Below are 55,260 nucleotides of genomic sequence, written 5' to 3' on the forward strand. Positions count from 1 at the left end.
AAGCTAAGCCTTACAGCGCCGATGGTACTGCAGGGGGGACCCTGTGGGAGAGTAGGACGCCGCCGAACAATTTTTGAGAAATCCCCCGTGCCGGACGGCACGGGGGATTTCTGCGTTCAGGGTCCTTATTCGGGTGAGGGTGTCCGGCTCGGGTACTACGGTGACCTGCATGAGCTACGTCATTCGGTCCGTGCGCGCCGACGAGTGGGCCGCGGCGAGGCAGCTGCGGCTGCTGGCGCTGCGGGACCCGGTCGCACCCCTGGCGTTCCTGGAGACGTACGAGGAGGCCCTGGCGAAACCGGAGTCCTTCTGGCGGGAACGGACGGCCGGCGCCGCCGAGAAGGCGGAGCACGCACAGCAGATCATCGCCGAGGGACCGGACGGCGAATGGGTCGGGACCGTGACCGTACTGGTCGAGGAGGCCGGTACGGAGGACTGGGCCGGATTCCCGGTCGAACGGCGACAGGGGCACCTCGTCGGCGTGTTCGTACGGCCCGAGTGCCGGGGCATCGGGCTGACCGAGGTGCTGTTCGACGCCGCGCTGGAGTGGGCCTGGGACCGTGGGGTGGAACGGGTACGGCTCATCGTCCACGAGGACAACGGGCGGGCCCGTGCCTTCTACCGCCGGGCGGGATTCGAGCCCAGCGGCGTCGTCGTACCGCTGTCGGCCGATCCGGGCAGCCGGGAGCTGGAGTTGGTACTCCCCCGTCCCTGAGGCCGCCGTCGTACCGCGCGGTCAGACCGGGAGTTCCGTGTGGGGCCAGCGGGTGCGGGCCTGTTCGCGGGAGCGGAGGAGGGCCAGCGTGGGGAGGCCGCGTTCCGGGCCCGTGGACAGGAGGTCCGGGAGCTGGGGGAGCGGGGCCACCGCCGCGACGTCGTCCAGGATGAGGGCCAGTGGTGGGTCGAGGCGACCGGAGGATGACCGTTCGGCCACGCGCCGGCCGCGCTCGACCACGCTGGAGACGAGGGCCGTGAGGAGCGGCATCGCGCCGGGGCTGGTCCTCGGGTCCTCGATGGATTCACCGACCACGTACAGCGTTCCCCCTTCGTTCACGAAGGAATCCAGGGCGAGCGCATCTGTTCGGTTGGGAGTGCAGGCCTCGCGGATGTTCACCGTGGAGAGCGACGACAGGGCACGGGCCGTCAGCTCCTGGGCGATGTCACGGCGGTCGGGGTGGGAGGTGAGGGCCCCCTCCAGCTCGCCGGCCGCGCCGGGGGCCGCCTTCGGGTTCGTACGGAGGGTGCGCACCGCCTCCTGGAGACCGGTGCCCTGGGCCCAGCGGTGCACATGGCGGATGGTGCGGCCGTCGATGGCCGCGGCGTGCAGATAGCAGCGCAGCAGCGTCTCCGCGGTGTCGGTGACGGCCTGGTCCAGACGGGCCGTGGGACGCACGGGGGTCAGGAGGGCGGTCGCCCTCGCCGCGGCGGTGGTCCGGTCCTCGCAGCCGGCGATGGGCGACCAGTGGAGGCGGGCCGGGGTGTCGCACCGGTGCGTGGGGTCGTAGAGGAGGACCGGGCCCAGCTTGGACCGGGCGTCCTTGGTGGTGTGCCAGAGAGCGGGGGCCGAGGTGACGACCAGGGCGGGGCCCTCCGCGTCGCGCACGGCCTGCGCGGCGGTCGTGTGCCGGCTCTCCGGCGAGGCGAAGAGCACGCCCGCCTCCGGGCGTCGGCTCTCCCACGCGGCGGGCCGTTCCGCCGTGGAGAGGGCGGCGAGCGGGGTCCGGTCCGGTTCCGGGATCGGGCTCGGCGGCGGTGCCGGTGCCGTTCGCGGGGTCGGGACCTCGTGGTGGGCCGGCGGGGCCGGCGTCTCCCGCGGTACCGGGGGTGCGGCGGCCGCCGCCGCCCTCCTGGCCCGTACCGCCCGCCAGCGCGCCACCGTCCCGATCACGAAGACCGTGAGGACGAACAGCAGCATGAGCTCGCCGATGAACAGGCCCCAGAAGAGCCCGTAGCCGGACAGGGCGGCGGGGTCCGCGTCCGGCCAGGCGCCCGCGAGGTCGTGGGGGCGGGCGACGAGGTGGCGCATCGCCAGCGGCGTGCGGATGAAGGCGATGCCGGGGGGCCAGGAGCCGTGCGAGAGGACGGCCGCCAGCCCCGTGGCCGTCCACACCAGCAGGGTCATGCCGAGCAGGAACGCGAGGATGCCGACCAGCAGACCGTCGGGGACGCCGCCCTGGCCGTCGCGGCGCTCGTCACCGGCTCTCATGGCAGCGCACCCCCGGCCTCACGCCACCGTGGACTCGGACGAGCCGTCCAAGTCGGCCAGGTGCTGTTCCATGAAGGCCGCCGCCCGCTGCTCCTGTTCGAGCTCGGCGGCGCGCAGGGCGTCGTCGTCGGTCAGGTCGGCGGACGACTCGGTCATCGCGCGGTCGGTGAAGACCAGGGGACGTTCGCTCTCGGTGACCAGGTGTTTGACGACCTGGACGTTGCCGTTGACGTCCCAGACGGCGATGCCGGGGGTGAGCGTCGGGATGATCTCCACGGCCCAGCGCGGCAGGCCCAGCACACGGCCCGTCGCCCTCGCCTCGTCCGCCTTCTGGGCGTAGATCGTCCGCGTGGAGGCCATCTTCAGGATCGCGGCCGCTTCCTTGGCCGCCGCTCCGTCCACGACGTCCGACAGGTGGTGCACGACGGCCACGAAGGACAGGCCCAGACGGCGGCCGAACTTCAGCAGCCGCTGGAAGAGCTGCGCCACGAACGGGCTGTTGATGATGTGCCAGGCCTCCTCGACGAGGAAGATGCGCTTCTTCCGGTCGGGGCGGATCCAGGTGTGCTCCAGCCACACGCCGACGATCGCCATCAGGATCGGCATGGCGATGGAGTTGCGGTCGATGTGGGACAGGTCGAACACGATCAGCGGGGCGTCCAGGTCGATGCCGACCGTCGTCGGGCCGTCGAACATGCCCCGCAGGTCACCGTCGACCAGACGGTCCAGCACCAGCGCCACGTCCAGGCCCCAGGCCCGTACGTCCTCTATGGCGACGTTCATCGCCTCCGCCGACTCCGGTTCGGGGTGGCGCAGCTGCTCGACGATGTCGGTGAGGACCGGCTGGCGTTCGACGATCGTCTCGTTGACGTAGGCGTGGGCGACCTTCAGGGCGAAGCCCGAGCGTTCGTCGAGGCCGTGGCCCGTGGCGACCTCGATGATGGTGCGCAGGAGCGCCAGCTGGCCCGTCGTGGTGATCGACGGGTCCAGCGGGTTCAGGCGGATGCCGTGGTCCAGGGCGGCCATCGGGTCCAGGCGGATGGGAGTTATCCCCAGCGCCTGCGCGATGAGGTTCCACTCGCCGACGCCGTCCTCGCCCTGGGCGTCCAGGACGACGACCTGGCGGTCGCGGAAGCGGAGCTGGCGCAGGACGTACGTCTTCTCCAGCGCCGACTTGCCGTTGCCGGACTCGCCGAGGACCAGCCAGTGCGGGGCCGGGAGCTGCTGGCCGTACAGCTGGAAGGGGTCGTAGATGTAGCCCTTGCCGGAGTAGACCTCGCGGCCGATGATCACGCCCGAGTCGCCGAGGCCGGGGGCGGCGGTCGGGAGGTAGACCGCCTGGGCCTGGCCGGTCGAGGTGCGGACCGGCAGGCGCGTCGTCTCGACCTTGCCGAACAGGAAGGACGTGAAGGCGTCGGTGAGGACGGACATCGGGTCCCGCATGGAAAGCCCCTACCTTCGGATGCCGGTGGCGAACGGGAGTGTGTTCACGAAGGCGCGGTGGTGCTCGCGGTCGCACCACTCCAGCTTGAGGTACGACTTGCCGGCCGACGCCCTTATCGTCCGCTTGTCGCGGGCCAGGGCCTCGGGGGTGCGGGAGGAGACGGTGATGTAGCCGACCAGGTTGACGCCCGCCGCGCCGCTGGCGAGGTCCTCGCCGCGCTGGTCGAGGCGGGAGTGGGCGGCGACGTCGCGGGGGTCGACGGTGCGGTTCATCTTGGCGGCGCGGCTGGCCTCCGCCTCGTCGTTGGTCTTCTCGGTCAGCATGCGTTCGATGGCGACCTCGGTGGGTTCGAGGTCCATCGTCACGGCGACCGTCCGGATGACGTCCGGGGTGTGGACGAGGAGCGGGGCGAGGAAGTTCACGCCGACCGGGGTCATCGGCCACTCCTTGATCCAGGCGGTGGCGTGGCACCAGGGGGCGCGGGTCGACGACTCCCGGGTCTTGGCCTGGAGGAAGGTGGGCTCCATCGCGTCCAGTTCGGCCGGCCAGGCGTTGCGCCGGGTCATGGCCTGGATGTGGTCGATGGGGTGGTCCGGGTCGTACATGGAGTGGACGAGGGAGGCGAGGCGGCTCTGGCCGAGCGGCTGGCGGACGCGGATGTCCGCCTCCTGGAGGCGGGAGCAGATGTCGGTCAGCTCGCGGGCCATGACGACGGCGAGGCCGGCGTCCCGGTCCAGCTTGCGGCCGTTCTGCGGGCGGGCCGCGCGGGCCATGGCGTGGGCCTCGGCGGCGAGCTCGCGGGTGTAGTGCATGCAGGCGACGAGGTAGGCGCGGTGCTGCTCGCTGCTGGTGGACACCATCGACTGGAGCTGGTCGTACGACTGCTGGAGCCAGCCGGGCGCCTTGTCGTCGCCGCGCTGGGTGACGTCCTTGGCGTGGGCGTCGGGGTCGGCGGGCAGGGTGCGGGCGAGCATCTGCAGGCGGGTGACGAAGCCGTCGCCGTTGGCCACGTGCTTGAGCAGGGTGCCGAAGCGGTCGACGAGGGCCTCCTGGTCCTCGCTGTCGCGCAGGCCGACGCCCGGGCCCTCGATCTCGATCGCGGCCGTGACCGTGCGGCGGTCGGCGTGCAGGAGCACGGCGATCTCGTCGGGGCCGAAGGGGGCGGCCAGCCAGGTGATGCGGCCGATGCCGGGCGGCGGGCCGACCTCGATCTCCTGCCCGTCGATCCGGGTGCCGGCCTCCATGACGCCGGAGCGGTACGTGGTGCCCTGGCGCAGGGTGCGCTTGTAGCTGCGGTTGATCTCGAACCACTTGTAGAACGTGCGGTGCTTGTACGGCACGTAGACCACGGCCAGCGCGAGCATGGGGAAGCCGGCCAGCAGCACGATGCGCAGGGCGAGGAGGGGGACGAGGAGCCCGCACATCATGCCGAGGAACGCGCCGATGACGATGAGCGCGATCTCGCCGGTCTCGCGGTTGCGGCCGACGATCGCGTTCGGCCGGGCGCGGCCGATCAGATATGTACGGCGGGGCGTGACCACGTGGGACACGTGGGTATCGGTCGTCAACGCCCTTCACCTCCCGTGCGGTTGTTGCTGCTGTTGCGGGTGTTGCCGGCGTGGGGCGTGTTGACCGGGCTGCCCGTGCGGGGCGGGGGCGCGGCGGAGGGGACGGATCCGCCGCCCGTGTTCGGGGTGCGCGAGCTGTGCGCGGCGACGCCGCCGGCGGTCTGGTGGGCCGGGCGGGGGCCGCCGGAGGACGCACCGCCGCCGCCGTTGCTGTCGGCGCGGGTGCTGTGCGTCTTGATGCCCTGGGCGACGAGGGTCGCCGGGGAGCTGATGACGGCGGCGGCCTTGCCTTCCGCGCCCTGCATGAGGCGGTTGTTGCGCGAGCCGGCGATCTCGTCGCCGAAGCCGGGGACGAAGCGGTAGATCATCGCGCTGGCGAAGATGGCGAGCAGGATGATGGCGAGGCCGGAGACGACGGCGGAGAAGGCGTCCGGGCCGTCGTCGGCGGAGAGCGCGCCGGCGAGGCCGAGGACGATCACGATGACCGGTTTGACCAGGATGACCGCGATCATGATGCCGGCCCAGCGGCGGACGTGGCTCCACAGGTTCTTGTCGACCAGGCCGGCGTAGACGACCGTGCCGAGCAGGGCGCCGACGTAGAGGAGCGCGGCCCGGATGACCAGCTCCAGCCAGAGCACGCCGGCGGCGAGGATGGAGACCAGGGAGACCACGATCAGCATGATCGGGCCGCCGCCGATGTCCTCGCCCTTCTCCAGGGCGGCGGAGAAGGTGCCGAAGAACGTGTCGGTCTGGTCGCCGGTGGTTTTCGCCAGGACGTCCGTGATGCCGTCGGTGGCCGACACGACCGTGTAGAGGATCAGCGGGGTGAAGGCGGAGGCGAGCACCGTGAGCCACAGGAAGCCGACGGCTTCGCCGATGGCGGTGGTCAGGGGGACTCCGCGGACCGCCCGCTTGGCCACGGCCAGCAGCCACAGGAGGAGGGTCAGGACCGTCGACGCGGCGAAGACGACCGCGTACTGCTGGAGGAACTTGGGGTTGGTGAAGTCGACGTTCGCGGTGTCCTTGACGGCGTCGCTGAGCTTGTCGACGGTCCAGGAGGCGGCTTCGGCGCAGCCCTTGGCGAGGGAGGAGAGGGGGTCGGTGGTGTCGGTGAGGGGGGTGGTGGTGCCGGAGGAGGTGTCCCCCCTCTGGCAGTACTCCTCCGCGGGACCGCGGATCAGGTCGCAGGTACTGTCGCTGGGAGAGGGGGACGCCGACGGTGATGCCGACGGAGAGGGGCTCGGATCGGGCGACGGCGCGGCGAAGGCGCGGGCCGTGAGGAGCACCGATGTGGTCTGAACGGCGGCCACGGCGGCCGTCAGCTTCAGCGAGAGGTGCTTAGCGCGCATAGGTGAACCCTCCGTACTCCTCGACGGCCTTCGTCATGTCGTCGGCGGTGGAGGCCTTCTGGTCGCGCCCGATCGGAACGGGCCCGTCCTTCTGCTGGAAGTCGGTGACCTTCCAGTCATCGTTGATCCACTTGAGCTGGTAGGTGGTGGTGTACCAGCTCTGGGACACGGGATTGGTCGAGGCTTCGCCCGAGAGACCGAAGAGCGAGGTGTACCAGACCTCTACGGTGGCCGCGTCCTCGCTGGAAGCCGTGACCTTGGATCCCACAGGGACGATCCGCGAGACGAAGGTCTGGCCGTCCGGGGCGGTGCCGTCCTTGTTCAGGCCGATATTGCCCAGGAACGTCTCGTCCGAGTAGGCGGTGTCCAGGGCAGACCGCCGGGCCTCGGCGACGGCGGGCGCGTACACGGTGTCGACGATCTCGCGTCGCCGCTCGGAGTCGAACATCTCCGCCGAGCCCAGGGCGACGCAGTAATTGGCTGCCGCGCTCTGCGCACCTTGCTCATCGCGCGTGTATCCCGTCGGGATGTCCGCGGTCTTGGTCTGGACCGGCTTCGTCCCGCTCGCGGCCGTGGTCGACGTCTTCGGCTGGTCGCCCTTGCTCGTCGCGGAGGACGATGAGGAATCGTCTCCTCCGCGGTTGGCGAGGGCGATCGCGGCGATGAGGAGGACGACGACGCCGACGACCGTCACCAGGCCGCGCGAGGAGGAACGGCCGGGACGGCGGGCGCCGCCGTAGGGGTCGGCGTCGGGCAGGCGGACACGCGTGCCCGCGGGTTCGCCGTAGTCGTGGTCGTCGCCGGGACTCATACCGCGTACGCCCCCTCGCTGCCGTACCGGAACGCGTAGTAGTACGACGGTAGCCGTGCTGGTTCCCGCGCGGGCGCGGTGTGGTGACTCGACATCAGGGAAACGCAACCTCAGCCGGTGGGCACGACGGGTGGGTGGGGTGGGGAGGGCCGGGCGTGCCCGGACGGGACGGGTGAGGACCCGGGACGGCTAGACGGCCATGCCGTACACGATCGTGAACAGCGTGCCGAGTGAGCCGATGATGAAGACGCCCGTCAGACCCGCGATGATGAGGCCCTTGCCCTGTTCCGCGCTGAAGGTGTCCCGCAGGGCGGTGGCACCGATGCGCTGCTTGGCCGCGCCCCAGATGGCGATGCCGAGGCAGAGCAGGATGGCGACCGCCATCACGACCTCGATCATCACCTTGGCCTCGTTGCCCAGGGTGCCGAAGGGCCCCCAGTCCGGAGCGATCCCGCCGATGATGGTGTTGATGTCTCCCTTGTCGGCCGCAAAGAGCATGTAAGTCACCGCCCCTGGTGGGTAGTTCCGCAGTCGTCCCCTGCGGTGTGCAGAGGTCGGCATCATTCTCGCCGACAAAGCCGCCGTCGTATGTCGACTTGGCGTCATTGATGGGCGGGATTCGTACGAATAGCTCGTACGGTCACTCTGTGTATCACGGCAGGTCACGCCGGGCAATGAGCTCGGGGCGGAACCTGGTGTGTGGTTCCGTCGTTGTCCCACTTCACGGCCCTGTCCCCGTGCTGACGGCCAGTCGGGTGAGAGACCCGTCACGATGGTCTCATGCCGCCCCGTGACGGACGCGTCAGTACTCCGTCTCGACGCCCTCCACGAAGTGGTCGAACTCGCCCGCCTGCACCCCGAGGACGAAGGCGTCCCACTTGCGGCGGTTCGTGGTGACGACGTTCTCCGGGTCGCTGGTCTCGCGGAGGTAGACGGGGGCCTCGCCGTCGTCGCCCTCGCCGAAGGCGATCTCGATCCAGGGGCCGGGGCCGGTCGCCTCCGGCGGGGCGGCGCGGATCCAGGTGAGGTCGGACGGGATGTCAGACATGGGGGGTGTCCTTCTTGAGGGGGGTGAGGTGGGGGTGGAGGGGGCGGAGACTTCCAGGCCCCACCGTAGACCCGCTCCGGGTACCACCGTGAGCGCTGGGGGAACCGTGGTGGGCCGAGTGGCGGGGGTCCATCGAACTGACCCGTGTGGCATGGTCGTTCGGTGGACGTACTGAGGGCTCACGATCCGGCGCGGATAGGCGTGTACACCCTGCTCGCCCGGCTCGGCGCGGGCGGCATGGGGCAGGTCTACCTCGGCCGCTCACCCGGCGGACGGCTCGTCGCCATCAAGGTCATCCGGGACGAGATCACCGACCATCCGGAGGCGCTGGCGCGGTTCCGGCGGGAGGTGGAGACGGTGCGGGCGGTGCGCAGTGCGTATACGGCGAACCTGATAGACGCCGCGCTGGACGCGCCCCCGTACTGGCTCGCGACCGAATACATCCCGGGGCCCACCTTGAGCAAGGCGGTGGCGGCGCGGGGACCGTTGCCCGCCGAGACGTGCCGTGCGCTGCTCGCGGCGCTGGCCGAAGGGCTCTCGGCGGTGCACGCGCAGGGCGTCACCCACCGGGACCTCAAACCGCAGAACGTGATCCTCGCGGCCCAGGGTCCACAGCTCATCGACTTCGGGATCGCCCGCGGCGCGGCGCAGACGGCGCTCACCGAAGCGGGGGTCGCGCCCGGCACGCCAGGCTTCACCGCACCCGAGGTACTGATGCGCAACGAGGTCGGCCCTGTCGCCGACGTCTTCGCCCTCGGTGCGATGCTCGCCTACGCGGCGACCGGCCGACCGCCCTTCGGGCACGGGGATCCGGCGGGGGTGAGCTATCGCGCCGTGCACGAAGCGATCGACCTCGTCGACGTGGAGCCGCAGTTGGCCGCACTCGTCGAGTGGTGCGTGGCCAAGGACCCAGGGGCACGTCCCGGCCTCGCCGACGTGATCGCACGCTGCGGGGTGCGGACGGCGCTCGTCGAGGACACGTTCTACGGTGGACTGGCCGCACTGGGCGAGGCGGTCCCGTCGATGTCCACGGTCCCGCCCCCGCTCCCCCCTCCGCCGGCCCACAGGCCGCTCGGCCCGCACGACATGCCCACGGCCACCGCCCCGAACGGCAACGGCTACACACCCACCCACGTGACCCAGCCGTCGCCGGCCACTCGCCCTCGGCGCGGGAAGCGCTGGCTGATCGCCGGTGCGGCCGGACTGGCCGTCGTGGTGGGCGCCGTCGCCGCACTCGTCCTGCTGCCCGGCACGGGTGACGGCAAGGGCGGTGACGGCAAGAACGACGAGGCCGGCCCGGGTACCACCTCGGCGGCGGCCACCACGGCCGGCAGTGACGAGGCGGAACTCCAGCCGCCCGCCTACGTGGAGCAGACCAACCCGTCCCGCGACTGGTGGACCGCCGACCCGAATGCGGAGGACGGGCAAGGGGCGTGCGGGCTGCCGGCGGAGGAGCGCAACGAGCACTTCCAGGCCTCGATCTCGGCGGTGGACTCCGACGCCGCCTACACGGCGGGCAAGGTGCGGATCGGAATCCGGATCGGCTACATCGCTCCCCAGTCCGGTCCGTACTACGTCTCCGTGTCCGTGAAGCCCCCGCACGCGATCGACGCGGACACCGGCAAGCCCATCGAGGGCGTGCCCCAGGCGAACCTGGACCTGGGATACACCAGCAAGCCCGTCGAGATGGGCTACGAATGGGTGGAGTTGACGTACCCCGACGACTTCCAGCAGACCGTGGAGGGCAAGAAGTACAGCGACGCGATCCCCGTCGCGAACGACCCCGGTGACTGGACGGTGCTCTTCCTCCATGTCCAAGGGACCAGGCAGTACGCCAGTATTGACTGCCGCGGGTTCGTCTCGCAGTAGTGCACACGACAGCAACTGGTTCGGGATCGGCCGGTAAACCGCGCCGCGGTGGGGGAGGGTTGGGACGTGCGAAAAGTTTGGGTGATCGGCGGAGCCGCGGTCGGGCTCGGACTGAGCTTCGCGATGCTGCTCGTCGTCGGGGTGTACGTCGTGGCTGGGAATCTCGTCAACGGCGTCGGACAGGGCAGTGTCGGACTGGCCAAGGGAGCTGTGCCGTCGGCCTATCAGACGCTCGTTCAGAAGTGGGGCAACCTCTGTTCCGCCCTCAACCCGGCCCTTCTCGCCGCGCAGTTGTACCAGGAGAGCGGCTGGGATCCGGACGTCGTCAGCCACGCCGACGCCCGCGGCATCGCCCAGTTCATCCCCAGCACCTGGGCCACGCACGGCATCGACGGCGACGGGGACGGCGACCGTGACATCTGGGATCCGAATGACGCGATCCCGTCGGCTGCGTCGTACGACTGCGAGCTCGCGAAGTACGTCAAGGACGTGCCGGGCGACACGACCAACAACATGCTCGCCGCCTACAACGCGGGCGCCTACCGGGTCATCCGCGCGGGCGGCGTCCCGGCGATCAGCGAGACGCAGAACTACGTCAAGACGATCCGCACGCTGGAGAAGAGCTTCGCCGCCCCCGTCACCCGAGTGGACCCCTCCGAGCAGGCTGCCGGGGCTATCTACTTCGCGCAGAAGAAGCTCGGGACGCCGTATCTGTGGGGTGGGAACGGTACGGCTGATCAGGGGGGACGGTTCGACTGTTCGGGGTTGACCAAGGCGGCGTACGAGAGTGTGGGGATCACGCTGCCGCGGGTGGCGAACGACCAGTACAACGCGGGGCCGCACCCGGCGCGGGACGAACTGCTGCCGGGGGACCTGGTGTTCTTCTCGACCGATCCGAACAACTCGCGGGCCATCGACCACGTGGGGATCTACGTCGGGGGCGGGTACATGATCGACGCCCCGCACACGGGGGCCGTCATCCGGTTCGACCCGATCGACACGCGCAAGTACTTCGGGGCCACCCGGGTGACCGAAGATGGCGCGAAAGCGCTCCCCACGACGGTCTGAACCGGCCGGTAACGCCCCTTCTGAGCTGCGAAGACGTATCTCTCTTCGATAACGTCTGCGTGATCATTCGGTGGAGAGTGGAACGTATCTGGGGGAGCCGTGCGTTCCTGTTGACGTAGCCGAGCCATGCCTGAGACTGAACACACCGGCGGAAGCGGATCTACACACCACGGGGGTGGGTACGAGCGGCGCGCGTGAGGCGCGCCGGGCACGACACGACGAAGGGGCCGCAGCACCATGGCTGGACTCGCCGCATCCGGGTCGAACCCCGACGTCGACCTGCTCTACGACATCAACGGCCTCGCCCAGGAGGCCCCGCACTGGCTGGACCGGGTCGTCGAGTTCGTCGGCGAGTACGGGCTCCTGCTGACCATGGTCCTGCTGGTGCTGTGGTGCTGGTGGACGGTGCGCAGACGGCCCGGCTCCGCGGAGGAGGCGGCCGCGTCCGTGGCGGCGCTGGTGTGGGTGCCGTTGGCCGCGGCGGTCGCGGTGCTGGTGAACGTGCCGATACGCGGCTTCGTGGAGCGGCCCCGGCCGTTCCTCGATCACCAGGGGCTGGAGGTGCTGATATCCGGCAAGACCGACTACTCCTTCGTCAGCGACCACGCCACGATCACCATGGCGATGGGCGTCGCGCTGTTCGTCACCAACCGGAAGTTCGGGCTGGTGGGCATAGCCATCGGTCTGCTGGAGGGCTTCTGCCGGGTGTACATGGGTGTGCACTACCCGACCGACGTGGTCGGCGGCTTCGCGCTCGGTACGGCCGTGGCGCTGCTGCTGTCCCCGGTGGCCTCGATGCTGCTGACGCCCGTGCTGCGGGCGGTGGAGCGGTCGCCCCGGGTGGGCTGGGTGGTCCGGAGCCGCGCCGCGCGCGCGGCGGGCGGCGGTGCGCAGGTGTCGGGGGCCCGGGTGGAGGAGACGGCGAGCGAGGAGCGGGACCTCGCCGCGTGAGGCCGGGGACAGGGCCGAGTGGGGCCGACGGTGACGCCGGCTCTCACAGGCCTTGCGGGTAGGTGAAGAAGCCCTCCGGGTCGTACTGCCGCTTCAGCCGGGTCAGACGCGGGAGCGCGTCGCCGTAGTAGGCCTGCTTCCAGTTCGTGAGGGTGGGGTCCGCGTAGTTCTGGTAGGCGGCGCCCGAGGCGTACGGCTTCATGGCCGCGTGGGCCGAGGCCAGCCAGGACCGGGCCGCCGTGCCGGACGTGCCGGAGCGCCAGGAGACGAGGTACTGGGCCAGCATGCGGGAGCGGCGGTGGACGAAGGCCGTCGCCGTGGGGGAGACGCGGTTCACCGCGCCGCCCAGGGCCGTGAACGCGATGCTGCCCGCGCCGCCGCGGACGGTGCTCAGCTGCTTCAGCAGCGTGCCGATGCCGGCCGCCGGCAGGGAGCGGTCGAAGAAGTCGGAGCCGGCCGCGTACGTCTCCCGGGCGAGTGCGCCCTGCGGGGTGCGGCCGGGGGTCGAACCGGGCAGGTGGCACTGGGCGTCGGTGGAGAAGGACGAGCAGCCGGCGTACACCTCCATGGCCTCCTCGTACGTACGGCGGCGCAGTGAGACGCCGGTCGCCGGGGCGCCGACCCGGTCCGCCAGGCGGTCGACCGCGTTCTGGAGCTCGCCGTACGTGCCGAGGGAGAAGGCGGCGACGGAGATCCGGGGCGTGCCGCCGGGGGTGTCGGAGAGGTGGAGGGAGGACCAGATCTCGTCGGGCTGGTCCGGGCCCCACTCCTGCCAGGCCCCGACCACCGCGGCCGCCCTCGACCAGGGCCAGGTGAGGTAGCCGGTCACCGCCTGCGGCGCCGGGTGGGTGGTGAAGTGCAGTTCCGTCACGACGCCGAAGGTGGCGTTGCCGGCGCCGCGCAGGGCCCAGAACAGGTCCTTGTGCGTGGTCGCGTCGGCGGTGAGTTCGCGGCCGTCGGCGGTGACCAGCGTCGCCCGGGTGAGGCTGTCGCAGGTCAGGCCGTACGCGCGGGAGACCACGCCGTGGCCGCCGCCGAGGACCAGGCCGGAGACGCCGACCGTCGGGCAGGAGCCCGCCGGGACGGTCACGCCCCGCGCGGCCAGTGCGCGGTAGACGTCGATGAGTTTGGCTCCGGCGCCGATCACGGCCGTGCCGCCGCTCGCCCGGACCCGGCTGAGCCGGGAGACGTCGAGGATCAGCCGCCCGTCGCCCGAGGACCAGCCGCCGTAGGAGTGACCGCCGTTGCGGACGGCGACCCGGGTGCCGTGGGTGCGGGCGTACGCCAGGACCGTGCGGACGTCGTCGGTGTGGGCGGCGTAGGCGACCGCGGTCGGCCTGAGCGTGTCGAAGCGCGTGTTGTACAGCAGGCGGGCCGTGTCCCAGGCGGCGTCGCCGGGGCGGACCAGGGTGCCGTCCAGGTCGCGGGCGAGCGCCGCCCAGTCGGGGGCGGCCGCGGCGCCGGTGGACGTGCGCGCGGTACCGGTGGCACCGGAGGCGGGGGTGGGGGTGCCGCCGTCGTGGGCCGTCGCCCGGCACGCGGTCGTCGTCAACGCCGTGACCGCGGCCGTGCCGCCTGCGATGAACGTACGTCGTTCCATGTCGTCCCGTGCCTTCCGTCGGCTTCATGGAGCGAGACGGCGGCCGGGGGGACGGGGTTCCCCGGCCGGGAGGGGAGGTGGTGAGGGGGCGTCAGGCGGGCTGCGGGGAAAGCGCCCTAGCCGCGGGTGTGGCCTTCCGCGTCCGTTCTGGCCAGGCTTCTCGCCCTGCGTGCGGGGCCGCGCCAGCCGCAGGAGCAGTGGGCGAGGCAGAAGGGGCCACGCTCGACGGTCGTGGTGCGGTGGAGTTCTTCGCCGGTGGGGGAGGGTGCCTCGCTGTCCTGCTGGGTCACACCGAGAACGCTACCCAGCACCGGCCGGGACCGTGCACGCGGACGGCGGGTATTCGGTCAGCGTGACGGGGCCCGCCCGAGCGTCGTTGAACGCAACAACACGGAGCCCGTGACGGACGTACCGGCTGGGGGTAGGCAGGCGATGGCGGAGCGGCAGCAGCGGCGGTGGGGAACGGCGGTCGTCGCGGGGCTCGTCGCCGGGGTCTGCGCCGCCGGCGCCGCCGGGTGTTCCGGCAGCGGGGCCGCCGCCGAGGACGCCGACGCCCGCCCGGCCGACCCGGTCGGGACGCTGCGCCGGGCCGCCGACACCCTGGTGGAGGCGGGCAGTTCGAAGGCCCGGACGTCGATGGAGATGGCCACCGGCGGCACCCGCGTGACCATCCGGGGCGAGGGGCTGTACGACTACCGCGAGCGGCTCGGCGCGCTGGAGGTGGTGCTGCCGCAGGACCCGGCCGGCACCAGTGAACACCGCCCCATCACCGAACTCCTCGCCCCCGGCGCCCTCTACATGAAGAACCGGGGCGCCGGGGTGCCCGCCGACAAGTGGGTGCGGGTGGAGACGGCGACGCTGTCCGACGGCAACCTGGTCACCGGCGGCGCCACCGACCCGTACGCCGCCGCCGAGGTGCTGCGCGGCACGCGCACGGCGACGTACGTCGGGACGACCCGGCTGGCCGGGACCGAGGTGCGGCACTACCGCGGGACGGCCGACCTGGCCGCGGCCGCCGCGCGCTCCTCCGAGGGCGGGCGGGGATCGCTGGGCGCGGCGGCGAAAGGGTTCGCCACGGCCGAGGTGCCCTTCGACGTCTACCTCGACGAACAGGGCCGCATCCGCAAGGTCCGGCACCGCTTCAGCTTCGTCAACGGCGGCCGGAAGGAGGCCGTCGCGGTCGCCTCGACGACGCTGCTGTACGACTTCGGCACCCCCGTCGACGTACGGCTGCCCGCCGGCCGGGACATCTACGCGGGGCGGATCGCCGAGGAGTGAGCGTGGTCGTCGAGGAGTGAGCGTGGTCGCCGAGGAGTGAGCGTGGTTCCGGCCGCCCGCGGAAGGGCGGATCCGGTCAGGGGGCGGGCGCGAGGACTAGCCCGTCCGTGCCATGCGCGGCGTGTAGGGCGCTGCCTACTCTAGGAAGCCGGTGACGGCAGGGACGAGGTGATGCGCGTGGCTCCGGTCGGCGGTACGGCGGTACAGGACCACGAGGCCCTCGCCGAGATAGAGCTGTGCGGAGAACTCATCATCGCGGCCTCGGCGGCCGAGGAGCGGCTCAGCCTGGAGAGCATCGACGCGGTCCTGAGGGTGGGGGAGGAACGGGACGCGGCCGGGGCGCCAGGAGTGAGGGGACCGGGACGGCGGCGGGGCTGACGTTCCTCACCTGACGGGCGCCCGGTGACAGGTGTCATTTACGTCACGTTTACAAAGGGATTCATGTGCGCAGGAGGCGGCCGATCGCCTTCGTCGCCTCCTCCACCTTCGCGTCGATCTCGTCCCCGCCCTCGCGGGCCGCGTCGGCGACGCAGTGGCGCAGGTGCTCCTCCAGCAGTTGCAGCGCGAACGACTGCAGGGCCTTGGTGGAGGCGGACACCTGGGTGAGTATGTCGATGCAGTAGGTGTCCTCGTCGACCATGCGTTGCAGGCCGCGGATCTGGCCCTCGATGCGGCGCAGGCGCTTGAGGTGCTCGTTCTTCTGTTTGTGGTAGCCGTGCACACCGTGGTCGTGGTCGGTCACGGCCTCTTCGGTGGCCGCCCCGGCCTCGGTGGTCGTCATCGCGTCCTCCAGACACTCCGCACCTATACCCCTACTGGGTATATCGTACCGAACTTCGCAGGGTACGGGACCTGTGGCCGGTCCCTCTGTGGGCGGCCTGTGGACTGGACCACCCCGCGGCCCCCCTGCCGTTCGTCCCGTTTCATGGGTGACACTGGTGGACGGCCCATTAGCCGTGGCCGGATGATGCGCCTAGCATCAGCCTGACCGAAACCGATGCATCCCGAGGACCCCACGTGCGCTTTCGTCTGACCCCCAGGGAGACGAGCTTCTACGACATGTTCGCCGCATCCGCGGACAACATCGTCACGGGCTCGAAACTCCTCATGGAACTGCTCGGGGCGGACACCGCCGGCCGGGCCGAGATCGCAGAGCGGATGCGGGCCGCGGAGCACGCCGGTGACGACGCCACGCACGCGATCTTCCACCAGCTGAACTCCTCGTTCATCACGCCGTTCGACCGTGAGGACATCTACTCCCTCGCGTCGTCCCTCGACGACATCATGGACTTCATGGAGGAGGCCGTCGACCTCGTCGTCCTCTACAACGTCGAGGAACTGCCCAAGGGCGTCGAGCAGCAGATCGAGGTGCTGGCGCGGGCGGCGGAGCTGACTGCCGAGGCCATGCCGAACCTGCGGACCATGGAGAACCTCACCGAGTACTGGATCGAGGTCAACCGGCTCGAGAACCAGGCCGACCAGATCCACCGCAAGCTGCTCGCCCACCTCTTCAACGGCAAGTACGACGCGATCGAGGTGCTGAAGCTCAAGCAGATCGTGGACGTGCTGGAGGAGGCGGCGGACGCGTTCGAGCACGTCGCGAACACGGTGGAGACCATCGCGGTCAAGGAGTCCTGACCCCTTCATGGACACCTTGGCTCTGGTCGTGACCATCCTGGTCGCGCTCTTCTTCACGTACACGAACGGCTTCCACGACTCCGCCAACGCCATCGCCACGTCCGTGTCGACGCGGGCGCTGACGCCCCGGGCGGCACTGGCCATGGCGGCGGTGATGAACCTCGCGGGCGCGTTCCTGGGGTCCGGCGTCGCCAAGACCGTCAGCGAGGGGCTGATCGAGACGCCCGAGGGCTCGAAGGGGATGGGCATCCTCTTCGCGGCGCTGGTCGGCGCGATCGCCTGGAACCTGGTCACGTGGTACTTCGGGCTGCCCTCCTCGTCGTCGCACGCGCTGTTCGGCGGCATGGTGGGGGCGGCGCTCGCGGGCGGGACGACGGTCTACTGGCACGGGGTGCTGGAGAAGGTCGTCATCCCGATGTTCGTGTCGCCGGTGGTCGGCCTGGTGATCGGCTACCTGGTCATGACCGCCATCCTGTGGCTCTTCCGGCGGGCCAACCCGCACAAGGCCAAGCGCGGCTTCCGGATCGCGCAGACGGTGTCGGCGGCCGGCATGGCCCTCGGCCACGGTCTCCAGGACGCCCAGAAGACGATGGGCATCGTGGTGATGGCGCTGGTCATCGCCGACGTCGAGGACTACGGGGACCCCATCCCGGTCTGGGTGAAGATCGTCTGCGCCGTGATGCTGTCGCTGGGCACGTACGCCGGCGGGTGGCGCATCATGCGGACGCTCGGGCGGAAGATCATCGAGCTGGATCCGCCGCAGGGGTTCGCGGCGGAGACCACCGGGGCGTCGATCATGTTCACCACGGCGTTCCTGTTCAAGGCGCCGATCTCGACGACCCATGTGATCACCTCGGCGATCATGGGTGTCGGGGCGACCAAGCGGATCAACGCCGTGCGGTGGGGGGTCGCCAAGAACATCGTCCTCGGCTGGTTCATCACGATGCCGGCGGCGGCGGTGGTCGCGGCGTGCGCGTTCTGGATCGTCAACCTGGCGGTGCTGTAGGGGCGGGGCTCGGCCCGCGTTCTCCTCGGGCGAGGGTGCGTTCCGGCTGGTGCCCGGTGGGCGGCCTGCTGTTTCGTTGTGGCTGGTCGCGCAGTTCCCCGCGCCCCTTGGGGGGTGGGTGGGCCGTTTCTCAAGAGGTGACCGACAGCCGTAGGCCGCCCTCCCGGTGGTCGGGGGACATGGCGTAGGCCTACCCCCGGATATGGGGGGACATGGCGTGGGCCCGCCCCCCCAGATGTGGGGGGACATGGCGTGGGCCCGCCCCCCGGATGTGGGGGGCGGGCCCTTTGTTGCCTCGCGGTGGCACCGCCATGCAGCACCGCGAGGGGTCGGGACGGGGGCTCGGATCAGCCGAAGCGGCCCGAGATGTAGTCCTCCGTGGCCTGGACGGACGGGTTGGAGAAGATCCGCTCCGTCTCGTCGATCTCGATCAGCTTGCCGGGCTGGCCGACCGCCGCGAGGTTGAAGAAGGCGGTGCGGTCGGAGACACGGGCCGCCTGCTGCATGTTGTGGGTGACGATGACGATCGTGAAGCGTTCCTTCAGTTCGCCGATCAGGTCCTCGATGGCGAGGGTCGAGATGGGGTCCAGGGCGGAGCAGGGCTCGTCCATGAGGAGGACCTTGGGCTCGACGGCGATCGCCCGCGCGATGCACAGGCGCTGCTGCTGGCCGCCGGACAGGCCCGAGCCGGGCTTGTTGAGGCGGTCCTTCACCTCGTTCCAGAGGTTCGCGCCCTTGAGGGACTTCTCGACGATGTCGGCCAGCTCCGACTTCTTGTGGCTGCCGTTCAGGCGCAGTCCCGCCGCCACGTTGTCGAAGATCGACATCGTGGGGAACGGGTTCGGGCGCTGGAAGACCATGCCGACCTCGCGGCGGACCGACACCGGGTCGATGCCGTGGCCGTACAGGTCCTCGTCGTCCAGGAGCACCTTGCCCTCGACGCGGCCGCCGGGGGTCACCTCGTGCATCCGGTTCAGCGTGCGCAGGAACGTCGACTTGCCGCAGCCGGACGGGCCGATGAACGCCGTCACCGAGCGCGGCTCGACGGTCATGGAGATGTCGTCGATCGCCTTGTGGGAGCCGTAGAACGCCGTCAGTCCGCTGACATCGATTCGCTTGGCCATGTCTCTACTTCACTTCCAGTCAGTCGCTGAGGGCCCCGACCGGCGGAGCCGGAAATCGTCGCCTTAGCGACCGGTCTTCGGGGCCTTCCAGCGGGCGATGCCGCGGGCGACCAGGTTGAGGATCATCACGAAGGCGATCAGCGTGAGCGACGCCGCCCAGGCGCGGTCGTAGGCCGCCTGCGAGCCCGCGCTCTGCGAGTACTGCTGGTAGATGTACAGCGGCAGCGACGCCTGCGCGCCCTCGAAGGGGTTCGCGTTGATGAACGGGTTGCCGAAGACGAGGAGCAGGACGGGGGCCGTCTCACCGGCGATACGGGCCACCGAGAGCATGACGCCCGTGATGATGCCGCCGATGGAGGTCGGGACGACCACCTTCAGGATCGTGCGCCACTTCGGGATGCCCAGCGCCAGGGACGCCTCGCGCAGCTCGTTCGGGACGAGCTTGAGCATCTCCTCCGTCGAGCGGACGATGACCGGCATCATCAGGATCGCCAGCGCCAGCGAGCCGGCGAAGCCGAAGGGCTGCATGTCGAACATCAGCATGAGGCTGAGGATGAACAGGCCGGCCACGATGGACGGGATGCCCGTCATGACGTCGACGAAGAAGGTGACCGCCTTGGCGAGGCCGCCGCGGCCGTACTCCACCAGGTAGATCGCGGTGAGGATCCCGATCGGGGCGCCGATGACGGTGGCGAGGCCGACCTGCTCCAGGCTGCCGAGGATGGCGTGGTAGATGCCGCCGCCCGGCTCGGAGTCGGCGACGACGCCCATGGAGTGGGTGAGGAAGTAGCCGTCCAGGACCTTCACGCCGCGCTGGACCGTCGCCCAGATCAGGGACGCCAGCGGGACGACGGCGAGGAGGAAGGCGACCCAGACGAGGGCGGTGGCGATGCGGTCCTTGGCCTGGCGGCGGCCCTCGACGCGGGCGGCGATGCCGTAGGTGGCCAGGAGGAAGACGAGGCCGGCGATCAGGCCCCACTGGACGCGGCTGTCGAGGCCGGCGACCAGGCCGATGGCGACGGCCACGGCGAGGGAACCGGCCGCGGTGACCCAGGGGGTCCACGGCGGCAGGCTGGCGCCGCGCAGCGTGCTGGCGGGCTTGTCGGTGACGACGGCGTGGCTCATGCGTTGGCCCCCGAGTACTCCTTGCGGCGGGCGATGATCGCGCGGGCCGCGCCGTTGACCAGCAGGGTGATGACGAACAGGACGAGACCGGAGGCGATGAGGGCGTCCCGGCCGAACTCCGTCGCCTCGTTGAACTTGCTGGCGATGTTCTGGGCGAAGGTGCCGCCGCCCGGGTTGAGCAGGCTGGCGTGGATGTCGAAGTCGGGCGACAGCACGGTGGCCACCGCCATCGTCTCGCCCAGCGCGCGGCCGAGGCCGAGCATCGACGCCGAGATCACACCGGAGCGGCCGAAGGGGATGACCGCCATGCGGATCACTTCCCAGCGGGTGGCGCCCAGCGCCAGGGCCGCCTCCTCGTGCATCTGCGGGACCTGGCGGAAGACCTCACGGCTGACGTTGGTGATGACCGGCAGGATCATGATGGCCAGGAGGATGCCGACCGTGAGCATGGAGCGCGGGGCGCCCTCGTCCCAGGAGAAGATCCCGGTCCAGCCGAGGTAGTCGTTCAGCCAGCCGAACAGGCCGTCCAGCTGCGGCACGAGTATCAGCGCGCCCCAGAGGCCGTACACGATGGACGGGACGGCGGCGAGCAGGTCGATCACGTACGCGATGGTGCCGCCGAGGCGGCGCGGGGCGTAGTGGGTGATGAACAGGGCGATGGCGACCGCGATCGGGACCGCGATGACCATCGCGATGACCGAGGAGACCACCGTGCCGAAGGCCAGCACCGCGATGCCGAAGTGCGGCGGGACGAGGCCGGTGTTCCACTCGAAGGTGGTGAGGAAGTTCCCGTCGTCCTTGCCGATGGCGAGCGAGGCCCGGTAGGTGAGGAAGACGGCGATCGCGGCCATCAGCACCAGCAGCAGGATGCCCGAGCCGCGGGAGAGACCGAGGAAGATCCGGTCACCGGGTCGGGTGGCGCCGCGGGCGGCGCGCTTCTGCTCGGCGGGGCTCGGCGGAGCCGCGGGCGGAGGGACGGCGTCTGTGGGGTTCTGCGTCGTGATGTCCATGAGTTCTCCGGTCTGCGGAGCCGCTCGCTGGGCGGCTCGGACGGGGCCGGGTCTGCGGACGGCCCCTGGCGGCGGTGCACCGGACGGCGCGGCCCGGGCCGGGTTCCCCCGGCGCCGGACCGCACCACTTCAGCTCAGCTCAGGCCCTCGATGGTGGAGCGGACCTTGGTGATGATGGCGTCGGGGATCGGCGCGTAGTCGATGCCCGAGAGGATGGCCTGGCCCTCCTCGCTCGCGATGTAGCGCAGGAACGCCTTCGTGGCGGGCAGGGTGTCGGCCTTGTTGCCCTTGTCGCAGACGATCTCGTACGTGACCAGGGTGATCGGGTAGGCGCCCTCGGCCGTGGTGCCGTAGTTGATCTGAAGCGCCAGGTCGCTGCCGGTGCCGACGACCTTGGCGTCGGCGATGGCCTTGGTGGCGCCGTCGGAGGAGGCCTTCACCGGGGACGCGGCGCCGGTGTCGATGGCGACCGTGCCGAGGCCGTCCTTGGCGTACGACAGCTCCATGTAGCCGATGGCGCCGTTGGTCTGCTTGACGCCCTGGGCGACACCGGAGGAGCCGGCGGCGGACTGGCCGCCCTTGGCCTGCCAGGCCTTGCCGCCCTCGTAGGGCCAGTCGCTCTTGGCGGTGGCGATCAGGTACTTGGTGAAGTTGTCCGTGGTGCCGGACTCGTCCGAGCGGTGGTACGGCTGGATCTTGAGGTCGGGCAGCTCGGCGTCGGGGTTGAGCTTCTTGATCGCGGCGTCGTTCCAGTTGGTGATCTTGCCGTTGAAGATCTTGGCGATCGTCGCGGCGTCCAGGGTGAGGTCGTCCACGCCCGAGACGTTGAAGGCGACGGCGATGGGGCCGCCGACCATCGGCAGGTCGATGCCCTGGCCGCTGGAGCAGATCTTGGCGGAGGCCTCGATCTCCTCGGACTTCAGCGCGGAGTCGGAACCGGCGAACGCGACCTGGCCCTGGGTGAACGCGGTGACGCCGGCGCCGGAGCCGGAGCCCTTGTAGTTGACCTGGACGCCGTTGCAGGCCTGGGTGAAGTTCTTCACCCAGGCGTCGATCGCGTTCTTCTGCGCGGAGGAGCCGTCGGCGAGGAGCTGGCCCTTGGCGTCGTCGCACTTGATGGAACCCGCCGCGGCGGCCGCGGAGGACGTGCCGCCGCTGCTGTCCGACCCGGTGTCGTCGGAACCGCACGCCGTGAGGGCCAGGGCGCCGGAGACGGCGAGAGCACCGAGGGTGAGGGCCCGCCGGTTCATGCGCTGAAGCTTCACTTGAGGGAGATCCTTCCAGGAGCCGCCGTCCTGATTCCGGCGGCGTGCGCGAGATCTGGGTGGCGCGGACGCGTCCGTGAGGGCGCGTTGCGTACCGCGTAAGGCCGAAATTAGGCAGATCAGGTGAAGCCGCCTACGGGCACACGTGAACGCGAGGTGAACCCCTGTGGACGGTGCGGTTAGGTCACGGAACGCTCACGTCGAGGACACGGTGTGGTGCAGGGGGTCTTCAACTGCTGGCCTTGGAGGTCGGGTGAGTGAGCGTAACCGTGCGTGTGTGAGTGTCGTTGTCAGAGCGTGAATCTGACGGAGTGGGCGAAGAAGCAGGGTGTGCATCCGCAGACCGCGTATCGCTGGTTCCGTGAGGGGACGCTGCCGGTGCCGGCTCAGCGGGTTGGTCCGCGCACGATCCTCGTGAACGTGGGGGCCGACGCCATGCCCGGGGCAGTCGGCGGGCTGGGTCTGTACGCCCGCGTCTCCTCGCACGATCAGAAGGGTGATCTGGAGCGTCAGGTCGCCCGGCTGGCCCGGTGGGCTGCCACCGCGGGCCATCGGGTGGTGCGGGTGGAGTCCGAGATCGCCTCCGGTATGAACGGCGCCCGTTCCAAGGCCAGGCGGCTGCTTGCAGATCCTGCCGTGCAGGCGGTGGTGGTGGAGCACAAGGACCGTCTCGGCCGGATGAACGTCGAGTTGGTCGAGGCCGCCCTTTCCGCGACCGGGCGCCGCTTGGTCGTACTGGACGACGGCGAGGTCGAAGACGATCTGGTGCGGGACATGGTGGAGGTGCTGACCTCGTTCTGTGCCCGCCTGTACGGGCGCCGGTCGGCGAAGAACCGCGCCCGCAAGGCCCTGGAGGCCGCCGAGCATGGCTGACCTGCGTACGATCGATCCGCCGTTCGTTGCTCCAGGGCCGAACGGTGTCGCGATCCGCACCAGCCTCAAACACCTCACCAGCAAGGATGACACGGTGTTGCGCCTGGTCGGCGCGCATCTCGGCTCCCTCGCCTCGAAAGACCTCAAGCGCAGGTGCGCTGATGGGCTTCGGCACTCCACGGACACGTGGGCCGAGCGGAAGCGAGCCCTGACGCAAGAGTCGTCGTCGCGGTGGGCCGGGTCGATCACCAAGGCCAGCCATGATCAGTGGGCGCTCTGCCGCCGCGCTCAGCTTGCTCACGTCCAAGGGCTGGAAGCGGGCATCCGGACGATCACGCACCGACTGTCCCTGCCGGTCGGACAGAAGGGCAGCAAGCGGGCTCCGGGCGGTTACCGCAGCGCACACGAGTGGTTCGCCAAGAAACGGCGCCTGCATGTGCTCGAGGACCGGCTGACCACTGAGCGGGCCGACCGTGAGGCCGGGCGTGTCCGGGTGACACGAGGCGGCAAAGGCCTGCTCAACACCCGCCACCACCTGGACAAGGCGCAGCTCACCGCTGAGCAGTGGCGTAGGCGCTGGGAGGCCGAACGCCTGTTCCTCGCCGCCGACGGCGAGTCCGGCAAGCGGTTCGGCAACGAGACGATCCGCGTCACGCCGGACGGCGAGGTCAGCATCAAGCTGCCCGCGCCGCTGGCGCATCTGGCCAACAGCGGGCACGGCCGGTATGTCCTGGCCTCACGCGTGGTCTTCCGGCACCGGGGCGATGAATGGGCCGACCGCGTCGGCGCGAACCGGGCGGTGGCCTACCGCATCCACCTCGACGTAGAGCGGGACCGCTGGTACCTGACCGCGTCGTGGACGATCCCGCCGACTTCGGCCATGTCCCTGGCCCAGGTCCGCACCGGTGGCCTGATCGGTGTGGACACCAACGCCGATCATCTGGCCGCCTGGCGGCTGGACGAGCACGGAAACCCGGTGGGTGAGCCACGCCGTTTCTCCTACGACCTGTCCGGCAGCGCGAACCACCGCGACGCCCAGGTGCGGCACGCCCTCACCCGGCTCCTGCACTGGGCCGCACGGCACAACCTGTCCATCGCGGTCGAAGACCTCGACTTCACCGCCGAGAAAACCCGCGAGAAGCACGGCCGCCGCAAACGGTTCAGAAAACTCATCTCCGGCATGCCCGTCGCCAGGCTGCGCGCCCGGCTCGTCAGTATGGCCGCCGAACTCGGCATCACCATCGTGGCCGTCGATCCGGCGTACACCTCCCGCTGGGGCGCCGAGCACTGGCAAAAGCCCCTTACCTCGAAGACCCGCAAGACCACCCGTCACGACAGCGCTGCCGTGACGATCGGACGACGCGCCCTCGGACACCGCATCCGGCGGCGGACGGCACCGCCCCACAACGACCAGAGCGATCGCCGTGGGCATCGGACCGTCCAGGCCGGACACGGAGCCCGGAGGCGCGAGGAACCCCGCCCCCGCATTCCCGGACCACGCACAGGATGCGTGCCGCCGGATGCGGAGCGAACGCGGGCGACCAGCGCATCCACAACCGTTCGGGATGCGCCAGATGCGCAGGTTTGGGTCCACGACTCACTCCCGCTCACTGATTAGGAACGGTTGCCATGAGTGGGCTGTGGCTAGATCAGGTGCAGAGCGGTGAGCAGGGCGGGGACGAGGGTGCGGTCCCTCGGTTGGGTGAGGCGGCTTCCGGCCGCCGTCGGGGGGAGCCACAGCACGCGGTCCACCTCGTCGTTCGGGGTGAAGGTGCCGGAGACCGCTTCGGCGGCCCAGTAGTGGACCTCTTTGGGGCGGCCCTGCGCGAGGTAGCGCAGGGTGGGCAGCCGGGCGCCCAGTCGGGCGGTGCAGCCCGTCTCCTCGGCCACCTCGCGCACCGCGGCGGCCGCCGCTTCCTCGCCACGCTTCAGCTTGCCCTTGGGGTGCGACCAGTCGTCGTACTTCGGCCGGTGGACCAGGCATATCTCCAGCCCGCCGTCGACCGGCGAGCGGCGCCACAGGACGCAGCCGGCCGCCTGGACCGGGGTGTCGTCGGGACATGCCACCGGGGCACCGCCTCCGGGTCGGTCGGGTCGGTCGGATCGGTCGGGTCGGTCGGTTACGGCGTGGTCGTGCCGTAGGTCTGCTTCTGCCACGAGCGCTGGAAGGCGTACCGTGCCGCCTCCACCTCGTGCCGCTGGTCGGCGTGGAGCACGCCGAGCGCGTACGCCGTCGCCGGGGCGATGCGCGGGGTGCGCGCCGCCTGGGCCGCCGCGGCGGCCGCCTCGGAGGCGTCGCGGTGCCGGTCCAGGGCCTGGCCGGCCGCGAGCAGCCGCGTGTCGGGCGGGATGTCGCCGCGCAGGACCTCTAGGGCGTAGCGGTGCAGGCGCAGCAGGAGGCGGACCTGGTGCCAGGGCGCGTCCTGCGGGTGCGGGGCGGGGTCCGGGGACAGGCCGTGGATCAGGGCCTCCGCGTTGTACGGGTGGCCCGCGGTGAGGAGGGGCAGCGCGCCGGCCGCGTCCGTGAGGCGCTCCTCCGCCGCCGCGGCGAGGGTGCGCAGATCGGTGCTCGCGGCGGCGGGCGTGAGGGGGACGTCGCTGGCCAGGACGGCGACCCTGTCCGCCACGGCGTGGAAACGGCTCGAGCCCAGCGCCTGGAGGGCGGTGGAGTGGGCCCGGGTGCGGGCCAGGGTGAGCTGGCGGTCGAGGAGGGCGCCCGCCTTGGCCGCGCCCACGGTGAGGTTGCCGCGGTCGGGGGCGGCCGGGCGCGCCGGGTGTCCGGCGTTGCCGGCGGGCGGCTTCTGCGCGGCGGCGGCAGCGGCGCCGGTGGCGGCAGGGCCAGCGGCGGCAGCGCCGGTGGCTCGGCGGGCCGCTCCGGCGGAGACGAGGGAGACCGGTGCGGGCGCGCCGCCGGCCGTCGCCTCCGCTCCCGGCGGGCGCGCGGGGCTGCCCGTCCCTGCCGGCTGCGTCGGGACCGCCGCCGCGCCCGACAGCCGGTGCAGGGCCAGCAGCAGGCGTTCCAGACGGGCCTCGCAGGCGTGTTCGAGGGCCAGGGTGCCGGAGAGCCAGGCCAGTTCGGGGCGGATCTCCTCGGACCAGCCGGGGTCGAGGAGGGGCCGGAACGTGTGCAGGCTGGCGCTGATGCGGCGGGCCGAGCGGCGCAGGGCGGTGGTCGCGTCGGCGGAGCCCGTGACGCCGGGGGCGCCGTTCGCCGCGCCGCCGCCGGCCTCCCGGTGCAGGCGCAGGGCGCGGAGGAACTCCGTGGCCTGCGCCCTTAGGTAGGCCGCCAGGGCGTCCCCCGTCGTCACGGACCCGGCCGTGGGGCCCGTAAGGTCATGGTGTCGCTGTGCCACGCCGGCGCCTCCGGGCGTCTATGAGCATCTCCTGGACGTTGCGCAGGGGCTGGCCGTCCCCGTCGGTCGCGTGCCGGGTCCACTCGCCGTCCGGGCCGAGGTGCCAGGAGGCGGTGGTGTCCGACATGCCGGTCTCCAGCAGCCGGTTCAGGGCCGCGCGGTGAGCCGGGTCGGTGACCCTGACCAGGGCCTCGATACGGCGGTCGAGGTTGCGGTGCATCATGTCCGCGCTGCCGAACCACACCTCGGGCTCGCCGCCGTTGCCGAAGGCGAACACCCGCGAGTGCTCGAGGAAGCGGCCGAGGATCGAGCGGACGCGGATGTTCTCCGACAGGCCGGGCACGCCCGGGCGCACCGCGCAGATGCCGCGCACCCAGACGTCGACGGGGACACCCGCCCGGGACGCCCCGTAGAGGGCGTCGACGATGGCCTCGTCCACCATCGAGTTGGCCTTGATGCGGACGTAGGCGGGGCGTCCGGCACGGTGGTGCTGGATCTCCTTGTTGATCCGTGAGATCAGGCCGTCGCGCAGCGACTTGGGGGCGACCAGCAGCCTGCGGTAGGTCTCGCGGCGGGAGTAGCCGGAGAGCCGGTTGAAGAGGTCGGAGAGGTCCGCGCCGACCTGCGGGTCGGCGGTGAGCAGGCCGAGGTCCTCGTACAGCCGGGCCGTCTTCGGGTGGTAGTTGCCGGTGCCGACGTGGCTGTACCGGCGGAGGGTCTCGCCCTCCTGGCGGACCACCAGGGACAGCTTGCAGTGGGTCTTCAGGCCGACCAGGCCGTAGACCACGTGGCAGCCCGCCTCCTCCAGCTTGCGGGCCCACTTGATGTTGGCGTGCTCGTCGAAGCGGGCCTTGATCTCGACCAGGACGAGGACCTGCTTGCCGGACTCGGCGGCGTCGATGAGCGCGTCGACGATCGGGGAGTCGCCGGAGGTCCGGTACAGGGTCTGCTTGATCGCGAGGACGTCCGGGTCGGCGGCCGCCTGCTCCAGGAAGGCCTGGACGGAGGTGGAGAAGCTGTCGTACGGGTGGTGCAGGAGCACGTCCCGGTTGCGCAGGGCGCCGAAGATGTCCGGCGGGGAGGCGGACTCGACCTCGGCGAGGTCGCGGTGGGTGCCGGCGATGAACTTGCGGTACTTCAGCTCGGGCCGGTCGAGGCCGTGGATGCGGAAGAGGCCGGTGAGGTCCAGGGGACCGGGCAGCGGGTAGACCTCCGCCTCGGTGATCTTCAGCTCCCGCACGAGCAGGTCGAGGACCTCGCGGTCGATCGACTCCTCGACCTCCAGGCGCACCGGCGGTCCGAAGCGGCGCCGCATGAGCTCCTTCTCCAGCGCCTGGAGCAGGTTCTCCGCGTCGTCCTCCTCGACCTCCAGGTCCTCGTTGCGGGTGAGCCGGAAGGCGTGGTGCTCCAGGACCTCCATGCCCGGGAACAGCTCCTCCAGGTGGGCGGCGATGACGTCCTCCAGGGGGACGTACCGGCCGGGGGAGCTCTCCAGGAAGCGGGACAGCAGCGGCGGCACCTTGACGCGCGCGAAGTGCTTGTGCCCGCTCACGGGGTTGCGGACGACGACGGCGAGGTTGAGGGAGAGGCCCGAGATGTACGGGAAGGGGTGCGCCGGGTCGACCGCCAGCGGGGTCAGCACCGGGAAGATCTGGTGCCGGAACAGGGTGAAGAGGCGGGCCTGCTCCTTCTCCGTCAGCTCGCTCCAGCGGACCAGGTGGATGCCCTCCTCCGCGAGCGCGGGGGCGACGTCCTCGTGGTAGCAGGCGGCGTGCCGGGCCATCAGCTCGCGGGAGCGGGCCCAGATCATCTCCAGCACCTCGCGGGGCTGGAGGCCGGACGCGGAGCGGGTGGCGACGCCGGTGGCGATACGGCGCTTCAGGCCGGCCACCCGGACCATGAAGAACTCGTCGAGGTTGCTCGCGAAGATGGCGAGGAAGTTCGCCCGCTCCAGCAGGGGCGTGTTCGGGTCCTCGGCGAGCTCCAGGACGCGCTCGTTGAACGCGAGCCAGCTGCGTTCCCGGTCGAGGAAACGACCCTGCGGCAGCTCCGCCCCGTCCTCCCGGGACTCCTCGTACGCGTCGAGATCGGCGTCGATGTCGGGTTCGAGGTCGGAGACCACGGCGGCCACGGTGTGCGGGCGGTGCGCGGCTATGGAGCCCACGGAGGGCTGCGCGTGCTGGACGTCTGCCTGGGTGTGCTGGCTCATGGACCCATTCTTCCGCGCCAGGACCGGCACAGGCGCGTCGGAACGTGCGGGCGGGAGCGCGGCGGCCTTCCCGTCGGGGCGGTTCCCCTCGGGGGGTGGCGAAGCCTCGGGCACGGCGGGGTTCATTGACCGAGCGTCGCAAGGTCGTCTGAACCAATGGTTACGGAGACATGGCGTGTGGGATATCGGGGGGCGGCTCGCGGGGGCGGCTCGCGGGGGCGGCTAGTGGGGGCGCGGGTGGGGGCGAGTGCGCCTCTCGGCCCCGGCCCGGAGCGGAGGGGCGGGGGTCGAGGGGCTTGGGGGGGCTTGGGGCCTGGGGGCCTGGGGGCGTGAGGCCTGGGCCCGGGGCTTGGGGGAGTGGGTTCTCTCCAGGGGCCAGGCGGAACCCGTGTCAGGCCGTGCGGTGTCTCAGCAGGCGGAACGCCGCCGTGGTCGCGAGGGCGGCGACGGCGAGGACGATCGCCGTCTCCACGAGCTGGAGGGGCCAGAAGTGGGAGGTGGGGTGGTAGGTGGTGTAGAAGCCGGTCACGCCCAGGTCGTCCAGGCAGCGGCTGCGGACCTCGGCGGCGCTCTCGCACCGCCAGAACTGGACGTCCGGCACACGGCGGCCATGGACCAGGGCGCCGGTCTCCAGCGCCCACGCGGAGTCGGGCGCCTCGACCGGGCGGGTCGCCGAGAAGCGGGACGCCGCCGGCCACAGGGACGCGCGGTGCGCCGCCAGGAAGAGGCCGAGCAGCCAGGTCACGGCGACGGACACGCCGAGCGCGGGCAGCGCGCGGCGCAGCAGGAGCGCCGTGAGGGTGCCCAGGGCGAGGGCGCAGAGGGCGTACGCGACCGTGACCGGGCCGGTGGCCGCGAACGTGTGGTCCGCCGTCCACCCCGTGCTCACCAGCAGGTCCTCGTCGGCGGCCCGGACCCAGCGGAACACCAGGACCAGGGTGGTCGTGCCGAGGGCAATGAAGAACGCGGCGACGGCGAGCTTGGCGCCCAGCCAGCGGGCGGGGGAGACGCCCTGGGTCCAGGCGAGGTGCGCGGTGCGGTGCTCCAGTTCGCGGCCGATCAGCGCCCCGCCCGCGAACGCCGCGACGGCGAGGAAGGCGTAGGCGGTCAGCAGAGCGGCCAGGTCGAGGGAGCTGCCGAGGTCGTAGCCGGTGCCGTACGTCGGGTCGCACCAGCCCGGGGCCGTGCTGTCGCAGGCCTCCCGCCGCGCCCGTGCCTCGTCCGCGGTGACCTCGGTGAGCCACACCAGCCATCCGGTCAGGCCCAGCACGGCCAGGCCCCAGACGGCGAGGGCGGTGCGGTGCACCCGCAGCACGGTCCGGGCGGTGCCCCAGCGGGGCGCCGGGTCGGTGGCATCCCGGCGGGGCGCCGGGTCCGTGGCGTCCCGGCGGGGCGCCGGGCCCGTGGTGCCGTTGGCGGAGGCGCCGGCTGCGGCCACGGCGGTCATACGGCGGGCCTCTGGGGTGGTCATACGGCGGGCCTCTGGGGTGGTCATACGGCGGTCCCCTGGCGCGGTCATACGGCGGGCCCGTGAGGCGGTCGTACGGCGGACCCCTGCCGGGTGGCGCGGGCGGCGCGGGTCGCGCGGGTGGCGTCGGCGGCGGGGGAGGGGGCCGTCTGTCGCTTCAGCAGCACGAACGCGGCCACGGTGAGGGCGGCGGCCACCGCCACGAGGAGGGCCGAGGTCGTGAACTGGAGGGGCCAGTGGTGGGACTCGGGGTGGTAGCTGGTGTAGAAGCCGGTGACGTCGAGCCGGTCGTACAGCGTGGGGCAGTCCTCGGCGAACGCCGGACCGCAGCCGGGGTCGGCGATGTGCGCGCCGGAAGCGGTGACCAGGCCCGAGTCGGCCACCGGGCCTTCGTACACGTAGCCGGTGTCCCGGCTGGTCACGCGGGTGACGGCCGGCCACAGGTGTGGCATGGCCAGGTCGGCCAGGAGGCGCAGGCCGGCGGTGACGACCAGGCCGGTCAGCAGCGCGGGCAGCGTACGGCGCAGCAGCAGGCCGGCGAGGGCGCCGGCGGCGAGGCCGGCCAGGGCCAGGGCGACCGTGGTGGGGCCGTTGGCGTGGAGGGTCTGGCCGTCGTACCAGCTCTTGGCGGTGTCGATGCGGCCCCGGCCCGCCGTCCAGGCGAGGCGGTGCAGCAGCACCAGCAGGCTGGTGCCGGCGGTGATCAGGGCGGCCGGGACGGCGAGCTTGAGGGTCAGCCAGCGGAGCGGGGACAGGCCCTGGGTCCAGGCGAGGTGCGCGGTGCCGTGCTCCAGTTCGCGGCCGACGAGGGCGGCGCCCGACCAGGCGGCGACGAGGAAGGGCAGGGCGTTCAGGGCGGCGGTCGTGTAGGCGTACACGTCCTTGTAGCGCAGGATCGGCTCTTGGTAGTAGGCGCAGGGGTCGTAGTCGACGCAGGCGTTGTACTGCCGCCAGCTTTCGGCGGCGGCTTCGGTGAGCGGTCCCCACAGCCACAGCAGCGCCGATGCGAGGAGGGCGACGAGAGCCGTCCAGACGTACAGGCCGGGGCGGTGGAGGCGCAGGAGCCAGCGGAGGTGCCGCCGGGTGGGGCCGGGGTGTCCGGTGGTGCTGGGGGCGGCGGACGGGGCGAGGGTCGTCATGCGGCGTCCTCCCCGTTCTTCTCGTTCTCCCCGTTCTTCTCGTTCTCCCCGTTCTTCTTGTTGTCCTTCTCGGCTCCCGCGGGTGAGGTCTTCTCGTCGTCCGCGGGTGGCGCGGGGACCAGGGAGTCCGCCTGCGGGTTGCGGAGGTAGGCGAGGACGAGCTCCTCCAGGGACGGGGAAGCGGGGTGCCAGGCCTCGGGGAGGGGGCCGGTCGGGCGCAGCAGCGCGGTGAGCTGGCGTCCGGTGACGCGGGACTCCACGACCGTGTGCCGGCTCAGGTCCACGGAGTCCGAGGGCCCGTGCACGCGCGCGTGGGCGGCGAGCAGGTCGTCGATCTCCCCGGCCAGGCGGATCCGTCCGCCGCCCACCAGGAGGAGGCGGTCGCAGGACTCCTCCAGTTCGGCGACGACGTGCGAGGACATCACGATCGTCGTGCCGTGCTGCGCCGCCTGCGCCATCAGGGTGCCCATCAGCTCGTGCCGGGCGAGCGGGTCGAGATCGGCCATCGGCTCGTCCAGGAGCAGCAGTTCGGGCCGCTTGCCGAGGGCCAGGGCGAGGGCCACGCGGGTGCGCTGCCCGCCGGAGAGGGAGCGGATCCGCGCCTTGGGGTCGAGATCGCCTGCGGAAACGATCCGCTCGGCGGTTTCGGCGTCCCAGCGGCCCGGGTTGAGATCGGCGCCCACGAGCAGCGTCTCGGCGACCGTGAGCTGCGGGTACAGCGGCTTGTCCTGGGCCACGTAGCCGACACGCGCGCGTGCCGACGCCGGGTCCGTGCCCAGGACGGTGACCGTTCCCTCGGTGGGGGCCAGCAGTCCGGCGGCGAGGGCGAGGAGTGTGGACTTGCCCGCTCCGTTGGGCCCGACGACGGCGCAGACGCGCCCGGCCGGCAGCCGGAACGCGCAGTCGCGCAGCGCCCAGCCCCGGCGCCGGCCGAGGCCGAAGCGTTTGCCGAGCGCGGTTGCCGCCATGGCGGTGTCGGTCATGAAGCGTCCCCCTGGGAGTGCTGGTCGTGGGCGTGCTGACGGTCGTCGGACCTGCCGTTGCCGTTGCCGTTCCCGTTGCTGTCGTCGGTGTCGGTGTCGGTGTCGGTATCGGTGGCGGTGGCGGTGGCGGTGGTGGTTTCGGTGGTGCGGTTGGGTGTGCGGTCGCGATCGGGCTCGTGACCGGCGGGGTGTGCGGCGAAATGCCGGTCGAGTACGGCGGTGAAGAGCGCGGCCACGTCGTCGCGGTCCAGGCCGGCCTCGCGCGCCCGGTCCGCCCACGCGTCCAGCTCCGTGCGCAGGGGCGAGTCGGCCGGAGCGGTGCTCAGCCCGCGCCGTACGAAGGTGCCCAGGCCGCGGCGGGCCTCGACGAGTCCGTCGCGCTCCAGCTCGCGGTAGGCCTTCAGCACGGTGTTCGGGTTGATGGCGGTCGCCTCGACGACCTCGCGGGCCGTGGGCAGCTTGTCGCCGGGGCGCAGCAGGCCGAGGCGGAGGGCCTGCTTGGTCTGCTGCACGATCTGGACGTAGGTGGCCACGCCGCTGTGCCGGTCGATGCGGTATTCGACCACTTCGACAACCACCCTTTCACTAATTGAGTAGTGAAAGGGTGGTGCAAGGGGGGTGGGTGCGTCAAGCGGTGTCTTGAGGGGGGAGGGAGGGCGGGGGACGGCGGGGGGTGGCGGGAGCGGTCGGTGACTCACCGGTACCTCGGACGGAAGAAACGGGGCCGGTCGCGGAGGCGTGAAAATCGTGCGGCGAACCGTGAACCGATCGGCGGGGCCCGTCCGATGAGGGGATGTGAGCGAAACGCGAAGTGACGCGGAGCTGCTGCGGGCCATCGCGGCAGACCGGGACCGTCACGCCTTCGAGGAGCTGTACCGGCGATACGCGCCGTGGCTGACCGCGCGTATGCGCAGCCGCTGCGCCGACGCGGGGATAGTCGACGACGTCGTCCAGGAGACGTTCCTCGCGGTCTGGCGGGGCAGCGCGCGCTACCGGCAGGAGGGCGCCTCCGAGGACGCCGCCGGCTGGCTGTGGCGCATCGGCGCCCGCCGGCTGGTCGACGCCCTGCGGGGCGACGGCGCGCGCGGCCGTCTGCGCCAGGCGCTCGCCCGGCTGCGGCACCGCGACGAGGTGTCGGCGGAGGACCGCGTGCTCGCGGGGGTGGAGCACGGGGACCTCGCCGGGGCCCTCACCCGGCTCTCGCCGGAGCTGCGGGCGGTCCTCCAGGCCACCGTCATCGACGGACTCACCACCCGGGAGGCTGCCGTCCTGCTCGGCATCCCCGCGGGCACGGTCAAGACGCGGGCGCTGCGGGCCCGCAAGCAACTGCGGGAGGCGCTGGCATGACGTGGCACGTGGCAGAAGAGGACCTGCGCGCGTACGCGCGGGGCGAACTGGCGCCGCCCCTGCTGTGGTCCGCCGACACGCATCTCACGGCGTGCGCGCGGTGCCGGGACCGGCTCGCGGGCGCCGTCGACCCGGTCGCGCTGGACGCCGGCTGGGAGCGGCTGGACGCCGAACTGGACGCGCCGAGGCCGGCCCTGAGCGAGCGGCTGCTGGTGCGGCTCGGTATGGCCGACCACACCGCGCGGCTGCTCACGGCGACCCCGGTGCTGCGCCGCTCCTGGCTGCTGTCGGTGGTGTCGCTGCTGGTCATGACCGTCCTCGCGGTCCACCTGGTGGACCGGCCCGCGCTGTTCCTCGCCCTCGCCCCGCTCCTCCCGCTCGCCGGGGTCGCCCTCTCCTACGGCCCGGTGCTCGATCCGACGCACGAGATGGCACTCGTCGCCCCGATGCACGGCTTCCGGCTGCTGATGATCCGCACGGTCGCCGTGCTCACCGCGGGCCTGGTGTGCAACGGCCTGGCGACGCTCGCCCTGCCGGGGTACGGGCTGCTGGCCCTGACCTGGCTGCTGCCCGCGCTCGCCCTCACCGCGACGGGACTGGCGCTCACCCCACGGCTGGGCCCGGCCCTCGCGCCCGCCCTGGTCGGCGCCGTCTGGCTGACGCTGCTGGTGGTGGCCGAGACCCAGGCCCACGGCGACGGCACGCTCGCCCCGTTCACGGCGGGCGGACAGTCGGCCGCGGCGGCGGTCGCGGTGCTCGCCGCCGTGCTGCTCCACCAGACCCGCGACCGCTTCGACGTCCGTCCCGTCGGAGGCTTCCCGGACGGGGGCGCCCCGTGACCCCGCCCCCGCCCCTGCCCCTCCCGCCGACCGACCGGACCACCAGGAGCACCCCATGAGCACCGCGCCCACCACCGCGCCCACCACCGTCACGGCCTCCGGCCTGTCCCTGCGCTACGGCGGCACCGACGCCCTCGACGGCGTGTCGCTGCGGCTGGCCCGGGGCGTCACCGGTCTGCTCGGGCCCAACGGCGCAGGGAAGACCACCCTGTTGCGGGTGCTGGCCACCGCCGTGCCGCCCGACCGGGGCGAGTTCACCGTCCTGGGCCACGACCCGGCGACGGCGACCGGCCGTCTGTCCCTGCGCCGCGACCTCGGCTACCTGCCCCAGGCCCCTGGCTTCCACCCGGACTTCACGGCCTTCGAGTTCGTCGACTACGTGGCCATCCTGAAGGAGCTCACCGACCGCGGCGCACGGCACCGGGAGGTCCGGCGCGTGCTGGAGGTGGTCGACCTGTCCGCCGTGCGCGGCAAGCGCATCAAGCGGCTGTCCGGCGGTATGCGGCAGCGCGTCGCCCTGGCCGCCGCGCTCGTCGGGAACCCCGGCTTCCTCGTCCTGGACGAGCCGACCGTCGGACTCGACCCCGAACAGCGCATGCGCTTCAGAGAGCTGGTCGCCGAGGCCGGTGAGGGCCGCACCGTCCTGCTGTCCACCCATCAGACGGAGGACGTCGCCATGCTCTGTCACCGCGTCGTGGTCCTCGCCGGCGGCCGGGTCCGCTTCGAAGGCACCCCCGCCGAGCTGACCGCCCGCGCGGACGGCCGGGTCTGGAGCAGTACCGAACGCGACCCGGAAGCCCTGGCCGGCTGGCGCACCGGATCCGGCGCCTTCCGCAACATCGGCGACCCGCCGGAGGGCGCCGACCTCCTCGAACCCACCCTGGAGGACGGCTACCTGCTCGCTCTCGACGGCGAGGACAGGACGGTGACCGCGTGAGCGCCACCATCACACCCGTCGACGCGTCCGCCGCCGCGCTCCCCGACGCTCCCCGTCCTTCCCGTCGCGCCGGCGCGGTCCTCGCCCTGGCCCGCTTCGAGGCCCGCGAGCTCTTCTTCCAGATCCCGGTGCTGTTCTTCTCCGTCCTCTACGCCGGCCTCATCGCCCTGCGCATGACGCGGCAGGAGGGCATGGACGACTACCCCGTCCTCTCCGTGGTGGACCGCGGCACCCAGACACCGTCGCTGCTGCTCGCCATCGCGCTGCTCGTCTGCACCAACGCGGCCGTCCTGCGCTCCCGCCGACACGGCACGGTCCAGCAGTTCGACGTCCTGGCCATGGAGCCCTGGCGGCGCACCCTCGCCCACCTGCTCTCCGCGCTCCCGTGCGCCGTGATCACGGCGATCGTCGTCGGCGTGGAGTTCACCCGGGAGGCGCTGAAGCCCGGCGCGATCGGCCACGGCTCCGTCGGTGAACTGGCCGCGGGCCCGCTGACCGTCCTGCTGGCCGGGGTCACGGGCGTGCTGCTGGCGCGACTGCTGCCCTTGCCCTTCGTGCCCATGCTGTTCGTAGTGGTGGTGTACGTGGGCGGTGTCATGGCCTCGGCGGCCGGCGCGGACGACACATGGGCCGTGTGGCTCTCGCCGATCGTCGTCTCCGACATCACCGGCGGCGACCCGGTCCCCTCCGGCCTGCTCGGCCGCCCGGCCGCCTGGCACGCGCTCTACCTGGCCGGACTGTGCGCCCTGCTGATGTGCGCGGCACTCCTGCTCTCCGGCGGGCGTACCCGTGCCGTCAGGACGGCCACCGTCCTGGCCCTCGCCGCCACCGCGGCCGGCGTGGCGGGCCAGTTCCCGCGTGACACGGCGGCCCTCGAGGCGGCGCGGACGACGGCGTCCACGACGCCCCGGAAGGTCCAGTCGTGCACGACGTACGGCGGGTCGACGTACTGTGCCTTCCCCGAGTGGACGGGCGTGCGCGACGACTGGGCCCGCGTCGTCGACCGCGTCCGGTCGGCGGCGGGCGGCACCGCCGCGCGCATCCCGCTGACGGTGCGGCAACGCATCGACACCAGCGGCGGCGTGGAGGCCGACACCTCGCTGACTTCCTCGACCACCCCGGCCGAGGTCACCGTCGGCACCCGATGGGGCGGCAACCGCGTCCCCGAGTTCGCGGTCGGCGTCGCCTCGGTCCTGGTCGCCGGGTCGGAGGACGCGGCCCAGCAGATGTGCGGCGCCCGGGCGGTGACGGTCATGTGGCTGGTCCTGGGCACCGACCCCACACCCCTGTCCACCTTCGGCGACGTGCGCCTCGACGACAGCGTCACCGGGTCCGGCGTGGTGCTGACGCCCACCGACGGGATGTCCCTGACGGCGCAGCAGACGACCGTCGTGCGTGAGCTGACGGCCCGCCCGCGGGCGGAGGTCTCCGCGCGGGTCAAGGCCCACTGGACGCAGCTGACGTCACCGGAGACGTCCACGGCCGAGGCGGCCAAGCTGCTGGGCGTGGCCGCACCGGAGGGAGCGGAATCGTGCGAGGAGTAGCGAGGACCAGGACGGTGTCCCGGGACGGGACGCGGCGGACGATGCCCGCCCCCGCCCTCCTCCGGTCCCTTCTCCCCCTGGTCTGGCGGACGCTCCCCTGGCGGGCGCTGGCCGTGGCGGGGGGACTGGGCCTGCTGCCGGCCGTGGCGGTGCGCTTGCGGGAGCGGGCGCCGGGCGAGGAGATGGGGCTGGTTCTCCTGCGGCTCGTCGCGCTGAGCGGCGCGCTCGGGCTGGCCTTCCTGATGGACGACCCCGCCCGCCGGACGACCGGGACGACCCCGCTCGGCCGACCGCTCCGGGCCGGCCTGCGACTGGCGCTCGCCGCTCCCCTCGCGGCCCTGTGGTGGACGACCGCCCTGCTGCTCATACCCGCGCCGACCCGCCCGCCCCTCGGCCCCGTCACCGTGGAGGCCGCGGCGACGGCCGCCTCCGCACTGGCCCTCGCCACCGTCGCCGTCCGCTTCACGAGCGCGGCGGAGGTGGGCAGACGGACGGCGGTCCGCCTCGGGACGGCCGCGGCCCTGGTCGTGCTGGTCCCCGCACGGTGGGGGCTGTCGGCGATGCCGGGAGAGCCCTGGTGGGAGGCGACGCAGATGAGATGGGCGCTGCTGCTGGCAGTGACCGTCGCGACGACGGCGGTCTGCACACCGGAACCCCTACGACGCCGCTCCCCACGCTTCGGATAGCCCGGCTCGTTCCACGGAGGCCGTTCGCCACCGGTCAGGACATTCCAGCCCTTCCGGGGGTGCCTCCTCCGGGGATGTCCCCTCCGGGAATGCCTCCTCCGGGGATGCCCCTCGGCGTCCCCCCGGGGCAGTCCGAGGACGAGGCCCCCGGGCCCCTTCAGGGCAGAAGCGGAGATCCGGGAGCGGAGATCCGGGAGCGGGGGTCCGGGAACGGCAGCCCCCGGCCGGACGTCGTCCCCTCACGTCTCCGTCCGGTACATCAGGTCCGTCTCGTGCGTGACGAACCCGAGCCGCTCGTACACCGACACCGCGGCCTTGTTGTCGGCGTCGACGTACAGCATCGCCGTGGGCAGCCTCTGCGCCGCGAGGTGCCGCAGGCCGATGGTGGTGAGGGACTTGCCGAGGCCGCCTCCCTGGGCGCCGGGCGCGACGCCGAGGACGTACACCTCGCCCAGCTGCTCCTCGGCGTGGACCTTCGTCCAGTGGAAGCCGACGAGTTCGGTGCCGCGGAAGGCGAGGAAGAAGCCGGCGGGGTCGAACCAGGGCTCGGACTTGCGGTCGTCGAGGTCGCGCTGGGTGAGCGAGCCCTGCTCGGGGTGGTGGGCGAAGGCGGCGCTGTTGACGGCGAGCCAGGCGCCGTCGTCCTGTCCGGGGACGAAGGCGCGGACGGTCACGCCCTCGGGCAGCACCGGATCGGCCAGTTCGAGGTCGGTCAAGGACCGGCGCATCTGGCGCAGTTCGCGGAACAGCGTCAGGCCCAGCACCTGCGCCAGGTGCCGCGCGGCGGAGTGGCCGCCGTGGGCCCACACCCGCAGCCGCTTGCCGGAGGCGGCGAGCAGGGCCGAGCCGAGCGCCCGACCGTGCCCGTGCCCGCGGTGGGCGGGGTGGACGACGAGTTCGGCAGCCGGGGCCTCGACGGGGTCGGTGTCCTCCAACTGGGCGTAGCCGACGAGGTCGTCGCCCACGAAGAGCAGCAGATGGCCGACGCCTTCCCGGGCGCCGCCGCGCAGTTGCAGCCGGCCCTGTTCGGACACCGCCTGCTGGCCGTCGCTGTGAGCGGCGTCCGCGAGCAGGGCGAGGACGGCCTCGGTCTGCTCGGGGGAGAGCGCGGAGTGGGTCTCGATGGATCGGGAGCCGTGGATCCGTGCGGTGTCGTCGCTGGTCATGCGTACGAGGGTAAGGGGCGGACCCCGCAAAGTGGCGGCACGGGAGGAAGGGGAACGGGAAGCCAAAGCGTGCGGCGGGCGAAGGGCAAAGGGAAACCAGGATGTAACCGTGAACCCCCTGTCGCGCTACGCGCGTTGACCCTAGGCTGCGGCCGGACGCGGCCACGCGTCCCACACGCCGGGCCACTCATCCCGACCCGCCTCTCAGGGCCGTCCGGCCCGGAGGACGCCGACACCACAGGGGGGCGCATGCCAGCCACTTCCCAGTCGTATCCGACCCGCAGACGCCGTGGTTACGGTCTGCTCGCGGCGGCCGCCGGTCTGGCCACCGCCGGCGCCCTGGTCGCCGCGCTCCCCGCGGACGCGCACGACGGCAAGCACGGCAAGCCGCTGCCCAGCCGCTACCAGGACGTGCAGCTGCTGTCCTTCAACGATCTGCACGGCAACCTGGAGCCGCCGTCCGGCTCGTCCGGCCGGGTCACGGAGACCCAGGCCGACGGCACGACGAAGACGATCGACGCGGGCGGTGTGGAGTACCTCGCCACGCATCTGCGCCAGGCCCGGGAGGGCAACGCGTACTCGATCACCGCGGCCGGCGGCGACATGGTCGGCGCCTCCCCGCTGGTCTCGGGCCTCTTCCACGACGAGCCCACCATCGAGGCCCTGAACAAGCTGGACCTGGACGTCACCTCCGTCGGCAACCACGAGTTCGACGAGGGCGCCACGGAACTGGCCCGGCTGCAGAACGGCGGCTGCCACCCGACGGACGGCTGCTACACGGACGAGACGTTCGAGGGCGCCGACTTCCCCTACCTCGCGGCGAACGTGCTGGACGAGAAGACCGGCAAGCCGATCCTGAAGCCGTACTGGGTGTGGAAGAAGAAGGACGTCAAGATCGGCTTCATCGGGGTCACGCTGGAGGACACCCCCGGCATCGTCTCCGCGGAGGGCGTGAAGGGCCTGAAGTTCCAGGACGAGGTCGAGACGATCAACAAGTACGCCAAGGTGCTCCAGCGCCAGGGTGTGAAGTCGATCGTCGCGCTGATCCACGAGGGCGGCCAGCCCGCCTCCGCCTCGTACAACTACGACTGCGACTCGCCGGGCGCCGGTGACGGCATCTCCGGCCCGATCGTGGACATCGCGAAGAACATCACGCCGCAGGTGGACGCGCTGGTGACGGGGCACACCCACGCCGCGTACGCGTGCACGATCGACGACCCGTCGGGCACGCCGCGCACGGTGACCTCGGCCGCGTCGTTCGGCCGGCTCTACACCGACACCACGCTGACGTACGACCGCTTCACCGGGGACATCGCCCGCACGGCGGTGAAGTCGGCGAACCACGTGGTCACCCGGACCGTGGCCAAGGCGCCGGACATGACCGAGCTGATCGGCAGGTGGAACACCCTCGCCGCCCCCATCGGCAACCGCGCCATCGGCTACATCTCCGGTGACGTGCCGAACACGGGCACCGAGTCCCCCATGGGGGACCTGATCGCCGACGCGCAGCTCTGGTACGGCAAGGAGCTCGACGCGGAGACGGACCTGGCGCTGATGAACCCGGGCGGGGTCCGGGCCGGTCTCACCTACGCGGCCAAGGCCACCGAGGGCGACGGCGTGGTGACGTACGCCGAGGGATTCACCGTGCAGCCGTTCTCCAACACCGTGAACCTCCAGGACTTCACCGGCGCCCAGTTGATCCAGGTGCTCCAGGAGCAGGTGAGCGGTACGAACGCGGCCGCGCCGAAGATCCTCCAGCCGTCCGCCAACCTGACGTACACGCTGGACCTGACGAAGACCGGCGCCGACCGGGTCGTCACGGACTCCGTCCGGCTGAACGGCGCGGCCGTCGACCCGGCCGCCACCTACCGCGTCGCGACGAACAGCTTCCTCGCGGGCGGCGGCGACGGCTTCACCACCCTGGGCCAGGGCACGAACGACCTGGTGGGCGCGGACGACCTGACCGCCCTGGAGCAGTACCTGACGGCCAACTCCTCGGCCTCGGCGCCGATCGCTCCCCCGGCGGCGAACCGGATCACGATCGTGCAGTAGCCCCCCGGCCCCCCGGCCCCCCGGCCCCCCGGCCCCCCGGCCCCCCGGCTCCCAGGCCCCACCGCTCCACCGATCCACGGCCCCACGGCCCCACCGCTCCCCAGGGGCCCGGTCCGTACGCGACCCGCGTACGGACCGGGCCCCTTTCGCGTTTTATCAATTCTATGTAAGGGCGGGTTTGGTTCCCCGGTTCGCCTGAAAACTGTCTCAGCCGCAATTCATCGAGGTCTCAGCGGAATTGGCTTTTTTCCGCTCCGGCGTCCCGTAGTGTTTTCCATGTCGAAAGCGAACGACGCGAAAGCGAAGTCGCGAACACGGGACAAGGAGACAGACCATGAGCTTCCACAAGATCACCCCGGTCAAGAAGACCCGCAAGACCGCCGCCCAGGCCGCGAAGCCCGCGCCCAAGAAGAAGGTCGTCAAGAAGGTCGCGGCCAAGCGCCCGGTCGGTAGCCATAAGTAGCACTTGGCTTGAGCAAAGCAAATCACAGCTAATTATCAGCGAAAGGGCACTGTCATGAGCTTCCACAAGATCACCCCGGTCAAGAAGACCCGCAAGGCCGCCGCCCCGAAGCCGGCCGCCCCCAAGAAGAACGCCGCCAAGAAGACCGCGGCCAAGCGCCCGGTCGGCGGCCGTAAGTAAACACCGCATCAGTACCGCACTGCACAGCTGATCACCGAGAAAGGGACACCTCCATGAGCTTCCGCAAGATCACCCCCGTCAAGAAGACCCGCAAGACCGCCGCCCAGGCCCCGAAGCCGGCCCCCAAGAAGAAGGCCGTCAAGAAGGCCGCCAAGCGCCCGGTCGGCAACAAGGGCTGACGCGGTGTCCGAGGCGGGGCCGACGGTGCGGGCGAACCAGCCCGCACCGGGCCCCGCCTCCGCCGTGTCCGCCCTGTCCGCCGTGTCCGCTGTGTCCGCTGTGTCCGCGCTCGAACGAGGGAGTCGCTGAGATGAGAGAGGCCCGGGAGGCCTTCCGCCGCTTCTGGCCGCTGACCCGCGGCGACCGCAGGTGGATGCTGGTGATCATCGCGTGCGTGGTGGTCTCCGCGCTCGCCGAGACGGCGTCCATCCTGCTCTTCGCCGAACTGACCGACAACGCCCTGGAGGCGGGATCGCTCTCCGCGTTCTGGGGACCGGCCGGCGCCTGGCTGGGCGTCGCCGTGCTCGGCGCGCTCGTCGGCTACCTCGGCAACTCGCTCGCGACCTGGACGGCGGAGAGATTCGTGCTCCGCCTGCGCGCGGGCGTCTTCGGCCACGTCCAGGACCTGCCGCCCCACTTCTTCCAGCGGCACCGCCAGGGCGACCTGGTGGAACGCCTCACCGGTGACGTCGAGGCCATCGAGCAGATGGTCGTCTCGGGTGTCGTCGGCACGGTCTCCGCCGCCTTCTCCGCCGTGTTCTACGCCGCGGCCGCCCTCTACCTCCGCTGGGACCTGGCCCTGGCCACCTTCGTCCTCGCGCCCCTCTTCCTCCTCGCCGCCCGCCGCTTCTCCGGCCGCATCAAGCAGGCCTCGCAGGACGAGCGGGTCGCGGACGGCGCGATCACCTCGGTGGTGGAGGAGTCCCTCGGCAACATCGTCCTCACCCAGGCGTACAACCGGCGCCGGGACGAGGAACGGCGCCTCGACAAGGAGGCCCGCGCGTGGATGCGGGCGAGCGTGCGCGGGGCGCGGCTGAGCGAGATGTACGAGCAGTTCGTGGAGGTCGTCGAGACGCTGTGCGTGCTGGCGGTGATCGGCCTGGGCGTCTGGGAGATCTCCGCGGACCGCATGTCACTGGGCGACCTGCTCGCCTTCGCCGCCTTCATCGGCTACCTGTACCCGCCCGTACGCGACCTCGGCCAGCTCGGCCTGACGGTCACCGCGGCCACGGCCGGCGCGGAACGCATCGGCGAACTCCTGGAGGCCGAGCCGGCCGTGCGGGACCCCGAGAACCCGGTCGCCCCCTGGCCGGTACGCGGCTGGGTCGCCTTCCACGACGTCACCTTCCGCTACCCCGGAGCGGCGAAGGACTCCACGCGCGGCCTCACCTTCACCGCGGGGCCGGGCGAACTGCTCCTCGTCACCGGCCCGAGCGGCGCCGGCAAGTCGACCCTCGCCAAGCTCCTCACCCGCTTCTACGACCCCGCGATCGGCGTCATCTCCCTGGACGGCGTCCCGCTGACGGACGTTCCGCTGGAGTTCCTCCGGGACAACGTCGCCCTGCTCCCGCAGCAGACCCTCGTCCTCAACGGCACGATCCGCGAGAACATCGGGTGCGGCCGGCCGGGTGCCACGGACCGCGAGATCGAACGGGCGGCGAGGTCGGCGGCGGCGCACGACTTCATCGCCGCGCTCCCCGAGGGCTACGACACCCTCATCGCCCCCGGCACCGCCGCCCTCTCCGGCGGCCAGCTCCAGCGCGTCGCCATCGCCCGCGCGATGCTCCGCGAGGCCCCCGTCCTCGTCCTCGACGAGCCGACCGCCGGCCTCGACTCGGTCGCCGCCCGCCAGGTCGTCCAGCCCCTGCGCCGCCTGATGTCCGGCCGTACGACGATCATGATCACCCATGACCTCAGCCTCGCGCCGGACGCCGACCGCGTGCTCGTCGTCGACGACGGCCGTCTGCTGGACGCCGGCACGCACGACGAGCTGATGGCGCGGTGCCCCGCCTACGTGCGGCTGGCCACCCCCTGGCCGACGGCGCCGGAGCCGGTCGGCGCCCTGTCCGACGACACCTTGACGCTGCGGAGGTGAGGGACGAGGTCCCGGCCCCGGGTCAGGACGCCGTGGGCGTCCAGCCCGCCAGCCAGTCCGCGACCTCCTGGTCGGCGGCCTGGGCGTCGGTCAGCTGCGGCCGGTCGCTGCTCGCGCTGCCCGCGCCGGCGCCGGTGTTCTCGTACTCGGCGAACCGGTCGTCCTTCCAGGAGAACCCGCTCATGTCGGTCCAGGGAGCCGCCTTGATCGCGGAGCTGAGGACCGTGTCGCGGACCGTGGTCTGCGGATCCAGGGTGGCGTCCCCGCCGGCGTGCCAGGGCCGGCCCAGGTAGAAGGAGGCGGCGGAGACGTCGCCGTTCACGGTCGAACGGCTGATGAGGAAGCCCTTGCGGTCGGCCGCGGTGCTCGGTGCGGTGATGTAGCCGGCCGAGGAGCCGTCCCAGCGCTTCTTCAACGTGATCACCGACTTGTCGATCACCGCCGTCGCCCGGCCGAAGACGAAGTCGACGTTCCCGATGACGTACGAGTTGGTCATGTACACCCGGCCCAGTTTGTCCTTGGCCGCGGTGTCCAGCAGCAGGGTGTCCTGGTCGCCGCTGACGATGACCCCGTCCAGGAACACCTGGTCGGCGGCGGTGCGCAGGGCGACGGCCTGGTGGCCGGAGAGCGACTGGTTGGCGCCCTCGTCGAAGTCGTTGGTGATCGACAGGTTGCGGGCCTGGAAGTCGTCGGCCTCGACGGCGACGGTGGCGCTGCCCGAGGTGCCGTACGTGCCCGAGCCGTCGGGCTTCTGCGTGCCGGCCGCGTTGCCGTAGACGATCACCGTGTCCTTGCGGCCGGCGCCGCTGCCCTGGAGGGTGACGTGCGGCTTGTTCGACGGCACCTTGACCGTCTCGCGGTACGTGCCCGGCGCGATCGAGACGACCACCCGGGAGGCGTTGCCGGCGGGGACGGCGTCCACGGCGGCCTGGACGGTCCGGTACTGACCGGTGCCGTCCGCCGCGACCGTGAGCGTGGTCGCCGCCGCGGCCGCCACGGTCGTGGCGGCGGTCGTCGTGCTGCCCGTCGTCGTGGCCGCGGTCGTCGCCGTGCCGATCGTGCTGCGCGGACCGGCCCCCGCCTTGACCAGCGACGGCACGTTCGCCGCCGCGTCGAGGGTGTACGGGTAGTAGGCCGTGGCCTCGAAGGCCGTGCCCCCGCTCTCGTTGCGGCCGGTGGTGCCCGAGAAGACGTTGCCGCGCTGGACGAGCGACGCGGTGCCGTCCTTGATGACGGGGTTGCCGAACCCCTGGAAGTAGCTGTTCTCCAGCAGCATCGTCGTCGCGCCGCGCGCGTAGTTGCCGTACGAGGACGTGATGTCGGTGTCCGCCACGTCCTCCAGGAAGTTGTTGTACAGGTGGGCGTGGGCGGCGTTGTCCGTCGACGGGTTGCGCTGTTCGGTCTCGCGGATCCAGTTGTGGTGGATCGTGATGTCGGTGACGACGTTCTCCGTCCAGCCGATGCCGAAGGCCTTGTTGTCGTTGCCCAGCCGGTTCCAGGACACCGTTACGTACGTGCTGTCCTTGCGGACGTCGATCAGCCCGTCGGCCATGTGCCGCAGATCGTTGTGGTCGATCCAGACGTGGTGCGCGCCGTCCATCTGGATCGCGTCGAAGTCGTGGTCCTTGTCGTTCCAGACGCCCTGGTAGGTGTCCCGGATCGTCAGGTTCCTGATGATCACGTTGTGGACGCCCTGGCCCAGGAAGAAGCCGCCGCCGACGAGGTGCCCGGAGGTCCCGGACCCGACGATGGTCTTGTCGGACGCGACCTTGATCTCCCGGCCCACCGTGTCCATGGTGATGGCGGCGGCGACGACGATGACGTACGGCTCGGCGGCCGTCGCGTACTTCTCCAGGTCGGCGAGCGTCCGGACGGTCACGGTCGCGCCGTCCCGGCCGCCGTACGTCCCGTTCTGCCCGAGCGCGTCGACGGAGGCGAACCCGTCGGCGGTGGCGGTCGCCCAGGCGGGCGCAGCGGCGGTGGCGACGGTGGCGGCGGACGCGGTCTGAGGGGAGCCGAGCCCGGACACCGTGCCGTACGCCAGCGCGCAGGCGGCGGTCAGGGCCAGCGGCACACCGACCGTGAGCGCCCTCCTACGCCGGCGGTGGCGGGGCTTGCCGGGGTCTGTGACGCGGTGTGCGTTCATGCGGCTCTTCCGTTCCGTGTGGGGGATGGGACCGCTGGTGGGTCGCCACACGGAACGGAAAGGTTGCCGGGGACGGGGAGCGAGAAGGGCGGAGGGTCAGACGGCCGGGGTCTCCGGCGGCGGGGTCGGTGCCCCCGGCAGCCGTACGGTGGCCACCGTGCCGCCGCTCTCCGCGCGGGCCAGGGTCACCGCGCCGCCCGCCTGCTGCACGGTACGGGCGACGATCGACAGGCCCAGCCCCGATCCCGGCAGGGCACGGGCGCTCGGGGAGCGCCAGAACCGGTCGAAGACGTGCGGGAGTTCGTCCTCGGGAATGCCGGGGCCGTGGTCCCGCACGGTCAGCACACCCTCGCTGAGCCGCACCTCGACCGTGCCGCCCTCGGGGCTGAACTTCACCGCGTTGTCCAGGATGTTGACCACCGCGCGCTCCAGCGCCGCCGGCTCCGCCCGGGTGTACCAGGGTTCGAGCGTGGCCGTGATGGACAGCTCGGGCCCGCGCAGCCGCGCCCGGCGCAGGGCGGTCTCGACGGTGTCCTCCAGCGAGACGACCTGGACGCGCTCACCGCGCTGGCCCTCCGAGCGGGACAGCTCCTGGAGGTCGCCGATGAGCGACGCCAGTTCCGTCATCTGCGCCTTCACCGACGCGAGCAGCGCCTTGCGGTCCGCGGCGGGGATCGGCCGGCCGGTCTCCTCGCTGCGGGTGAGCAGTTCGATGTTGGTGCGCAGGGAGGTCAGGGGGGTGCGCAGTTCGTGCCCGGCGTCCGCGATGAGCTGCTGTTGCAGCTCGCGGGAGTTGGCCAGGGAGGAGGTCATCGAGTTGAACGACCGGGAGAGCCGGGCCACCTCGTCGTCGCTGTCGTCCTCCACCGGGATGCGAATGCCCAGGTCCTCGGTCCGCGCCACGTGCTCGACGGCCTCGGTGAGCTTGTCGACGGGACGCAGACCGGCCCGCGCGACGGCGAGCCCGGCGGCACCGGCGCCGACGACCCCGATGCCGGAGACGAGGAGGAGGATGAGGGCGAGGTCGTTGAGGGTGGACTCGGTGCTCTTCAGGGGCACCGCGACCACGAGGGCGGCGTCGGGATACAGCTGGGGCTGGCCCGGTCCCTGACTGACGTAGAGGGGCGTGGTCAGCACCCGCACGGCGTTGCCGTCCTCGTCGGTGCCGTTGCGGAACACGCCGCGGCCGTCCTCGGCGTTGGCGACCACGTCCTTGTCCGCGGCGGTGACCTTGACCGTGCCCTGCGAGTTCGACGACACGCAGGCCTCGCCGTCGGCGTTCACCAACTGGAGGTAGACGGTGTCCTGCACCCTGAAGTCGCCCCTGTCCTCCCGTGACTGCGGGGTGTCGGGGCACTCGGCGAGGGTGGACGCCACGGCGGAGGCCATCTGGGGGCCCGACACCTTCTGGAGGCTGTCGTCCAGCTCCTCGTACAGCTTGCCCTGCACGATGAACCAGCACGTCACCGACACCGCCGCCACCGCGAACGCGACCGCCGCCGCGACCAGCATCGACAGCCGGGCCCGGATCGGCAGCGTCCGGAACCGGCGGACGAACCCGTTCACTCGGCCCCGCCCTGGCGCAACACGTACCCGACGCCCCGCACGGTGTGCACGAGCCGCGGCTCGCCGCCCGCCTCGGTCTTGCGGCGCAGGTACATCACGTACACGTCGAGGGAGTTGGACGACGGCTCGAAGTCGAAGCCCCAGACCGCCTTGAGGATCTGCTCCCGGGTGAGGACCTGGCGCGGGTGCGCCATGAACATCTCCAGGAGGGTGAACTCCGTGCGGGTCAGCTCCACGGGCCGCGCCCCCCGCGTGACCTCGCGCGTGGCGAGGTCCATGCGCAGGTCGCCGAAGGAGAGCGCCTCGTCGTCGTGGACGTCCTCCGTCTGCGCCGCCGCGTAGGAGCTGCGGCGCAGCAGCGCGCGGACGCGGGCGAAGAGCTCGTCGAGTTCGAAGGGCTTGACCAGGTAGTCGTCGGCGCCCGCGTCGAGGCCGGTGACCCGGTCGCCGACCGTGTCGCGGGCGGTGAGCATGAGGATCGGCGTGGTGTCACCGGCGCCGCGGATGCGGCGGGCGGCGGTCAGACCGTCCATGCGGGGCATCTGGATGTCGAGGATCACCAGGTCGGGGCGGTAGGCCGTGGCCTTCTCCAGGGCGTCCGCGCCGTCGACGGCGACCTCCGTGTCGTAGCCCTCGAAGGCGAGGCTGCGCTGGAGGGCTTCGCGCACGGCCGGCTCGTCGTCGACGATCAGGATGCGCTGGGGGTCACGGTCGCCTTCGGCGGGGCTCATGGGCGTGGCTTCCTCGGTGCGGTGGGGCGTCGGGGCTGAACGAACTCATTCAGCCTAAAGGTGCTCAGGCGCGGGCGGTCCTGCGGCGGCGGGCCGTGGTCCGCCGCCCCGCGGTGGTCCCGGCGGCGGCCGACGCCACCTCGGGGGCCCGCGGGGCCCGCCGCACGGGCGGGTGCAGCTCGTACGCCACGCCGAGGGCCAGAGCGAGGTCGGCCGGGCCGACGCCGGTCACCGGGTGCGGAACCTGCTTGATCATGACGTGCTCCCTGGACGTGGGACGGACGGGTCAGCTGGTGCTGTCGGCGCCGCCGGCCCGCAGCGTGGCCAGGTCGGACTTGACGGTGTTGATCGGGATGGCGAAGCCGAGGCCCACGCTGCCGGCCTCGGAGGAGGAGGTGGCGTCGGCGGCGGAGTACATCGCGGAGTTGATGCCGATGATGTTGCCGCTCGCGTCGATCAGGGCGCCGCCGGAGTTGCCGGGGTTGAGGGAGGCGTCCGTCTGGAGCGCCTTGTAGGTGGTGGTCGACGAGCCGGTGTCGCCGTTGAACTGCTGTCCGCCGAACTCGAACGGCCAGCCGCCGCCCTGCTGCTGTTGCTGCTGTCCCTGGCTCTCGTCGGTCGAGACGGTGACGTCACGGTCGAGGGCGGAGACGATCCCGCTGGTGACGGTGCCGGTGAGGCCCTCGGGGGAGCCGATCGCGACGACCGTGTCGCCGACCTGGACGCCGTCGGAGTCGCCGAGGGTCGCCGCCTTCAGGCCGGAGGCGTTCTCCAGCTTGATCAGGGCGAGGTCCTTGGCGCTGTCGGTGCCGACGACCTGCGCGGTGTACTCCTTGCCGTCGCTGGTCTTCACCTTGATGGAGGAGGCGCCGGAGATCACGTGGTTGTTGGTGACGATCTCGCCGTCGCTGGTGATGATCACGCCGGAGCCGGTGGAGGTGCCGCTGCTGAGGGTGGCGTTGACCTCGACGACGCTCGGGCTGACCGCCGCGGCGATCGAGGCCACGTCACCCGTCCTGCTGGAGGGGACGACGCTGGTGGTCGTGGACGAGGAGACCGTCTCGTTCTTGCCGGTCAGCTCCTGGATGCCGTAGGCGGTGCCGCCGCCGATGGCCGCGGCGACGATCGCCACGGCGGCGAGCAGGGCGATCGGGCCCCGGTTGCGCTTCTTCCGGGCGGGCGGCTCGGCGACCGGGGGGACGGCGGGCGCGGCCGGGGCGGGGTGGGTGAGGAGAGCGGTGCCGCCGCTGTCGGCGCCCTGCGCGGGCTGGTGGGCCGGCGGGGGCGGCCACTCCGGGTCGACGGGGGCGGAGGCGTGCAGCTGGGCGCCCTGGTAGGGGGTCTGGTACGCGGTCTCGTACTCGCCGTCGCGGCGGATGCTCTCGGTCATGACAATGAGCTTGTCGCCTGACGATGAGAGCTCCCTGAGCGCTCCCTGAGAAGCCCGGCAGAAGCTCCTTCGCCCGATATAAGGGCGCTGCGGACGAGGGCGTCGCGCCTCTCAGAAAGCCCTCATGTAAGCCCTCATGTAAGCCCTCGTGAAAGTCCTCGTGAAAGCCCCACGAAAGAGCTCCCGCGCAGAGCGAGGCGGTCAGGAGCAGCCGCAGGACCGCCGTACCACCAGCCGCGACGGGAACACCTTCAGCCGCTCGCGGCGCGATCCCGCGACCCGCAGCCCGTCGTCGAGGACGAGGTCCACCGCGGCGCGGGCCATCGCCGAGCGGTCCGAGGCGACGGTGGTCAGGGGCGGATCGGCGAGCGCCGCCTCCTTGATGTCGTCGAAGCCGGCCACCCCCAGCTCGCCGGGTACGTCGATGCGCAGCTCGCGGGCGGCCCGCAGCACGCCGAGGGCCTGGTCGTCGGTGGAGCAGAAGATCGCGGGCGGCCGGTCCGGCCCCGACAGCAGCTCCAGGGCGATCCGGTAGGCGTCGTAGCGGTTGTACGGCGCCTCGAAGAGCCGGCCCTCGGCGCTGATCCCGGCCTCGTCCATGGCCCGGCGCCAGCCCTCGACGTGGTCGGAGACGGGGTCGCCGACGGAGGGCGTCTCGGCGGTGCCGCCCATGCAGGCGACGTACGCGTAGCCGTGCTCCAGCAGGTGCCGTACGGCGAGCTGGGCGCCGCCCAGGTCGTCGGTGACGACGGCGACGTCGTCGATGGCCTCGGGCCGCTCGTGCAGCAGGACGACCCGGGCGTCCCAGGCGTCGATCTCGGCGGCCGCCAGGTCGTTGAGCGCGTGGCTGACCAGGATCAGCCCGGAGACGCGCATCCCGAGGAAGGCGCGCAGGTAGTGGACCTCGCGTTCGGCGACGTAGTCGGTGTTGCCGACGAGGACCATCTTCCCGCGCTCGGAGGCGGCCTGCTCGACCGCGTGCGCCATCTCCCCGAAGAAGGGCTGGCGGGCGTCGGGGATGATCAGGCCTATGAGGTCCGTGCGCCGGGAGGCCATCGCCTGCGCGACCCGGTCGGGCCGGTACCCCAGCTCCTTGATGGCGGCGAGGACACGCTCGCGCGTGGCCGGGGCGACCGGCCGGGGTCCGTTGTTGATGACATAGCTGACGACGGCGGTGGACGTCCCCGCCAGTCGCGCCACGTCATCCCTGGTTACCTTGGCCACGCGCGGAGTCTACGCGGATGGACCTGTCACGGGCAGGGCGTGGGAGCACCCTCCCGGTGCCGGGGACCGCCCCGGCCCGCGGGTGCGGTGCCCGGCCCGGTCGGTGTCACGCCTCCGCCGCGACCTCTTCCGCGCCCACGGAGACCGCGTTGTCCGCCTCGTCCGCCTTTGACCGGTCCGCCTTGCCCTTGGCGTCCTCGGCGGCACGGTCGACCTTCTCGGGAGTAACGAATCGGTAACCGACGTTCCGGACGGTTCCGATCAGCGACTCGTGCTCGGGTCCGAGCTTGGCGCGCAGACGGCGTACGTGGACGTCGACCGTCCGGGTGCCGCCGAAGTAGTCGTAGCCCCAGACCTCCTGGAGCAGCTGCGCGCGCGTGAAGACGCGGCCCGGGTGCTGCGCGAGGTACTTCAGGAGCTCGAACTCCTTGAAGGTGAGGTCGAGGACACGGCCCTTGAGCTTGGCGGAGTAGGTGGCCTCGTCGACGGAGAGGTCGCCGTTGCGGATCTCCATGGGGGAGTCGTCGTTGACGATCTGCTGGCGGCCCATGGCCAGCCGCAGCCGCGCCTCGACCTCCGCCGGACCGGCGGTGTCGAGGAGCACGTCGTCGATGCCCCAGTCGGCGGTGACGGCGGCGAGACCGCCCTCGGTCACCACGAGGACGAGCGGACAGCCGGGCCCGGTGGAGCGCAGCAGCTGACACAGGCTGCGCACCTGCGGCAGGTCACGGCGCCCGTCGATCAGGATGACGTCGGCACCCGGGGTGTCGACGAGGGCGGGGCCCTCCGCCGGAGCCACCCGCACGTTGTGCAGCAGAAGGCCGAGTGCGGGGAGCACCTCCGTCGACGGCTGGAGGGCGTTGGTCAGGAGCAGCAGAGAACTCATACGTCTGGTTCCTCCTCGGTCCCTGCGAGGACGTGTGCGGTGCGGCACTGCTCTGCGATCCCGGGGCCCCGTACACCTGCGGTTTCCCGCTTCGTATACAACGCTTCCGAAAGCACAAAAGGACCCGGGGGCTACGCTGCCCGAGTCCTCTGCCCAGCAGAATAGCCCACATGAGCAACAGCCGGGCAGGTCATGCGGCGCGTTCCGCCGCTCGTCCGCACTCCGAGACGAACAGACGCACACCATTGCGGACGTTTCTGCCCACGGCCGACGGCCTGTCCATCGATTCCGTATACGACCCGGGCGCGGTCGTATACGACGCCTCCCCGCCATCCTCCGGTCACCCGGTGTTCGTCGTGGCCCACGGCTTCACCGGCGACGTGGACCGGCCGCACGTGCGCCGGGTCGCCTCCGTGTTCCGCCGCCACGGGGCCGTAGTCACCTTCTCCTTCCGGGGCCACGGCCGCTCCGGCGGACGGTCCACAGTGGGCGACCGCGAGGTCCTCGACCTGGCTGCCGCCGTGGAGTGGGCGCGTTCGTTCGGGCACGCGCGCGTGGTGACCGTCGGCTTCTCCATGGGCGGCTCGGTGGTGCTGCGGCACGCGGCACTGCACCCGGGCACGGTCGACGCGGTGGTGTCGGTCAGCGCGCCCGCCCGCTGGTACTACCGGGGCACGGCACCCATGCGCCGCCTGCACTGGATGGTCACCCGCCCCGAGGGCCGCCTGGTCGGCCGCTACGGCTTCCGCACCCGCATCCACCACCGGGACTGGGACCCCGTACCGCTGTCCCCGACGGAGGCCGTGCCGCGGATCGCGCCCACACCGCTGCTGATCGTCCACGGCGACCGGGACGGCTACTTCCCCCTCGACCACCCCCGGATGCTGGCCGAGGCCGCCGGTGAGCACGGCGAACTCTGGCTGGAGCCCGGCATGGGCCACGCCGAGCACGCCGCCGGTGACGGCCTGCTGGCCCGCATCGGGGACTGGGCGGTCTCCCGGGCGGGCTAGCCTGACCCTGTTGACCGTCGTTGGACTGACTGAGGAACGAGATGGCAAAGGGCACGGTGCGCTACTGGGCGGCCGCCAAGGCCGCGGCGGGAGTCGCCGAGGAGCCGTACGACGCGGCCACGCTCGCCGAGGCGCTCGAGGCCGCCCGCGGCCGGCACCCCGGTGAACTCGTCCGTGTGCTGCTGCGGTGCTCGTTCCTCGTCGACGGCGACCCCGTGGGCACCCGCGCACATGAGACGGTACGGCTGGCCGACGGCGGCACGGTCGAGGTGCTCCCGCCGTTCGCAGGAGGGTGACGATGACCGACCAGCCGTACGGGCAGGGGTACGAGGGCTACGACCCCTACCAGCCGCAGCCGCAGCATCAGCAGCAGTCGACGCCGCGGTCGCAGCCGCAGCATCCGCAGCAGCCGCAGGCGTGGCCCGGACAGCACCAGCCCGGGTACGAGGACCCCCAGGACCGGCTCCAGCACACGCAGCAGTGGCAGGGCCAGACCTGGGAGACCGGCCTCCAGTCGCCGGTCCCCGCCGGGGACCCGGCCGAGACGGCATACCTGCCGCCGCAGACCGGCGACGCCCCGTCGTACGGCGGCCCGCAGAGCCCGTCCCCGGCCGGCCCGGCCGCGGCGCCGGCGCCGGCGCCGTCCCCCGCCTGGCAGCAGCAGGCACCGTACGGACAGCAGACACCGCCCCCCGGGCAGCAGCAGCCGTACGGACAGCAGCACGCGCCGGACGGACGTCAGCAGCACTCGTACGGCGGGCGACAGGACTCCTACGGCGGGCCACAGGCGTCGTACGGCGGGCAGCAGACCTCCTATGGCGGGCAGCAGACCTCCTACGGGCGGCAGCAGGCGTCCTCCACGCCCCCTGCCGCCGAACCCACCGCCCCGGCCCCCGCGCCCGCCGCCACCGCCACCCCCTCAGCGGCCCCCGAGCCCGCCGCCGAGCCCGCCGACCTCTCCTCCTACGGTCCCGCCACCCTCGCCGGCAACGCCCGCGTCACCGACGCCCAGCGGGCCCGCATGGAGGGCCGCTCGCCGATCATCGAGCCCGGCATGCAGCCGGCCGCGCTCACCGCGCTCCTCGGCCTGCTGCTGTCCGGTACGGCGGCCGTCGGCACGTACGCGCTGCTCGTCCCGCTGGTCGTCCTCCAGGCCGTGACGGCGGCGGGCTGGTTCCGGCTGAACGGCATGTGGCCGGCCCGGCAGGGCATCGCCCTGGCCTTCCTGGGCGCGCTGGTCGCCGACGTGGCCCTCCTCGTCGCGGGCCGCGCCCACGCGCCCGCCGCCATCCTCGGCACGCTCGGCGTCTGGGTCCTGCTCTGCCTGGTCCTCCAGCTCCGCTCGCACGCGGACCCCGACGAGCGGATGTACGGCCTGATGGCGACGGTCGCCTCGGCCGCGCTCGCCATCATGGCCACCGGCCACCTGGGGGCCGACCCGGACGCGGTGACGGTCGGCGCCGCCGCGGTCGCGGTCGCCGTCCTGGCCCGAGCGCTGCCCCTGCCGACCCCGGCGTCGGTGGTCGTCTCGCTGCTCGCCGCCGCGGGCGCGGGCGTCGCGGTGGGCGGGATGACGGATCTGGGCGCGCGGGGCGCGTTCCTCGGCGCGGGAGCGGCGGTGTGCGCCCTGATCGGCCACCGGGCCGCCAGCTACGACTACCCGTCGCGCTTCGTCCACTTCACGGCGGGTGTGGCACTGCCGCTGGCGGCCGCCGCACCGGCCGTCTACGTCCTCGGCCGGGCCCTGGGCTGAGCGCTCGGCGGCGGCGCGCCCCGGTCCGCCGCCGCCGACCGCCGCCCCGCGCGCCGTCTGTCACAGGTGATCGACAATCCGGTGGCGCCCCTTCCGCGCGGGGTTACCGTGACTCGTCCATGAACTGACTGTCAGACCATCCGGGTGGGGGAACGACCGCAATGCGCGCGCTTCGAATACTGCTGGTCCTCGTGGTGGTCCTCGGCGGCCTCTTCGTGCTCGCCGACCGTCTCGCCGTGAACTTCGCGGAGGGCGAGGTCGCGGACAGGCTGAAGACGAGCGAGAACCTGGCGGCCACCCCGGACGTGTCCATCAACGGCTTCCCCTTCCTCACCCAGGTCGTCGGCGGCGAGCTGGACGACGTGGAGGTCGGCATCCCGGCCTACGAGGCGGCGGGCACCGAGGGCGGCACGATCCGCATCGACGACCTCGAGGCGCACATGAAGGGCGTCGAGTTCTCCGGCGACTACAGCTCCGCCACCGCGGCCACCGCCACCGGCACGGCCTCCCTCACCTACGCCGAGCTGCTGAAGGCCGCGAAGCCCGAGGCGACGCAGGTCTTCCCCGGGGTGACGGCCCAGGTCGTCGGCCTCTCCGACGGCGGCAACGGCAAGATCAAGGTCGATGTCGAGGTCACCGCGCTGGGCGCGAAGAAGACCTATCCCCTCCTCAGCTCGGTCGCCGTCGAGGGCGACACCGTCCGCGTCCACGCCGACTCGCTGCCCAGCTTCGGCGGTGTGCAGACCGCCGAGGACGAGGTCCGTTCCATCACCGACTTCGAGCAGAAGATCGACGACCTGCCCGGCGGCATCCGGCTCGACAAGGTCGAGGCGGGGGCGAAGGGCGTGCAGATCACGGTG

The 55,260-nt window shown here is 71.9% G+C and carries 52 protein-coding genes and 1 pseudogene (1 of these 53 only partly in view); 24 read left to right on the forward strand and 29 right to left on the reverse strand.

Annotation, left to right across the window (positions count from 1 at the left end):
• Nucleotides 1–169: 169 nt before the first annotated feature.
• A complete protein-coding gene (locus tag ACFYWQ_RS31585) occupies nt 170–715 on the forward strand; it encodes a GNAT family N-acetyltransferase (protein WP_389521117.1) in 546 nt (181 codons plus the stop codon).
• A 21-nt stretch (nt 716–736) separates the two neighbouring features.
• On the opposite strand, the gene ACFYWQ_RS31590 is transcribed toward ACFYWQ_RS31585, so the two are convergent.
• The 7 genes from ACFYWQ_RS31590 to ACFYWQ_RS31620 form a co-directional block, all read right to left on the reverse strand.
• Nucleotides 737–2,206 carry a type IV secretory system conjugative DNA transfer family protein gene (locus tag ACFYWQ_RS31590; RefSeq protein WP_389521119.1) on the reverse strand — a complete coding sequence of 490 codons (1,470 nt, stop codon included), beginning with the start codon at nt 2,204–2,206 and terminating at the stop codon, nt 737–739.
• An 18-nt stretch (nt 2,207–2,224) separates the two neighbouring features.
• Complete coding sequence (locus ACFYWQ_RS31595; protein WP_389521121.1) at nt 2,225–3,649, reverse strand: ATP-binding protein; 1,425 nt, start codon at nt 3,647–3,649, stop codon at nt 2,225–2,227.
• A 9-nt stretch (nt 3,650–3,658) separates the two neighbouring features.
• Nucleotides 3,659–5,218, reverse strand: a complete 1,560-nt coding sequence (locus ACFYWQ_RS31600) for an SCO6880 family protein (protein ID WP_389521123.1) — start codon at nt 5,216–5,218, stop codon at nt 3,659–3,661.
• Nucleotides 5,215–6,567 carry a hypothetical protein gene (locus ACFYWQ_RS31605; RefSeq protein WP_389521125.1) on the reverse strand — a complete coding sequence of 451 codons (1,353 nt, stop codon included), beginning with the start codon at nt 6,565–6,567 and terminating at the stop codon, nt 5,215–5,217. Before ACFYWQ_RS31605 ends, ACFYWQ_RS31600 begins: the two co-directional genes overlap by 4 nt.
• A complete protein-coding gene (locus ACFYWQ_RS31610; RefSeq protein WP_389521127.1) occupies nt 6,557–7,378 on the reverse strand; it encodes a hypothetical protein in 822 nt (273 codons plus the stop codon). Before ACFYWQ_RS31610 ends, ACFYWQ_RS31605 begins: the two co-directional genes overlap by 11 nt.
• A gap of 189 nt (nt 7,379–7,567) precedes the next feature.
• A complete protein-coding gene (locus ACFYWQ_RS31615; protein ID WP_389521129.1) occupies nt 7,568–7,876 on the reverse strand; it encodes a hypothetical protein in 309 nt (102 codons plus the stop codon).
• Nucleotides 7,877–8,180: 304 nt separating this feature from the next.
• Nucleotides 8,181–8,426 carry a DUF397 domain-containing protein gene (locus ACFYWQ_RS31620; RefSeq protein ID WP_385077451.1) on the reverse strand — a complete coding sequence of 82 codons (246 nt, stop codon included), beginning with the start codon at nt 8,424–8,426 and terminating at the stop codon, nt 8,181–8,183.
• Between the two features lie 162 nt (nt 8,427–8,588).
• Between ACFYWQ_RS31620 and ACFYWQ_RS31625 the strand changes: the two genes are divergently transcribed.
• From ACFYWQ_RS31625 to ACFYWQ_RS31635, 3 genes are all read left to right on the forward strand, one after another.
• On the forward strand, nt 8,589–10,295 hold the full coding sequence (locus tag ACFYWQ_RS31625) for a serine/threonine-protein kinase (RefSeq protein ID WP_389521131.1): 1,707 nt from the start codon (nt 8,589–8,591) through the stop codon (nt 10,293–10,295).
• A 123-nt stretch (nt 10,296–10,418) separates the two neighbouring features.
• Nucleotides 10,419–11,363, forward strand: a complete 945-nt coding sequence (locus ACFYWQ_RS31630; protein WP_389521604.1) for an NlpC/P60 family protein — start codon at nt 10,419–10,421, stop codon at nt 11,361–11,363.
• A 237-nt stretch (nt 11,364–11,600) separates the two neighbouring features.
• Entirely contained in the window at nt 11,601–12,314 is a 714-nt protein-coding gene (locus ACFYWQ_RS31635) for a phosphatase PAP2 family protein (RefSeq protein WP_389521133.1), read from the forward strand.
• Between the two features lie 43 nt (nt 12,315–12,357).
• On the opposite strand, the gene ACFYWQ_RS31640 is transcribed toward ACFYWQ_RS31635, so the two are convergent.
• Both ACFYWQ_RS31640 and ACFYWQ_RS31645 read right to left on the reverse strand, forming a co-directional pair.
• A complete protein-coding gene (locus ACFYWQ_RS31640) occupies nt 12,358–13,914 on the reverse strand; it encodes an FAD-binding oxidoreductase (protein ID WP_389521135.1) in 1,557 nt (518 codons plus the stop codon).
• 116 nt (nt 13,915–14,030) lie between these two features.
• Nucleotides 14,031–14,204, reverse strand: a complete 174-nt coding sequence (locus ACFYWQ_RS31645; RefSeq protein WP_389521137.1) for a hypothetical protein — start codon at nt 14,202–14,204, stop codon at nt 14,031–14,033.
• Between the two features lie 142 nt (nt 14,205–14,346).
• Here ACFYWQ_RS31645 and ACFYWQ_RS31650 point away from each other — a divergent pair, with 142 nt between their 5' ends.
• Together ACFYWQ_RS31650 and ACFYWQ_RS31655 are read left to right on the forward strand one after the other, a co-directional pair.
• Nucleotides 14,347–15,192 (forward strand): hypothetical protein, encoded by an 846-nt coding sequence (locus tag ACFYWQ_RS31650; protein ID WP_389521139.1) that lies wholly within the window; start codon nt 14,347–14,349, stop codon nt 15,190–15,192.
• Between the two features lie 171 nt (nt 15,193–15,363).
• On the forward strand, nt 15,364–15,570 hold the full coding sequence (locus ACFYWQ_RS31655) for a hypothetical protein (protein ID WP_389521141.1): 207 nt from the start codon (nt 15,364–15,366) through the stop codon (nt 15,568–15,570).
• 61 nt (nt 15,571–15,631) lie between these two features.
• On the opposite strand, the gene ACFYWQ_RS31660 is transcribed toward ACFYWQ_RS31655, so the two are convergent.
• The gene (locus ACFYWQ_RS31660; RefSeq protein ID WP_389521143.1) at nt 15,632–15,973 is read right to left on the reverse strand and encodes a metal-sensitive transcriptional regulator; all 342 of its coding nucleotides are present in this window, start codon (nt 15,971–15,973) and stop codon (nt 15,632–15,634) included.
• Nucleotides 15,974–16,209: 236 nt separating this feature from the next.
• On the opposite strand from ACFYWQ_RS31660, the gene ACFYWQ_RS31665 reads away from it, so the two are divergent.
• On the forward strand, nt 16,210–16,830 hold the full coding sequence (locus ACFYWQ_RS31665) for a DUF47 domain-containing protein (protein WP_187748798.1): 621 nt from the start codon (nt 16,210–16,212) through the stop codon (nt 16,828–16,830).
• Between the two features lie 7 nt (nt 16,831–16,837).
• Nucleotides 16,838–17,836 carry an anion permease gene (locus ACFYWQ_RS31670; RefSeq protein ID WP_389521144.1) on the forward strand — a complete coding sequence of 333 codons (999 nt, stop codon included), beginning with the start codon at nt 16,838–16,840 and terminating at the stop codon, nt 17,834–17,836.
• Nucleotides 17,837–18,183: 347 nt separating this feature from the next.
• Here ACFYWQ_RS31670 and pstB read toward each other — a convergent pair whose 3' ends face one another.
• From pstB to pstS, 4 genes are all read right to left on the reverse strand, one after another.
• Complete coding sequence (gene pstB, locus ACFYWQ_RS31675; RefSeq protein ID WP_389521146.1) at nt 18,184–18,960, reverse strand: phosphate ABC transporter ATP-binding protein PstB; 777 nt, start codon at nt 18,958–18,960, stop codon at nt 18,184–18,186.
• Between the two features lie 63 nt (nt 18,961–19,023).
• The gene (gene pstA, locus ACFYWQ_RS31680; protein ID WP_389521148.1) at nt 19,024–20,085 is read right to left on the reverse strand and encodes a phosphate ABC transporter permease PstA; all 1,062 of its coding nucleotides are present in this window, start codon (nt 20,083–20,085) and stop codon (nt 19,024–19,026) included.
• A complete protein-coding gene (pstC, locus tag ACFYWQ_RS31685) occupies nt 20,082–21,095 on the reverse strand; it encodes a phosphate ABC transporter permease subunit PstC (protein WP_389521150.1) in 1,014 nt (337 codons plus the stop codon). The genes pstA and pstC overlap by 4 nt, the downstream gene beginning before the upstream one ends.
• A gap of 134 nt (nt 21,096–21,229) precedes the next feature.
• On the reverse strand, nt 21,230–22,360 hold the full coding sequence (gene pstS / locus ACFYWQ_RS31690) for a phosphate ABC transporter substrate-binding protein PstS (RefSeq protein WP_389521152.1): 1,131 nt from the start codon (nt 22,358–22,360) through the stop codon (nt 21,230–21,232).
• Nucleotides 22,361–22,657: 297 nt separating this feature from the next.
• Between pstS and ACFYWQ_RS31695 the strand changes: the two genes are divergently transcribed.
• Nucleotides 22,658–23,233: an IS607 family transposase gene (locus tag ACFYWQ_RS31695; RefSeq protein ID WP_389521154.1), complete on the forward strand. Its 576-nt coding sequence runs from the start codon at nt 22,658–22,660 to the stop codon at nt 23,231–23,233.
• On the forward strand, nt 23,226–24,851 hold the full coding sequence (locus ACFYWQ_RS31700; protein ID WP_389521156.1) for an IS200/IS605 family accessory protein TnpB-related protein: 1,626 nt from the start codon (nt 23,226–23,228) through the stop codon (nt 24,849–24,851). Before ACFYWQ_RS31695 ends, ACFYWQ_RS31700 begins: the two co-directional genes overlap by 8 nt.
• Nucleotides 24,852–24,877: 26 nt before the next feature.
• Here ACFYWQ_RS31700 and ACFYWQ_RS31705 read toward each other — a convergent pair whose 3' ends face one another.
• The 7 genes and pseudogenes from ACFYWQ_RS31705 to ACFYWQ_RS31735 all read right to left on the reverse strand — a co-directional run.
• The gene (locus ACFYWQ_RS31705; protein WP_389521158.1) at nt 24,878–25,300 is read right to left on the reverse strand and encodes an NUDIX hydrolase; all 423 of its coding nucleotides are present in this window, start codon (nt 25,298–25,300) and stop codon (nt 24,878–24,880) included.
• 53 nt (nt 25,301–25,353) lie between these two features.
• Nucleotides 25,354–26,586 (reverse strand): CHAD domain-containing protein, encoded by a 1,233-nt coding sequence (locus tag ACFYWQ_RS31710; RefSeq protein ID WP_389521160.1) that lies wholly within the window; start codon nt 26,584–26,586, stop codon nt 25,354–25,356.
• A complete protein-coding gene (locus ACFYWQ_RS31715; RefSeq protein ID WP_389521162.1) occupies nt 26,567–28,795 on the reverse strand; it encodes an RNA degradosome polyphosphate kinase in 2,229 nt (742 codons plus the stop codon). Before ACFYWQ_RS31715 ends, ACFYWQ_RS31710 begins: the two co-directional genes overlap by 20 nt.
• Nucleotides 28,796–29,186: 391 nt before the next feature.
• On the reverse strand, nt 29,187–30,290 hold the full coding sequence (locus ACFYWQ_RS31720) for a hypothetical protein (protein WP_389521164.1): 1,104 nt from the start codon (nt 30,288–30,290) through the stop codon (nt 29,187–29,189).
• A gap of 20 nt (nt 30,291–30,310) precedes the next feature.
• A complete protein-coding gene (locus ACFYWQ_RS31725) occupies nt 30,311–31,402 on the reverse strand; it encodes an ABC transporter permease (RefSeq protein WP_389521166.1) in 1,092 nt (363 codons plus the stop codon).
• Nucleotides 31,399–32,385 carry an ABC transporter ATP-binding protein gene (locus tag ACFYWQ_RS31730; RefSeq protein WP_389521168.1) on the reverse strand — a complete coding sequence of 329 codons (987 nt, stop codon included), beginning with the start codon at nt 32,383–32,385 and terminating at the stop codon, nt 31,399–31,401. The genes ACFYWQ_RS31725 and ACFYWQ_RS31730 overlap by 4 nt, the downstream gene beginning before the upstream one ends.
• 182 nt (nt 32,386–32,567) lie before the next feature.
• A pseudogene (locus ACFYWQ_RS31735) lies at nt 32,568–32,951 on the reverse strand (GntR family transcriptional regulator); the annotation flags it as partial.
• A gap of 229 nt (nt 32,952–33,180) precedes the next feature.
• On the opposite strand from ACFYWQ_RS31735, the gene ACFYWQ_RS31740 reads away from it, so the two are divergent.
• From ACFYWQ_RS31740 to ACFYWQ_RS31760, 5 genes are read left to right on the forward strand one after another with little or no spacing between them, the layout of a single operon-like run.
• Nucleotides 33,181–33,732, forward strand: a complete 552-nt coding sequence (locus tag ACFYWQ_RS31740) for an RNA polymerase sigma factor (RefSeq protein WP_389521170.1) — start codon at nt 33,181–33,183, stop codon at nt 33,730–33,732.
• Nucleotides 33,729–34,571 carry a zf-HC2 domain-containing protein gene (locus ACFYWQ_RS31745; RefSeq protein WP_389521172.1) on the forward strand — a complete coding sequence of 281 codons (843 nt, stop codon included), beginning with the start codon at nt 33,729–33,731 and terminating at the stop codon, nt 34,569–34,571. Before ACFYWQ_RS31740 ends, ACFYWQ_RS31745 begins: the two co-directional genes overlap by 4 nt.
• Before the next feature lie 55 nt (nt 34,572–34,626).
• Nucleotides 34,627–35,508, forward strand: coding sequence for an ABC transporter ATP-binding protein (locus tag ACFYWQ_RS31750; protein ID WP_389521174.1), 882 nt, complete (start codon nt 34,627–34,629; stop codon nt 35,506–35,508).
• Nucleotides 35,505–37,052, forward strand: coding sequence for an ABC transporter permease (locus ACFYWQ_RS31755; RefSeq protein WP_389521176.1), 1,548 nt, complete (start codon nt 35,505–35,507; stop codon nt 37,050–37,052). The genes ACFYWQ_RS31750 and ACFYWQ_RS31755 overlap by 4 nt, the downstream gene beginning before the upstream one ends.
• Nucleotides 37,053–37,093: 41 nt before the next feature.
• Nucleotides 37,094–37,738: an ABC transporter gene (locus ACFYWQ_RS31760; RefSeq protein WP_389521178.1), complete on the forward strand. Its 645-nt coding sequence runs from the start codon at nt 37,094–37,096 to the stop codon at nt 37,736–37,738.
• A 239-nt stretch (nt 37,739–37,977) separates the two neighbouring features.
• Here ACFYWQ_RS31760 and mshD read toward each other — a convergent pair whose 3' ends face one another.
• Nucleotides 37,978–38,904 (reverse strand): mycothiol synthase, encoded by a 927-nt coding sequence (gene mshD / locus ACFYWQ_RS31765; protein WP_389521180.1) that lies wholly within the window; start codon nt 38,902–38,904, stop codon nt 37,978–37,980.
• 249 nt (nt 38,905–39,153) lie between these two features.
• Here mshD and ACFYWQ_RS31770 point away from each other — a divergent pair, with 249 nt between their 5' ends.
• The 5 genes from ACFYWQ_RS31770 to ACFYWQ_RS31790 all read left to right on the forward strand — a co-directional run bounded on the left by ACFYWQ_RS31770 (nt 39,154) and on the right by ACFYWQ_RS31790 (nt 43,694).
• Complete coding sequence (locus ACFYWQ_RS31770; RefSeq protein WP_389521182.1) at nt 39,154–40,956, forward strand: bifunctional metallophosphatase/5'-nucleotidase; 1,803 nt, start codon at nt 39,154–39,156, stop codon at nt 40,954–40,956.
• Nucleotides 40,957–41,290: 334 nt separating this feature from the next.
• Nucleotides 41,291–41,419 (forward strand): hypothetical protein, encoded by a 129-nt coding sequence (locus tag ACFYWQ_RS31775; RefSeq protein WP_389521184.1) that lies wholly within the window; start codon nt 41,291–41,293, stop codon nt 41,417–41,419.
• Nucleotides 41,420–41,473: 54 nt separating this feature from the next.
• Nucleotides 41,474–41,599 carry a hypothetical protein gene (locus ACFYWQ_RS31780; protein ID WP_389521186.1) on the forward strand — a complete coding sequence of 42 codons (126 nt, stop codon included), beginning with the start codon at nt 41,474–41,476 and terminating at the stop codon, nt 41,597–41,599.
• A gap of 53 nt (nt 41,600–41,652) precedes the next feature.
• Nucleotides 41,653–41,778 (forward strand): hypothetical protein, encoded by a 126-nt coding sequence (locus ACFYWQ_RS31785; RefSeq protein WP_389521188.1) that lies wholly within the window; start codon nt 41,653–41,655, stop codon nt 41,776–41,778.
• Between the two features lie 131 nt (nt 41,779–41,909).
• Entirely contained in the window at nt 41,910–43,694 is a 1,785-nt protein-coding gene (locus ACFYWQ_RS31790; protein ID WP_389521190.1) for an ABC transporter ATP-binding protein, read from the forward strand.
• A 22-nt stretch (nt 43,695–43,716) separates the two neighbouring features.
• Here ACFYWQ_RS31790 and ACFYWQ_RS31795 read toward each other — a convergent pair whose 3' ends face one another.
• The 7 genes from ACFYWQ_RS31795 to ACFYWQ_RS31825 all read right to left on the reverse strand — a co-directional run bounded on the left by ACFYWQ_RS31795 (nt 43,717) and on the right by ACFYWQ_RS31825 (nt 51,637).
• Nucleotides 43,717–45,840, reverse strand: coding sequence for a pectinesterase family protein (locus ACFYWQ_RS31795; RefSeq protein ID WP_389521192.1), 2,124 nt, complete (start codon nt 45,838–45,840; stop codon nt 43,717–43,719).
• Between the two features lie 96 nt (nt 45,841–45,936).
• A complete protein-coding gene (locus ACFYWQ_RS31800; RefSeq protein WP_389521194.1) occupies nt 45,937–47,406 on the reverse strand; it encodes a sensor histidine kinase in 1,470 nt (489 codons plus the stop codon).
• Nucleotides 47,403–48,137, reverse strand: a complete 735-nt coding sequence (locus tag ACFYWQ_RS31805) for a response regulator transcription factor (RefSeq protein ID WP_389521196.1) — start codon at nt 48,135–48,137, stop codon at nt 47,403–47,405. Before ACFYWQ_RS31805 ends, ACFYWQ_RS31800 begins: the two co-directional genes overlap by 4 nt.
• Before the next feature lie 64 nt (nt 48,138–48,201).
• Entirely contained in the window at nt 48,202–48,393 is a 192-nt protein-coding gene (locus ACFYWQ_RS31810) for a hypothetical protein (protein WP_389521198.1), read from the reverse strand.
• A 30-nt stretch (nt 48,394–48,423) separates the two neighbouring features.
• A complete protein-coding gene (locus ACFYWQ_RS31815) occupies nt 48,424–49,527 on the reverse strand; it encodes a S1C family serine protease (RefSeq protein ID WP_389521200.1) in 1,104 nt (367 codons plus the stop codon).
• Nucleotides 49,528–49,728: 201 nt separating this feature from the next.
• Nucleotides 49,729–50,751, reverse strand: a complete 1,023-nt coding sequence (locus ACFYWQ_RS31820; protein ID WP_389521202.1) for a LacI family DNA-binding transcriptional regulator — start codon at nt 50,749–50,751, stop codon at nt 49,729–49,731.
• A 106-nt stretch (nt 50,752–50,857) separates the two neighbouring features.
• Nucleotides 50,858–51,637, reverse strand: a complete 780-nt coding sequence (locus ACFYWQ_RS31825) for a winged-helix domain-containing protein (protein ID WP_389521204.1) — start codon at nt 51,635–51,637, stop codon at nt 50,858–50,860.
• A 170-nt stretch (nt 51,638–51,807) separates the two neighbouring features.
• On the opposite strand from ACFYWQ_RS31825, the gene ACFYWQ_RS31830 reads away from it, so the two are divergent.
• The 4 genes from ACFYWQ_RS31830 to ACFYWQ_RS31845 all read left to right on the forward strand — a co-directional run.
• A complete protein-coding gene (locus ACFYWQ_RS31830) occupies nt 51,808–52,647 on the forward strand; it encodes an alpha/beta hydrolase (RefSeq protein WP_389521206.1) in 840 nt (279 codons plus the stop codon).
• A gap of 41 nt (nt 52,648–52,688) precedes the next feature.
• A complete protein-coding gene (locus ACFYWQ_RS31835) occupies nt 52,689–52,943 on the forward strand; it encodes a MoaD/ThiS family protein (RefSeq protein ID WP_385070311.1) in 255 nt (84 codons plus the stop codon).
• Between the two features lie 2 nt (nt 52,944–52,945).
• Entirely contained in the window at nt 52,946–54,400 is a 1,455-nt protein-coding gene (locus tag ACFYWQ_RS31840; RefSeq protein WP_389521209.1) for a hypothetical protein, read from the forward strand.
• Nucleotides 54,401–54,561: 161 nt separating this feature from the next.
• Nucleotides 54,562–55,260 carry the 5' portion of a DUF2993 domain-containing protein gene (locus ACFYWQ_RS31845; RefSeq protein WP_389521211.1) on the forward strand. 30 nt of this gene lie beyond the right edge of the window, so only the first 699 of its 729 coding nucleotides appear in the window; it begins with the start codon at nt 54,562–54,564; its stop codon lies beyond the right edge, outside the window.

Origin of the sequence: Streptomyces sp. NPDC003247 (assembly GCF_042888135.1) — a bacterium.
GTDB lineage: Bacteria > Actinomycetota > Actinomycetes > Streptomycetales > Streptomycetaceae > Streptomyces.

Excerpts from the sequence above, each read along its gene's own strand:
- ACFYWQ_RS31585 (WP_389521117.1), top strand. The coding sequence starts at position 170 with ATGAGCTACGTCATTCGGTCCGTGCGCGCCGACGAGTGGGCCGCGGCG.
- ACFYWQ_RS31590 (WP_389521119.1), bottom strand. The coding sequence starts at position 2,206 with ATGAGAGCCGGTGACGAGCGCCGCGACGGCCAGGGCGGCGTCCCCGAC.
- ACFYWQ_RS31595 (WP_389521121.1), bottom strand. The coding sequence starts at position 3,649 with ATGCGGGACCCGATGTCCGTCCTCACCGACGCCTTCACGTCCTTCCTG.
- ACFYWQ_RS31605 (WP_389521125.1), bottom strand. The coding sequence starts at position 6,567 with ATGCGCGCTAAGCACCTCTCGCTGAAGCTGACGGCCGCCGTGGCCGCC.
- ACFYWQ_RS31610 (WP_389521127.1), bottom strand. The coding sequence starts at position 7,378 with ATGAGTCCCGGCGACGACCACGACTACGGCGAACCCGCGGGCACGCGT.
- ACFYWQ_RS31615 (WP_389521129.1), bottom strand. The coding sequence starts at position 7,876 with ATGCTCTTTGCGGCCGACAAGGGAGACATCAACACCATCATCGGCGGG.
- ACFYWQ_RS31620 (WP_385077451.1), bottom strand. The coding sequence starts at position 8,426 with ATGTCTGACATCCCGTCCGACCTCACCTGGATCCGCGCCGCCCCGCCG.
- ACFYWQ_RS31630 (WP_389521604.1), top strand. The coding sequence starts at position 10,419 with ATGCTGCTCGTCGTCGGGGTGTACGTCGTGGCTGGGAATCTCGTCAAC.
- ACFYWQ_RS31635 (WP_389521133.1), top strand. The coding sequence starts at position 11,601 with ATGGCTGGACTCGCCGCATCCGGGTCGAACCCCGACGTCGACCTGCTC.
- ACFYWQ_RS31640 (WP_389521135.1), bottom strand. The coding sequence starts at position 13,914 with ATGGAACGACGTACGTTCATCGCAGGCGGCACGGCCGCGGTCACGGCG.
- ACFYWQ_RS31650 (WP_389521139.1), top strand. The coding sequence starts at position 14,347 with ATGGCGGAGCGGCAGCAGCGGCGGTGGGGAACGGCGGTCGTCGCGGGG.
- ACFYWQ_RS31655 (WP_389521141.1), top strand. The coding sequence starts at position 15,364 with ATGCGCGTGGCTCCGGTCGGCGGTACGGCGGTACAGGACCACGAGGCC.
- ACFYWQ_RS31660 (WP_389521143.1), bottom strand. The coding sequence starts at position 15,973 with ATGACGACCACCGAGGCCGGGGCGGCCACCGAAGAGGCCGTGACCGAC.
- ACFYWQ_RS31670 (WP_389521144.1), top strand. The coding sequence starts at position 16,838 with ATGGACACCTTGGCTCTGGTCGTGACCATCCTGGTCGCGCTCTTCTTC.
- pstB (WP_389521146.1), bottom strand. The coding sequence starts at position 18,960 with ATGGCCAAGCGAATCGATGTCAGCGGACTGACGGCGTTCTACGGCTCC.
- pstA (WP_389521148.1), bottom strand. The coding sequence starts at position 20,085 with ATGAGCCACGCCGTCGTCACCGACAAGCCCGCCAGCACGCTGCGCGGC.
- pstC (WP_389521150.1), bottom strand. The coding sequence starts at position 21,095 with ATGGACATCACGACGCAGAACCCCACAGACGCCGTCCCTCCGCCCGCG.
- ACFYWQ_RS31700 (WP_389521156.1), top strand. The coding sequence starts at position 23,226 with ATGGCTGACCTGCGTACGATCGATCCGCCGTTCGTTGCTCCAGGGCCG.
- ACFYWQ_RS31715 (WP_389521162.1), bottom strand. The coding sequence starts at position 28,795 with ATGAGCCAGCACACCCAGGCAGACGTCCAGCACGCGCAGCCCTCCGTG.
- ACFYWQ_RS31720 (WP_389521164.1), bottom strand. The coding sequence starts at position 30,290 with ATGACCACCCCAGAGGCCCGCCGTATGACCACCCCAGAGGCCCGCCGT.
- ACFYWQ_RS31725 (WP_389521166.1), bottom strand. The coding sequence starts at position 31,402 with ATGACGACCCTCGCCCCGTCCGCCGCCCCCAGCACCACCGGACACCCC.
- ACFYWQ_RS31730 (WP_389521168.1), bottom strand. The coding sequence starts at position 32,385 with ATGACCGACACCGCCATGGCGGCAACCGCGCTCGGCAAACGCTTCGGC.
- ACFYWQ_RS31745 (WP_389521172.1), top strand. The coding sequence starts at position 33,729 with ATGACGTGGCACGTGGCAGAAGAGGACCTGCGCGCGTACGCGCGGGGC.
- ACFYWQ_RS31750 (WP_389521174.1), top strand. The coding sequence starts at position 34,627 with ATGAGCACCGCGCCCACCACCGCGCCCACCACCGTCACGGCCTCCGGC.
- ACFYWQ_RS31760 (WP_389521178.1), top strand. The coding sequence starts at position 37,094 with ATGCCCGCCCCCGCCCTCCTCCGGTCCCTTCTCCCCCTGGTCTGGCGG.
- mshD (WP_389521180.1), bottom strand. The coding sequence starts at position 38,904 with ATGACCAGCGACGACACCGCACGGATCCACGGCTCCCGATCCATCGAG.
- ACFYWQ_RS31770 (WP_389521182.1), top strand. The coding sequence starts at position 39,154 with ATGCCAGCCACTTCCCAGTCGTATCCGACCCGCAGACGCCGTGGTTAC.
- ACFYWQ_RS31775 (WP_389521184.1), top strand. The coding sequence starts at position 41,291 with ATGAGCTTCCACAAGATCACCCCGGTCAAGAAGACCCGCAAGACCGCC.
- ACFYWQ_RS31780 (WP_389521186.1), top strand. The coding sequence starts at position 41,474 with ATGAGCTTCCACAAGATCACCCCGGTCAAGAAGACCCGCAAGGCCGCC.
- ACFYWQ_RS31785 (WP_389521188.1), top strand. The coding sequence starts at position 41,653 with ATGAGCTTCCGCAAGATCACCCCCGTCAAGAAGACCCGCAAGACCGCC.
- ACFYWQ_RS31790 (WP_389521190.1), top strand. The coding sequence starts at position 41,910 with ATGAGAGAGGCCCGGGAGGCCTTCCGCCGCTTCTGGCCGCTGACCCGC.
- ACFYWQ_RS31795 (WP_389521192.1), bottom strand. The coding sequence starts at position 45,840 with ATGAACGCACACCGCGTCACAGACCCCGGCAAGCCCCGCCACCGCCGG.
- ACFYWQ_RS31805 (WP_389521196.1), bottom strand. The coding sequence starts at position 48,137 with ATGAGCCCCGCCGAAGGCGACCGTGACCCCCAGCGCATCCTGATCGTC.
- ACFYWQ_RS31810 (WP_389521198.1), bottom strand. The coding sequence starts at position 48,393 with ATGATCAAGCAGGTTCCGCACCCGGTGACCGGCGTCGGCCCGGCCGAC.
- ACFYWQ_RS31815 (WP_389521200.1), bottom strand. The coding sequence starts at position 49,527 with ATGACCGAGAGCATCCGCCGCGACGGCGAGTACGAGACCGCGTACCAG.
- ACFYWQ_RS31825 (WP_389521204.1), bottom strand. The coding sequence starts at position 51,637 with ATGAGTTCTCTGCTGCTCCTGACCAACGCCCTCCAGCCGTCGACGGAG.
- ACFYWQ_RS31830 (WP_389521206.1), top strand. The coding sequence starts at position 51,808 with ATGAGCAACAGCCGGGCAGGTCATGCGGCGCGTTCCGCCGCTCGTCCG.
- ACFYWQ_RS31835 (WP_385070311.1), top strand. The coding sequence starts at position 52,689 with ATGGCAAAGGGCACGGTGCGCTACTGGGCGGCCGCCAAGGCCGCGGCG.
- ACFYWQ_RS31840 (WP_389521209.1), top strand. The coding sequence starts at position 52,946 with ATGACCGACCAGCCGTACGGGCAGGGGTACGAGGGCTACGACCCCTAC.